The sequence below is a fragment of the Actinoplanes italicus genome (genome assembly GCF_003001815.1).
Taxonomy (GTDB): domain Bacteria; phylum Actinomycetota; class Actinomycetes; order Mycobacteriales; family Micromonosporaceae; genus Actinoplanes; species Actinoplanes italicus.
On record NZ_PVMZ01000041.1, the window covers coordinates 1 to 57,671 of the forward strand.

A 57,671-nucleotide genomic window follows, 5' to 3' on the forward strand; every position below is an offset into this window, starting at 1 on the left:
GCACCGCGCACCCCGCACCACACCCCCCGCACCGCGCACCCCGCACCGCGCACCCCGCACCGCGCACCGCGCACCGCGCACCGGGGTGACCCACGCCCACCCACCAGCCGCAGATCACCACACACCACCCCACACCCCGCACCGTGGTGACCCACGCCCACCCACCAGCCACAAATCACCACGCACAAGCTCGCGCCCGGCGGCGTGGGGTTGGCTCGGGGAGTTTGACCGGACGATGGGGCGCGGGGCGATGACCGGACGCGGGCGGTAACGGAGCGCGGGCGCTAACGGACCGCGAGCAGGTGACGGACCGCGAGCAGGTGACGGACCGCGAGCAGGTGACGAACCGCGAGGCGAGGGCTGGGGTAACGGGCGCGGGCCGGCGAACGTGGCAGGCGTGACCGCTGGTGGCGCGTGAGGGCGGTGGCTTCGCCGGCCACCCGCGTGGGTGGGTAACTTGGCGAATGTGCGATATGCCTCATCGATCGCCGTGGAAAGGTGACCTGTTCGTTGCCCTGGCCCGATAGATTCGCCCGGCTTTACCAAGTTGTTCCGGGCGGCGCGGGGGTCCACGTCGCGGTGACGAGAGAGATCTGATGAAGAAGATTGCGTTCCGGGCCGGCATCGCCGTCCTGGCCACGGCCACGATGCTGCTCACCGGTTGCAGCAGCAGCGACGGTGCCGAGCCGAAGTCCGGCGCCACGACGCAGGCCGCAGCGGACAACGGCGTCGCCGCGCTGACCGCGGACGAGATCCTGACGAAGGCCAAGGAGGCCCTCACCAAGGCCGGTTCGTTCCACTTCGCCGGCTCGGGCACCTCCGAGGGCACGGTCATGACGATGGACTTCAAGGTCTCCGGCAAGGACCTGTCCGGCAAGATGTCGATGGGCGAGGGCGCCGACGTCGAGATCCTGGCCGTCGGTGACAAGCAGTACATGAAGCCGAGCGAGGGCTTCTGGGCTCTGCTGGCCGGTCCGGAGCAGGCCAAGACGATGGCCGCGGCAACCGGCGGCAAGTGGGTCGCGGTTCCGGCCAAGGACTCGACGAGCAGTCTCTTCGCGGCCGCCGACGTCGACGAGCTGCTCAAGCCGACCGGCAAGGTGGCCAAGGGCGAGGTCGTACAGGTCGACGGCAAGCCTGCGGTCACGCTGACCGACAGCGGCGACGCCGACGCCTCGCTGTACATCGCGACGACCGGCGAGCCCTACGTGCTGAGGGTCGGCAAGTCCGCCACCGGTGACGGCATCAAGTTCACCGAGTTCGGCCAGAAGTTCGACATCGCGGCGCCCGCCGCCGACCAGGTCATCGACCAGTCGGCCCTGGGCAAGTAAAGAACGGATCGGGGGTGTGGGAACGGCCCCGCGCACAGCCGGCCCCACACCCCTGAACCGTCCTCTCCCGCTCGAGAGGGATGACCGCGGGAGAGAACGTCTCTAACGGAAGCCGGCCATTCGCCGTCTGCGGGCCGGCAGCAGAACCAGCAGGCCGACGCCGGGCAGCAGGAACGCGCTGCCGACGAGCAGCATGGTCGCCCACTCCTGGCCGGGGCCGGTCTTCGGCAGGGCGCCCGAATCCTCGTCGGTGTCGTCGGACGTAGCCGTGGCGGTGGCCGGCTTGGTGGACGTGGCCGTCTTGGTGGACGTCGCGTTGCCCGTACCGAAGGTGATCCCGACCTGGACCTTGTTGGCTTTGACCTCGTCGTCCGTGTGGCTGGACGGCAGCAGTTGTGCGGCCACCACGCAGCCGTTGTCGCAGCTCTTGCCGCTGAAGGACTTGGTGATGGTGAGGGTGAGCGTCTTCGTCTTGCCTGAGCCGTCGGTGGAGACGAACTCGGCTCCGCCCGTCAGGTTGCAGTCGGTGGCGGTGGCCGGGTTCTTGACGCACTGGCCGAGGGCCAGGTCGGTGAGCCCGGGCGTGAAACCGGTGCCGTAGACCGTGATCTTCTCGCCGTCGGCGATGCCGGTCGTCTTCGAGACGTGCAGCTTGGCCGCGGCCAGCGCGGGAGGCGGCTGCACGAACAGCACGGCGCCGGCGCAGATCAGGCCGGCGGCGGCCGCGGCGGCCGGCCGGCGGAGGGACGGGGTAAGGGCCATCGATGGAACCTCCATGATCGATCGGGGTCAGCCGGCCGGTTCGCCGGACCGGGCCACGGCAGCCTCGTCGGTGCCGAGATAGGACAGGACGACCGCCGGGTGGTTGCGGACCTCGTCGGGCGGGCCCTGGGCGATGACCGTGCCGGCGTCCATGGCGATCAGCCGGTCGGCGACGCGGGACAGCAGCGGCAGGTCGTGCTCGATGACGAGGATCGTGGTGCCGAGTTCGGCGCGGACCCGCAGAATCAGGTCACCGAGCGCCTTCCCGTCGGCCTGGGTGAGGCCGGAGGACGGCTCGTCGAGCAGCAGCAGCCGTGGCCGGAGGGTGAGCAGGCAGCAGAGTTCGACGACGCGGCGGGTGCCGGTGGACAGCTCGCCGACGGGCCGGTCGGCTAGCCAGTCGAGGCCCATGGCGCGCAGGGCGGCGTTGGCGTGTTCCGCCTTGACCGTTTCGGATCGCTCGTCGCCGATGACGTCGAGGGCGAGACGCACGGGGGCGATGTTCTCGGCGGCGACCATCACGTTCTCGCGGACGGTCATCGCGGGAAAGAGGCGGGCGTCCTGGAAGGAGCGCACCAGCCCGGATCGGGCCCGGGCCTCCGGCGTCCAGGAGGTCACGTTCCGGCCCCGGTAGTGGACCACGCCGCCGTCGGAACCGGTGAAACCGGCGAGGATCTCGAACAGCGTGGTCTTGCCGGCGCCGTTGGGGCCGATGATCCCGACGATCTCACCCTCGGTGACGGTGAAGGTGGCGTCCTGCACGGCCCGGACCCCGCCGAACGACCTGCGGATCCCGGTGACCTCCAGCAGCGGCCCGAAGGTCTCGCCGGGTGGCAATGGCTCGGCGGGCAGATGCGCGATGTTCCACAGGCGCGGCGCACTCACCGGGTCGACGGCCGCCGGGCTCGCGGGCTGAGAGCCAGCGGTCTGAGGGGCTCGCAGCCGGCCGGTGAGTCGGCGCCACAGGCGCGGGACGGCGCCCGCAACGAAGCCGCCCAGGCCGTCGGGCAGCAGGACGACCACCAGGAGCCACCCGAAGGTCAGCACCGCCTGTCCGGGAATGCCCAGCGGATAGAGCAGCGGCACCCCGACGATGAGCACCGATCCGAGCAGCGCTCCGCCGGTGCGGGCGAGGCCGCCGACGACCGCGATGGCGACCACGTCGATGCTGGCCGCGGCCGGGAAGTTGTTGATGCTGAGCTGGGACTGCCCGAAGCCGATGACGACACCGCCGAGGCCGGCCAGGGCGCCGCCCACGGCGTACGCCTGGAGTTTGCGCAGTGGCGCCTTGACCGTGAGGGCCCGCCCGGCCTCCTCGTTGTCGCGCAGGGCGAGGAGAAGCCTGCCGAAGCCCCCGCCGCCGAGGCGTGCCGTGACCCACCAGCCGAGGCCGAGCAGGAGCAGCGCGAACAGGTAGTAGTCGGTGGCGACGCTGACCGTGTAGTCGTGCCACACCGGGTAGGCTACGTCCAGGCCGTCGCCGAGCAGCCATGGCCGGCGCAGCAGCCAGCCGCTGGTGGCGAGCGCGAACGCGAGCGTGGTCACGCCGAGCGCGACCCCGCGCAACCGGAGCGCCGGGATGCCGACGAGCACGGCCGACAGCGCTCCCGCGGCACATCCGGCGACCGTGCCGAGGAACATGTTGCCGGTCAGCACCGCGACCTGGACGGCGACGGCCGCCCCGATGCCGGCGAAGCCGAACTGGCCGAGGGAGAGTTCGCCGGCGATGCCAGTCACCAGGATCACCGAGAGCGCGACGAGCGTGAACCCGCAGATCGTGGTGAGGATCGAGGCGGTCGCGTTGCTGACGACGTAGGCCAGCCCGACACCGGAGGCCGCCAGCAGCGCGAGCCCGGCGCGGGCCGCGGCCGAGGGCGCCCGGCGTTCCTGCCGGGGCCAGGGCGCGGCCTGGTCGTCTCGGCGCCCGCCCTGCCTCTGGCGCAGCAGCGAGACGAGGATCGCCAGGCCGAGGACCACGTCGACGAAGCCGCTGCCCTCGCGGGACAGCAGGATCTGTTCGAGGACGCCGACGCCGATGGAGGCTCCGAACGCGATCGGCAGTGACGTCATCCGGGCGATGACCGCGCCGGCCAGGCCGCGCAACAGCAGCTGCGGGCCGAGCGACTCGATGGACTGCACGCCCTGGGTGGGGGTGAGCAGGATGGCCGAGAACGCGGCGATGCCTCCGGCGACGGCCCAGGCGAGGGTGGCCATGCGGGGCGCCGGTACGCCGTTGACGGTGGCCGCGTCCGGATGGTCGGCGGCAGCACGGATGCCGATGCCGTACCTGGTGCGTCGCAGGAAGAATGCGAGCGCGGCCAGCAGCACGGGGGTGAGCAGCAGCATGGCGGTGAGCGAGGAGCCGACCGCGGTGGTGCCGATGCTGAAGGCGGGCAGGCCCGGCGGTTTCGGGTAGGTGGTACCGGAGAAGCTGTCGCGGGACACGAGCAGGGCGAGGACCAGGATGAACTGGGACAGGCCCAGGGTGGCGATCATGCCGATCACGCGGGGGCGCCGGTAGAGGCGGCGGACCACGACGATCTCGATCAGCGCGGCGAGACCGCCGGCGACGACGATGGCGATCGGGAAGGCGAGCCAGTACGGCATGCCGGTGGCGAATCGGGCGAGGACGGCCGCGCCGAAGACGCCGACGGCGCCGTGCGCGAAGTTGACGAACCGGCTGGACCGGAAGACCAGCACGAGACCGATCGCGAGCAGGCCGTAGGTGAGCCCGGTGAACAGTCCGACGGTGAGCCGGTCGAACCCGAGGTCGAACCCCGCGACACTCATTGCGCGTGACCTCCGAGCACCAGCCGACGGGCCAGGTCGGGTGATTCACGCAGCTCAGCGGGCGTGTGCTCGGCGATGATCGTGCCGTGTTCCATGAAGAGCATCCGGTCGGCGACCGACATGGCCACGTTCACCGACTGCTCGATGAGCAGGGTCGCGACCCCGGCCGCGGCCAGCCGCCGGATCAGTTCGAGCAGGCCGCCGACCACGACGGGGGCCAGGCCCAGCGAGAACTCGTCGATCAGCAGGACGTCCGGCCGCTGGATCAGCGTCTTGGCGAGCACGAGCATCTGCCGTTCGCCCCCGGACAGTGTGGACGCGGGCTGGTCGGCGCGGGCCCTCAGCCGGGGGAAGACGGCGAGCGCCCCGTCGACGGCGGTGTCCGGCCTCTCGTGATGCCGGGGCACCGGGTAGGTGTGCATGCGCAGGTTGTCGCGCACCGACAGCGAGCCGAACGCCTGCTGCCCGATGACCGTGGTCAGGCCCATCCGTACCCGCTTGGCGCCGGGCACGGACGTGACGTCCCGGCCGCCCAGCAGCACCGTGCCGGACGACGGGCGGCTGAGGCCGGAGATCATCCGGACCAGGGTGGACTTGCCGACCCCGTTGGGGCCGCAGAGCGCGACCGTCTCGCCTCTGCGCACGGTCAGGTCGATGCCGAAGATCACCTGGACGGCGCCGTATCCACCGGACAGGCCGGTCACCCGGAGGGCCTCACTGTCCAAGGGGAGTCACCTCCCCCTGGTACGTGAAGCAGGAGCACCCGGTGTCGTACTTGAGCACCCGGTATCCGGTGCCGGCCGCGTATCCGCCGGGGCCGATCTTCCCGCCGAACCCGCCTGCCGTCGCGAAGTCGAGTTTCTGGGCCGCGGCGCCCCAGGCCGCGGCGTTCAGGTCGGAGCCGAGCTCGGCGGCGGCACCCTGGAGCAGCAGCGCGGCGTCGCAGTAGGTGAAGGCGACCCGGGCGTTCTCCCTCTTCGGGAAGGTGATCCCGGCTTGCTCGTAGATGTTCAGGCACCGCTTCTCGGCGTCGGTCGCCGGGAACCCCAGCTGCGAGTCCGGTACGTCGTTGGCAGGCGCGAACCCGATGCCGATCATGCCCTCGAGCGACTCGGGCGGAACCGTCCCCGGGTTGTTGACCATGAAGATCGGGCTGTCGAAGGTGGAGATGCCGTAGGTGGCGGTGAAACTCTGTGCCTTGGCGCTGGTCATGAAGAACGGCGCGATCCGGGCCCCGCCCAGGAAGAACACCCGATCGATCTCGCGGCCGCGCAGGTTGACGGCGGCCTGGGACAGCCCGCTGTTGAGCGTGCCGAGGCTGGTCGTGTCGATCCACGAGACGTCGACCTTCACGCCGATCCCGGCGAGCGACGGCACCACGAGCCTGTCGAAGATCGACCTGTTGGCAGGGGTGTCCGCGGCCACGAGGCCCGCCTCCTTACGGCCCTCGAAGAACTTCTCCCGGATGAGTACGGCCAGGAACGACTCGGCGAACGCGTCGTACTCCGGGTAGGTGGCGGTCCACAGGTACGGATTGAGCTGGGTGAACGTGGCCCGGTCGTCGGCGATCAGGGTGGCGTCGAGCATCAGCGTGCGGCGCTGGGCGTAACAGGGCCGGGCGTTGGACTGCAGCTGGCCGGTCAGCACGACGGCGAACGCCCGGTCGTCCTGGGTGATCTGGCTGCACAGCGTGGTCTCGGCGGCCGGGGAGTCCTTGCTCGCCTCGTACTCGCGGTAGACGGCCACCAGCTTGCGCCCGGCGATGCCACCGTTCGCGTTGACGTACGACTCGAGGGCTTCGACCTGGTCCGCGGGTTTGCCGACGTCGGCGTTCTTGAAGCCGGTCATCGAGGCGGTCGCGGTCAGGTCGGTGCCGATGAAGACGACCTTGACCGAGTCGCCGGTGACGCCGGGGCCGTTGCCGGACGCACCTCCGGCGCTGTCGGCTCCCGGCATGAGCGTGCCGCAGCTGGTGTAGGCGAGTACCGCGGCCACCAGCACGGCGCCGACCCGGATCGAGGGCGACCTCATCGTTCCTCCTCCTCGAAGAGGGTGATCTCGCGGGGATAGCGGCGGGCCATCACGTGCCCGAGGGCGTCCAGGTCGAGCACCGAGTCGCCGCCACCCTGACCGCGGCCGACCATCTCGCGCAGGTGGTCGAGGCTGAGCTGGGCACCGGCCATCCGGCGCAGGCGGCGGGCGCCGGGCGCGTCGTCGAAGACGAGGAACGCGCCGAGGCTGCCGAGCCGCACCACCGACGGCAGCGTGGTGCGGGACGGATCGGCCCAGGCCAGGTCGTCCTTGCGGCGCAGCAATCGGCGCGACACGCCCCAGGCGATCAGGATCAGACCGAGAACATTGATCAAGAGCAGGCCCCATGGGTACGCGTGAAGCGTGATCCGTGCCTGCGCCAGCCCGCTCACGTCCACCTGGACCACGTACCGGCCGAACGCGGCGAGCGGGATCTCGATCGGCACCCGCAGGGTGCGGCTCTGCCCCGGGCCCAGGCCGGCGATCTGCTGCTGGTGCACGACGTTGTCGTCGCCGCCTCCGCCGAGTCGCGCCCGCGCGGTGGCGCCGGCCAGCGTCGACGTCGTCGGGTTGCGGATCGTGTAGATCAGCGTGAGTCTGTCGGGCGCGCCGAACCAGGCGGCCGCGGTGCCGCCGGTGAGCCGCGCGTCCTGCACGATCAGCTCCCGTACCGGGTCGGCGCCCTTCGGGATCTGCCCGACGGCGTGACCGGTCAGCGTGATCGGCAGGTTGACGGTGGCGTCCGTGTCGCCCTGCACGGCGGCGATGTGGACGACGCAGGGACATGCCCTCGGTGGTTCGCCGACGGTCAGGTCGACGACGAACGTGCCGTCCCCGCGGACCGGGGTGGCCAGCGCGCCGCGGGTGTCGCACGCGCCGGAGCCGGTCACGCCGCCCTCGCCGCAGGTGACGAACTGGAGCAGCTGATGCGGTTCCCAGCCCTCGCCGGTGACCCGGATCTGTTCGCCGGGCGAGGCCTCGCTCACCGACAGGCGGGCCACGAGGCCGCCGGCCCGGACGGGTGTCGCGGCGGCGAGCAGGAGGAACGTGATAGCCGCCAGGACCGTGCAACGCCTCATCCGGTGGTCACCAGCCCGCGGGGCCGGGCCTCGCGGCTGCGGATGCGGCGGTACATGCTCCACCGGACTCCTGCGGCCAGCGCGACGATCAGCACGACTCCGGTCCAGGACCAGACGAACGTACGGTCGGACCTGCGGGCGTAGACACCGCCGTCGGCCTTGACCACGACCGAGGTGGTGACGACGTCGAACGGCCAGACACCCTCGGCGCGCATGGTGAACTGCCCTTCGGCGCCGGGCACCATGTCGCTGGACGGCAGCGAGCCGGTGACTCTGATCGAGTGTCCGAAGAGGCCGGTGGCGCGGACCGTGGCGTCCGGCATGAGGTGCACGTTGCCGATGTTGGCGACGGTGTAGGTCAGGTCGCCGCGCGCCGGGACCGGCAGCAGCGGCGAGTCGATGCCGACGTCGAGCTTCGCCACCGACAGGCCGGGCACGACGGTGCCGGCGACCCGCAGGTAGACCCGGGCGCCGACGGCCCGCTGGATGCGCACGGTGGCTCCGCCGGCCTCGGCGGAGCCGCTCGGCTCGGCTTCCATGGCGACCACACCGCCGACGTGGTCGCCGGGCGTGGCCTGGGCCGGGACCGTGATGGTGAACGGCACGTCGGCGCTGGCGCCGCCGGGAACGGTGATCCTTGCGACCACCGAGCTGACCCAGGCGCCGAGGCCGACCTGAGCGCGGTCCCTGGTGCGCAGCGCGAAGCCGCCGTCCTTGAGCGTGTTGTAGGCGTCGGCCCCGTAGAGGACGAACGACTTCGGGTCCTTGCCCAGGTTGGTGACCCGGACCGACTCCTTGACGGTCTGGCCGGGGCTCGCGTCCAGGAAGAAGTAGAGGCGGGGTGTTGGCCCCGGGTTCTTCGCCGGCGTCGGTGTGACCGCCCAGTCGCCGTTTCCACCGGCCACAGCGGGGGTGGCCGGGATCAGGAGCGCCGTGGCCAGAGCCAGCACGGCCACGAGAATCCGCATGGTTGTCCCTCCATCGGCTTCGAAAGGGGAGAACGGGTGGGAGACGGTGGCGGCCGTCCCCCACCCTTCGGATCAGCTCAGCGTCAGGGTGAGCGTCGCCGTGTAGGTGCCGGCCAGCTGCAGGCCGGGCACCGTGAGAGCCAGCTCGGCGGAGGCGTCGAAGGAGCCGCCCGTACCGGCGGTGCTCTCCGGGCCCTTGCAGAGCGTTCCGGCGTTGACCTTCTCCCCGGCGGTGCCGGGTGCCGCGGTGACCAGGTTGGTGGCCCCGGCGTGCGCGGCACAGGCCGGCGTCCAGGTGAGGGCGTCGGCCGGGATCGTTCCCCCGGGCACACCGGCGAAGTCGGTGACCTCCGCGGTCAGGTCCCACCCGAAGGTGCTGCCCCGGTAGTCGGTCACGTTGATCACCGGCAGGTCGGCGGTGGCGGTCTGTGCCGCGCCGTTGATCGTCACCCCGTCGAAGGCGATGGAGCTGGAACCCGCCCCGCGGGCCATCGCCAGGGAACCACCGGTGACGGTCTGCGACAGCTCGTAGGTGAGGTCGCACTCCCCGTCGACGCTGCCCGTCGCGGCGACGCAGGAGTCCGCCGAGGCGGTCCACGCGGCGAGCGCGAAGAGCTGCCCCGACGACGCGCCGATCCAGGCGGTCGCCGGGTCGTTGACGGTGAACGAGGCGGTGATGCCGCCGGTCGCCGTCGCGGTGGCGGTGACCGCCGCGTCGGAGGTGGCCGGAGGCGGTGGCGCCCCGGTGAGCGCCTTGTAGCCGCCGACCGACACCGTGCTGCCGGGGTTGAAGCCGGTGCCCTTGACGGTGACGGCCGTACCGGCACCGCCGCCCGCGGGCGTGATGGTGATCGCCGGCGTGCCGAGGATCGTGATGGATGCGAGGACGGTGTTGGCGCCGTCGGTGACCGCCACCGAACGGTCGCCGGTGACCGCACCGGCCGGGACCGCGATCGAGCCGGTGCCGGCCCCGTTCGCCCCCGTCGTCCCGGTTCCGCTGCCGTCGCCCGTACCGCCACCGGAGGCGTCCTTGAGCGACGCGGTGAGCGACGCGTCCGGGGCGAGACCGGTGACCGAGAAGTTGATCGTGTTGCCGGCCCGGGCGGCGGTGACGCCGGTCTGACCGGTGATGCTCGTGATGGTCGCCCCGCCGTCGAAGACGCTGACGGCCTGCACGATCGTGGTGTCCGCCGGTGCCGCCTTGTGGTCCCGGTCGCCCGCTGCCGAGCAGTACGTGGACGCCGTGGTGTTGGCGAACTTGACCTGCTTGACGGTCAGGCCGACCGAGCCCGCCGCGCCCGCGACGAAGGTGCCGGTGGCGGTGAAGCCGCCGAGCTTGGCGGCCGCCGCGACGGCACCGGACGGGTAGTTGGCCTGGTTGAGCGTGACCGTGCCGGTCTGGGAGCCGGAGATCCCGACCGTGACGGCCACCGGCACGCTGCCGGCGGTGAGCGGAACCGGGCCGTTGGTGGACCCCTCCGCCGCGGTGAGCGAGACGGTCACGGTCTGTCCGGGCTTCGGCGACGCCGGAGTCTGGGTCAGGGTGAACGTGTCGGCCCATGTGCTCGGGGAGGAACCGGTGCCGGCGTCACTGAAGTAGATCCGGCACCCGAGGGAGTTGGCGGTCGGGCCGTACGCGGCGGCGGGCGCCTGGACGACGATGACGCCGGCCAGGGCGGCCGCTGCCGCGATCAGGACCTTACGAACGGTGGGTTTCATGGTTGGTGCCGCGTCCCCTTCTCTCGGATGGGTGCACCCCCGACGCCTGCGCGACGGTGGTGTTCTAGCGCGCGGTACGCATCCAGTCTCCTTGACGTTTCCCTAGAGGAAACGGTGTTTTCTTTCTGCGTGGGATCTATAAACGCAGTCCGCAACACTCATGTCAACCCACCGACCAGCCTTATCTCGCCCTGCGATACAGCGTTTCCGAAAATTGCGGACAGTCGCGTCAGTTCGGAAACACCGCGGAAACCGGTCCGCCCGAGCCCAGCCGCCACACCGCCGCCGACAGGGCACCGACCGCATCGACCGATATCGCACGACTGGCGTTGCCGGTGAATTTCCGGTTCACCTCGCCGGCGCTCAGCGGATGGCCGGGACCGCCGCGCGAGGAGGCCACCCGGTGCTCCAGGACCGTCCCGGACCTGGTCCGTACGCGCAGCACCCCGGCGAACGCGCGCGGGAACGCCGCGGTGGCGCCCGGGTCGGCGTACATCCGCACCCGCGCGGCCAGCGCCAGCCGCCGCGGGTCCAGCCGGGCGAAGTCGTCCAGCCCCACCCCCAGGCCGCCACCGCCGGTCAGGGCGACGGCCAGCGTGTACGGGCCGGAGAACTTCGCGTGATAGCCGGTGCGCGGTGCCGCCTTCTCGGCGGCCGGCTCGGCGATCGTGCGCAGCACCGGCTCGGCCACACCCAGCTCGGCGCTCTCCACGTCGTCCGGATCCAGGCCGGCCGCGCGCAGGGCGAGGGCACAGTCGATGCCGGCATGGGTGAAATGATTCGAGGGGTACGGCTTGAACACCGTCCGCAGCAGCTCCCAGCGCTCCCCCAGACCGTCGGTCACGGCGTCCGGGATGAACCGGCCGGTGTGCGCGGTGAAGAACCCGAACCGGCCCTCGAGCACGGTCGGCGGCCCGGTCAGCCCCGCCTCGGCCAGGGTCGCGGCCACCACGCCGCCGTGCGCCGCCCAGCCGCAGTGCGCCCGCTTCACCGAGCCGCCGGTGCGGTTCGCCTCCAGCACGCCGGCGCCCATCGACGCGGCGATCCCGATCGCGTCCGCGATCCCCCGCGCGTCCAGTTCGTAGAGGCGGGCCACCGCCACCGCGGCGCCGATCGTGCCGCAGATCGAGGTGGCGTGCTGACCACGTTCGAAGTACAGGTTCGCGCCAGTCTCCGGGTCGCAGCCGGCCATGCCGAGCCGGTTGGTCACCTCGATGCCGGCCGCGATCGCCGCGATCAGGTCACCGGGCGCACCGGCCTCGGCCGCGGCCAGCGCCGCGGGCACCACCGAAGCGCTCGGGTGCAGCACCGACGGCAGGTGCGTGTCGTCGAAGTCCAGCGAGTGCGCCAGCACCCCGTTGACGAACGCGGCCGACGGCGCCGGCAGCCGGTCGCCGTAGCCGAGCACGGTGGACTCCGGCACGCCCGCCCAGCGGCGCATCACGGCCAGTGCCGCGGGCGCCGCGTCGGCGTCGGACTCCGCGTACGCGGCCAGACTGTTCCCGAGCACGTCGAGGATCCGGGTCGGCACGTCGGCGCGCACCTTCTCCGGTGGATCGACCTTGGCCGCGAACTCCCCCAGGGCCCGCGCGAGGGTCATGTGACTACCGCCAGCGGCCGCACCGGGGAACCGGTCGCGCCGACGAGTCTCAGCGGCGCGAGGATGAATTGGAACTCGGTCACCCCGGCGTCGGCCAGCCCGGACAGCAGCATCGTCTCGACGATGTTGATACCGGCCTCGACCAGCAGGATCCGGTGCACCGGCAGGCTCGCGTGACCGGCTCCGGGCGCGATCCGCTCGTACGCGATCGTCTCCGCCCCGGTCACCGCGACCCTCCGCTCGGCCAGCCAGCGCGCTGCCTCCTCGCCCGGGCCGGGCACGCCTTCGGACGTACCCAGGAAGGCTTGTCCGTCGCCGAACCGCCGTGACCAGCCGGTCCCGATGAGAACCGCATCGCGCGCGTTGATCTCGAGGTCGCCGGAGGCGGCCGTCAGGTCCGCGGCCGTCACCTCGTAGCCCGGCGGCAGCACCTCCACCCCGTGCACTCTCGCGACATCGAGAAAGATCCCCCGGCCGACGTACGGGGGAAACTCGTCGATGCCGAGCCGGGCGAACCCGGTGTCGGACTGCACGTCGGCGGCGACCACCCCGCCGTGCAGAAGGCCGTCCTGCGACACGTGTGCCAGCGCGTCGACGTGCGTGCCGACGTGCGTACCCATCACCAGGATGTCGTTGGCGGCCGAGCCACCGCCGGCGCGCACCATGTCGCCGTGCCGCCGGACCAGCGCGTGTGCGTAGGCCGGATGGTTCGGCGACTGTGGCATGCCGCGGCGCATGGGCTGCGCCAGATCGAAAACCTTCACTCAGATAACCCCTTCGGCCCGGAGCCTCGCCCGTTCTTCCTCGTCGTAGCCGAGGTCCGCGAGCACATCGTCGGTGTCCGCACCGTGCGGCCGGCCGGTCCAGCGGATCGATCCGGGCGTCTGCGACAGGCGGTACAGCGGGCCGGGCATGCGCACCGGCCCGAGCGTCGGATCGTGCGCGGTCGTGATCGAGTCACGCGCGATGAACTGCGGGTCGGCGAAGACGTCCGCGATGTCGTAGACCGGGCCGATCGCCGCCTGCGCCTTCTCGAACTCGTCGGTGACCGTCTTCGCGTCCCGCGCGGCGATCCAGCCGCCGACCGCCTCGTCCAGGACGTCGGCGTGCGCGGCCCGGCCCACCCCCGTCGCGAACCACGGTTCGTCGATCAGCTCCGGGCGTCCGACCAGTCGCATCACCCTCTCGGCGATGGCCTGGGCGCTCGTGGAGATCGCCAGCCAGCGGCCGTCGGCGGTGCGGTAGGTGTTGCGCGGCGCGTTGTTGACGGAACGGTTACCGGTCCGGCGTTGCACCTGGCCCAGCTGGTCGTAGACCATCGCCTGCATGCCGAGGACGGTGAGCATCGGCTCGACGATGGCCAGGTCGACGACCTGCCCCGGCCCGTCGTGCACGTCCCGGTGGTACAGAGCGGTCATGATCGCCTGGGCCGTGGTCAGCGCTGCGATGCCGTCAGCCAGCCCGAACGGCGGCAGGGTCGGCGGTCTGTCCGGGTCGCCCGTGATGGCCGCGAAACCGCTCATCGCCTCAGCGAGGGTCCCGAATCCGGGGCGGTGCGAGTACGGCCCGAACTGCCCGTATGTAGTGACTCTTGCGATGATCAACTTCGGGTTGATCTCAAGCAATTCCGCCGGCGCCAATCCCCAGCGCTCCAGGGTTCCCGGCCTGAAGTTCTCGATGAGCACGTCAGTCCGTTTCAGTGCCCTTCTCAGGACCTCTGCGCCTTTTTCAGTGCTCAGGCCGAGTGTGATGGTGCGCTTGTTGCGGGCCAGCATGGTCCACCAGAGCGGAACACCGTCCTTCGACGGGCCGTGGCCGCGAGCCGGATCCCCCTTGACCGGGTGCTCGATCTTGGTCACGTCGGCGCCGTAGTCACCGAGGATCGTCGCGGCCAGGGGTCCGGCGAACAGGGTCGACGCGTCGATGACGCGGACTCCCTCGAGAGGGCTGTGCATGACACACCCTAACCGCTCTGTTCCGTTAAGGGAAACCTCGTTACTGTGTGCGAAACAGTTCTGCGCACGGAGGTCGCCTGATGAGCCGTTACGATCTGCTGGTCCGCGGAGGCACCCTGGTCGTGCCCTACCTGGGAACGATCCGGGCCGATCTGGCCACCAAGGACGGCAAGGTCGCCGCGATCGCTGTTTCCCTCCCCCCTGACGAGGCGGACACCGTCCTCGACGCCACCGGCAAACTCGTCTTCCCGGGCGCCGTCGACGCACACTTCCACCTGGGCATCTATCGCCCACTCCCGGTCGACGCGGCGGAGGAGACCCGATCGTCACTGGTCGGCGGGGCGACCACGGTGCTGTCCTACTTCCGCACCGGCCAGCACTACCTCAACAAGACCGGGCCGTACGCCGGCATCTTCCCGGAGGTGCTGTCCTCCGTCGCCGGCCACGCGTGGACCGACTACGGCTTCCACCTCGCGCCGATGGACACGGCCCAGGTCGGCGAGGTCTCGTCGCTGGTCGAGGAGAGCGGCGTCAGCTCGTTCAAGTACTACATGTTCTACAAGGGCTTCAACCTCTCGGCGGACTCCCGGGACGCGAAGGCCTTCACCATGAGCGACGAGTACGACCTGGGCCACCTCTACCAGCTCATGGAGGCCGTCGCCGCCGCCAACGGCGCCTCGGACCGTCGCGTCTCCCTGTCGCTGCACTGCGAGCAGGCCGAGCTGATGCGCCTGTTCATCGACCGCGTACGCAACAGCGGCGACCCGCAGACCCTGAAGGCGTACTCCGACGCCCGCCCGCCACTGACCGAACGCGTCGCCATCGGCGAGGCCACCACCCTGGCCCGCGCCACCGACTGCGCCATCAACCTGCTGCACCTGTCATCGGGCGAGGCGCTGGCCGCCGCCCGCGAGGCCCGGATCGCCATGCCCGAGGTCGACATGCGATTCGAGGTGACCCTGCACCACCTGTGCCTCACCCACTCCGAACTCGACGCCCGGGGCGGACTCGGCGGCAAGGTGAACCCGCCCATCCGTACCGCCGCCGACACCGAGGCCCTGTGGGCCGGCGTCGTCGACGGCACCGTCGGCTGGGTGGCGTCCGACCACGCCTGCTGCCTGGAGCAGGAGAAGGGCGACCAACTGTGGCCGGCCCTGCCCGGTTTCGGCGGGACGGCGCTGCTCTATCCGATCCTGATCAGCGAGGGCATGCACAGGCGGGGCCTCTCCCCCGCCCGCGTGGCCGAGCTGGTGTCGGCCAACCCGGCCCGCGCCTACGGCCTGGACGGCCGCAAGGGCAACCTGCTGATCGGATACGACGCCGACCTGGCGATCATCGACCCCGACCTGGAACAGGAGGTCACCACCGACCTCCTGCTGTCCGGCCAGGACCACTGCCCCTTCGAGGGCCGCAAGGTCCGGGGCTGGCCGGTCGCCACCGTACTCCGGGGTGAGATCGCCTACCTGAACGGCGAGGTGCTCGGCTCACCGCGAGGCGCCTTCGTGGCCCGCTGAGCGGGTCGGGCCGGCCACTCGCGTGGCCGGCCCGAAAACGTCAGACGTCGGGCTTCAGTCCCACCGAGATCTGGGCGGGTGTGGCGTAGGCCAGTTCCGGCACCGCCACCGAGAAAGGCCCCGAGGCGTTCTCGCCGACCGCCTTCATCCGATGCTTCTCAGCCACTCGCGAAAGCTCCCGCAACGCGTCGGAGGCTTTCTCCTCCATGAGGCTGATGTCGGTGCTGAGCCGGCTCATCGCGTTGGCGATGTTCGAGGCGACCTCGGTCGCAGTCGGTGCCGCGAGCGGTACCGTCTGCTCCTCCTTGGCCTGAGGGACCAGTCCGCCACTCACCGTTCCCGAGACCTCCATGAACAGCGCCGCCCCCAGTACCCCCCAGCCCGGCGCGAGAGCTCCCGCAACAGTGCCGACGACGACGAGCGCGATGGAGGCCCACTTGCAGGCGTCCTCGGCCGAACAGGCTCCGTTGCTCAGCGCCTGTGTCGCCTTGATCCCGTTCGCCAGGAGGTCGAGCACCGACTGCCGCTGCCGGATGTAGATGACTTTCGTCAGTTTCATCTGTTCACCGGTGATGCGGGCCAGCTCCCCGTGATTCGGGATGGTGCCCTGCAACGGGGTCACGAAGCTGTCGACGAAGCTGTCCTTGAACTTACCGGCCCATTCATCCAGGTCGGTACGGACATCGTTGATCCGGCCGAGTTGATCACCCGCTCCGATCCAGGCACCGTTCGCGTCCGTTCGGCCTGTGAACAGCGCCTCGACGTACCTCAGGGAGTCGATGAGGGGATTGAATTGATCCGGATCGGGAACGAGGTATCGCTCGAAGGAGGGAATGATCCATTCGAAGTCCTCGGTTCGCACACGTTCCCGATACTGCTCGACCTCCTCGTGCGGAATGGCGTAGATCGGTGCCTCACCGGGATGCGCGTTCGCCCACTTGTCCTCCACCGACCTGCTCCACGATGACGCGTCCTGGAGTGTCTGCCGGATCAGCTCCTCCTTGAGCTTTCGGGCGTCACGCCGGACAGCGTCCTCGAAGGCGGCGCCCGCCAAGTGCGGCGGCGTGGTCACGTCGAACTGCCGCACGGTCCCCACATCAGCCATCACACTCTCCTCCCGGCCAGGTCACGGCGTCGGCCGTGAAGGCGGCGGGTACGACTCCCGGGCAGGCGGCAGGGAGTTCGGGTCCGTGCCCAGGTTCTCCCGGTGATAGGCCTCCAGGATGCTCTCGGCGTTCTCGCCGTCGGTACGGTCGAACACCTCGGTGGCCACCCGGACTCCACCGGCCGCCTCATTGACGACGTCGCCCATGTGGGTCAGGAGGGCCTGCATCGTCGAACGGAGGTCCTCCCACGCCCCGCCGACCGAGCTCACCAGGAAGCCGGTTCCGGGGCCGATGTCGTCGACGGGAAACGCGGATCGGTTCCCCGTCGCACCACCCAGCACCCGACCGGCGTCGTAGAAGACGTCGGCGATACGCGGAAGGTGAACCTCCGAGACCCGCCACAGCCGATGCAGGTCTCCACCGGTGACATCCGCCATCTCTTCCTCCCCGTTGAACGCGTTCAGATTTCGCGCGGCCGGCGGCGCCGCAACACCACGAACACCACACCGGCGATCACGACCACACCCGCGGCGGCCAGCAGCCAGATCCAGACGGGCGCGCCTCCGTCGTCCACGGACGGTGCGTCCCGGGGCACCTCCGCGGCGAAGATCCGGCTCCCGGTCACGTCGATCAGATAGATCGCCCCGTTGGCGCCCGGACCGGCGACGACATCCACCGGATCCAGCAATCCGAACGGATCAACGGGAAGGCCCATCACGGTGGAGATCGCGCCGTTGGCACTCAGCCAGCGCACTTCCCTCCGTGCGTTGTCCACGACGTAGACACCTGATCCGCTGACGCCGACCGAATACACGTCGTCCAACGCCCGGTCAGCAGGCGGCCACGCCTTGCCCTCACCCACCGTCCACCGGTCCTCCTCCGGCAAGGTGACGGGCGCGACTGCGTCGTCGCGCACCCGGAACAGGTAGTGGCCGGCGATCCAGAGATCTCCGTGCGAATCGACCGCCAGGCTGTTCGGCGACGGAACAGGTGTGTACGACTGCGGAGCGGCCCCGTCACCCGCGACGACACTCTCCGCTCCGCCAGAGGCGTAGGCCAGTACACGGCCGTTGTCACGGTCGGACACGAATACCGTGCCGTCCGCCGACACCGCCAGTCCGCGCAGTTCCCGTGGGTCGCGGCTGTCAGTGACCTCCGCGCGGACGGTGATCGTGCCGTCAGGCGCGAGAGCATAGATCCGGCTGACGCCCGCGTCGGCGATGTAGACGGCCCCGTCGGTACCGATCGCGACCTCCGTCGGCGCGCGCAAGGAAACGGTCGTTCCCTTCGCCCCTCCCGGCAGCCCACCGGTCTCGCCGTCGTCACTGCCGTCACCGGCGATCGTGCTGATGGTGCCGTTCACCGCGACGGCCCGGATCCGGTGATTGCCGGTGTCCGCGATGTACATCACGCCGTCCGGTGCCACCGCGGCACCGTGCGGCGCCGATAACTTGGCCGACGAGGCGGGACCGCCGTCCCCGCCGAACCCCAGGCCGTTTCCACCGGCGATCAGGGTCAGCGAGCCGGCACCGTCGTCGGCCGCTGCCGGGCCCGGTGCCGAGAAGACATACAGCATCGCCATCACAGCCGCGAGAATCCGGCGCCCCGTCACGAATTTTGTGTACCACACACCAGCGCATACGTTGGTTGTCGTCGATCGGTTCGGGGGGCGGCCTCGAAAGCGGGAGGGTGACATGAATGCCGATGGCGCGGACTTCGGTGAGCAGCTTCGTGCGATGTCGGCCAGGGGAACATCGCCCGATGGTCAAATTCGGGCATTGATCTCCGGTGACCTCAGTCTGCGGATCACCTTTTCCCGCGGCACCTTCGAGTGGTACGACGAACGGGGCTTGAGCAGGCAACTCGCCGGTCTCGGGACCAACACCTGGGTGGCCTGGGAACGGGAGCGCAGGGACATCTACCGCCGATCACAATCGCTCACGACTGAGGAGGCCGCGCAGGAGCGCCGCACCGCCGGTGATTCCCGGCAGGAGAGATTTGCGAGCGGTCTGCGGGAATTGGAGTGCGAAGCCGGTTCACCATCTGCAGTTCTACACATTCGGACGACCGGCATGATCAATTGGCAGGTGGAGATCGAACCCGGTGCTCTGCGGCAATTTCGTGAACAGGATTTCATCGGCGAGATGACCGGTGCGTTCGCGAACCTGATGCGGGACCGGGAGCGCAAGCTCATCCTCCTCAAGGCCGAACACTTCGACCTCGGCATCCCCCGCTCGTGGCGCGACCGCGTCCGATGATCGGGAGCCACTCGTTGTCCCTGCGGCGCATGTCGGGAAGCCGATGTCAGTCGATCGAGCGCTACGGATCGCCGGCGCCAGACGTCACGCTAGTCCGGTGGCAACGCGTCAGGGCATCGACACGCTCTGCACCGAGGCTCAGGCCAGGATCGCCCAGCTGCGTCTGGACGAGATCTTCGGCGATGAGATCTCCGGTTCCGGGTCGGTAACCGGAAACGCTTGTGGGGCTTCATCGCCGCCGGAGTCTTCTACCTCCTGTGGTGGGATGCCTCACACCTCGTCTGCCCGGTGGAGCACGAATTTCGCTCAGGTGAGCTGGGCGGCTCGGAGTGCGTCGTCCTGTTTGGCCATCGCCTCCTGGCGGGCCGGTTCCTCGCGGAGGATCGCGGCGTTCAGCCACTCGTCGGGTACGGCGAAGGCGTCGACCAGGGCGCGCATGTGCGGGCGCAGCTCGCGGAGCAGGTCGTTGATGACCGCGGTGATCGTCTTCGACCGGGCGGGCGTGAGGCGGCCGTGTTCCAGGAACCAGGCCTTGTCCGCCTCGATGGTCGTCAGGGCGTACAAATCGCAGACCTTCGACAGCAGCTCACGGGCCGCGGGGTCGTCGGCGCGTTCGATGCCGGCCACGAACGCCTCGAGGGTGATCCGCTCGATGTGGGCGGTGGCGGCCGCCAGCACGTGGTCCTGGACGTCGTTGAAGATCTCGAACGGACGATCCTTCTTGGTCTCGGCGCCGTTGCGCAGGCGGCGGATCGCGCCTTCGAGGATGTGCTTCTCGCGGTCCTCGAAGGCGGCCAGGTGCCAGCCGCGGTCGGTCACCGCCACCTCCTCGTCGCGGCCGGACACGGCGTCGACGAGTCGGTGGATCAGCGAGCGCGCAGCCGTACGCTCGAGGACCATCTCTCTGACCTGTTCGGCGACGAACGTCGCCCGGCCCCACCCGTCCAGCGAGCCGAAAGCGTCGCGGTATCCGGTGAGCAGGCCCTTCGCGACCAGCTGGAGCAGCACCGTGTTGTCGCCCTCGAAGGTCGTGAACACGTCGGTGTCGGCCTTGAGGCCGGCGATCCGGTTCTCGGCGAGGTACCCGGCGCCGCCGCACGCCTCCCGGCACATCTGGATCGTGCGGGTGGCGTGCCAGGTCTGCATCGCCTTGAGGCCCGCGGCCCGGGACTCGAGCTCACGCTGCCGGTGCTCGTCGGGCTCGTCCAGCGCGAAGATCTCGGCCATGGTCACCGCGAGTTCCTCCTGGGCGAAGGCGTACGCGTACGACCGGGCCAGGGCGGGCAGGAGTTTGCGCTGGTGGGCGAGGTAGTCATTGAGGACGATCTCACGGTCGGCGCCGGGTGACGTGAACTGGCGGCGGGTCTCGCCGTAGCGGACGGCGATGGTGAGGGCGCTGCGGGTGGCCGCGGACGCGGCGGCGCCGACGGTGACCCGGCCGCGGACGAGGGTGCCGAGCATGGTGAAGAAGCGCCGGGTGTCGTTCTCGATCGAGCTGGTGTAGGTGCCGTCGGCGGCGACCTGGCCGTACCGGTCGAGGAGCATGTCACGCGGGACGACCACGTGGTCGAAGCTGATCCGCCCGTTGTCGACGCCGAGCAGGCCGGCCTTGGCACCGGCGTCGCCGAGGGTGACGCCGGGCATCGGGTTGCCGTGCTCGTCGCGGATCGGGACCAGCCAGGCGTGCACGCCGTACGACTTGCCACCGGTGACGAGCTGGGCGAAGACGACCGCCATCCGGCCGTCGCGGGCGGCGTTGCCGATGTAGTCCTTGCGGGCGGCCTCGTGCGGGGTGTGGAGGTCGAACGACTGCGAGGCGGGATCATAGGTGCACGTCGTCCGGAGCTGCTGGACGTCGGAGCCGTGTCCGGTCTCGGTCATCGCGAAGCAGCCCATGAGGTCCGCCGTGAGGATGTCGCGCAGGTACGCCTCGTGGTGCCGCTCGGTGCCGAGCGCGACGACGGCCCCGCCGAACAGGCCCCACTGCACGCCGGCCTTGACCATGAGTGACAGGTCGACCTGGCCGAGCATCTCGGCGGCGACCGTGGAGCCGCCCGGGTCGTCGGAGCCGCCGTAGCGGGACGGGAACGCGGCCGCCACGCCGACGTCGGCGGGCAGTTCGCGGATCAGCCGGCTGATCCGCTCGCGCGCCTGGTCGCCGGTCTCACCGGGAACGGTGACGAACTCGGCGCCCAGGCGCTCGCGTACGGCCTGCCGGATGTGCGCCCACCGGCCGTCGAGCACGTCGGTGAGTACAGCGGTGACACGATCGCTCATGGGCCGATATTACCCGCGAGTAACCTGGTCGAACCCTCCAACGGAGAACGTCACATCCCGTCGCCGGACCACTCGCCGCGGGAGCGCGACCGGACCGGCAGCGACGACAGGATCGGGTGGACGTGGTCGTCGTGCTCGTCGTAGTTCTCGGCGTGGCCGCCGAACTTGACCCACTCCTCGGTCGTGTACCAGTTGGTCAGCTCGCCGTCGGAGCGCAGGATCCAGTCGATCTCGGTCTCGGCGACGAAGTGACCGTGCTTCACCCGGGCAGGGCGGAAGCAGTACGTGCCCTCGTCGATGTCGCCGAAGTTGTACGCCATCCTCCCGGCGAGGGTGTAGAACTCCTCGTAGCACGGGTGGTGGGCGAGCCGGTGGTCGGTCCAGCCCTTGGGCGCGCGGATGAGCCGGGTGTAGAAGCCGGTCTTCGGGTCCCGGTGCAGCAACTTGATGTAGAGCGGGGTGAGCGGGCCGACCGACTGGGCCTCGGTCCACTCCATCGCGTTCGCGTCGACGACGGTCACGCCCTCGGCCGACTCCGGAGCGGCCTTCGCCGACGCCTCGCCCAGGTTCACGAACGGGTCGAAGCCCGCGTCGCCGTACTCACGCCAGTGCAGGATCCGGGAGCCCTCACGGACCTTGAGCCAGTCCATGGCCGTGCCCTTGGGCACCTGGATGTAGCCGCCCGAACCCAGCTCCTGACCGCCGTAGATCAGCGAGCCCTCGAGCACGTAGAACTCGGTGTCGGCATGCACGATGCCGGCGCTGCGGCCCCAGTCGGACCGCGCGTGCAGCGACAGCGACGACGAGCCGTCCTCCTCGTCGGTCGAGAGGCGACGTTCGAAGATCTTCCCTTCGCCGTACGGGAGCTCGCCCGCATGGAAGATGTAGTCGTCCTCATGGATCAACTCGACGTGGGCCCTCACGGCGTACTCCTCAGCTCGCGTTTCAGGATCTTTCCGGCGGCGTTGCGGGGCAGCGCCGCGACGGTCCGGTAGTGCTTGGGGACTTTGAATCCGGCCAGCCGTTCCCGGAGGTAGGACTCGAGGACCTCGGCCGGGACCGGGTGCCGGCCGACGTAGTAGGCGACGACCCGCTCGCCCCACCGCTCGTCGGGTTCGCCGACCACCGCGCACTCGGCGACCGCGGGGTGGGCGAGCAGGATCTCCTCGACGTCGCGCGGGTAGACGTTCACGCCGCCCGTGATGATCACGTCCTTGACCCGGTCGACGATGGAGATGAAGCCCTCGTCGTCCTGGATCACGATGTCGCCGGAGGTGAGGAACCCGTCCGCGGTGGTGCAGGCGGCGGTCGCGGCCGGGTTCTCGTGATAGCCGTTCATCAGGTACGGCGAGCGGCTGTACAACTCGCCGGGCTCACCGGGCCGCACCGGCGAGCCGTCCGGCCCGACGATCCGCACCCGGGTGCCGAACCACGGGTGGCCGACCGTCCCGGCCTTGCGCCGCGCGTCCGGCGGCCGCAGGTTGGTGACCACGCCGGCCTCGGTGGAACCGTACAGCTCGTGCACGCCGGCACCCGGGAACGCCTCGAAAACCCACTCCTTGAGCACCCGGGGCAGGGCCGCCGCGTTGAAGTAGAGGGTGTCGAGGGTGGGCAGCTCCGGCACCTTCTCCAGGGCGTGCCGGATCAGCTGCGCGTGCGTCGGCACCAGGAACACCGACTGGGCGCCGTCGCGCCGGATCATGTCGATCAGCGCGTCCGGCTGGAACGAGCGCAGCATGCTGACCGTCGCGCCGCAGTACACGGCCGCGTAGGCGAAGGCGAACCCGGCACCGTGGTACATCGGGGCGACCGCGACGGTCCGCCGGCCGGGACCGATGCCCCACTCCAGCGCGGTGGCGTAGAAGGTCAGCGAGCGGGACCGGTGTGAGATCAGCACGCCCTTCGGGTCGCCGGTGGTGCCGGCCGTGTAGGCGATGCAGAACGGGTCCCGCTCGTGGACGGCGATCTCGGGGTCGGCGGCACGCGAGTCGTCGAGCCACGTCTCGTACTCAGGTCCGATCCGGATCACCCGGCCGGGGAACGATTCGGGCACGGCACCGGTCAGTGCCGGGTCGACGATCAGCACGCCGGCGCCGGAGTGCCGGAGGATGAAGCCGACCTCGGCGGCGGTGAGCCGTGGGTTGACCGGCACGAGCACCAGGCCGGCCTTGGCGATGCCGGCCGCGATCTCCGGGTACTCGAGGCGGTTGCCGCTGAGCAGGGCGACGCGGTCGCCGTACCCGAGTCCGAGGGTCAGCAGCCCGCAGGCCAGCCGCGAGGAACGCTCGTCGAGAGCGCCGTACTTGAGTTCCCGATCGCCGTCACGCACCGCGATCGCGTCCGGGGTGGCCCGGCCGAACTCGCGTACGCCACCGGCGATCGTCAGATCAGCTCCACCGGGCCTCAGCATGCCCAGAATGGAAACACCGTTTCCATTCTGAATCAAGAGGCCGTCCCAGAAGCGGCGAGGAAGTCACCGGCCCGGCCCAGCTGGGCGGGAACCGCGGCCAGCCCGAGCCGCTCGCCGATCCAGGTGCCGGTGGCGGCGGCCACGGTCACGTCGACACCGGTCTCGAGCGCCGAGCGGTTCAGCAGGTAGGCGAGGTCCTCGGTGGCGATGTTCCCGGTGGCCGCCGGAGCGAAGGGGCAGCCGCCGATACCGCCGAGACTGGCGTCGAGCGCCACGAAACCGGCGCCGACCGCCGCGACCGCGTTCGCGTACCCGGTATTGCGGGTGTTGTGGAAGTGCGCCCGCAGGGGCGCCGCCGGCTCCACCGAGCGCACCGCCGCGGCCAGTTCGGTCACCTGCACCGGAACCCCCACGCCGATCGTGTCGGCCAGGCAGATCTCATCCAGCGGACCGGCCTCGGCCACGATGTCACGCACCCGGGAAGCGGATACCACGCCGGTAAAGGGACACCCGAACGCGGCAGCGACCGTCAAAGTCACGAAAAATCCGGCGTCGCGCGCGCGGCAGGCCACCGAGCGGAACGCCGCGAGCGAGCCGGCCGTAGACATCCCCTGGTTGCGCCGGGAAAACTCGTCAGTGGCCACAACTACATAGTTGATCTCGTCGGGCCGCGACTCCCCCAGCGCGAGCGCGCGGTCCAGCCCGCGCCCGTTGAGCACCAGCGCGGCATACCGGACGCCCGTGTCGCGCGGCACGCCCCGCAGCACCTCCTCGGCATCGGCCATCTGCGGCACGCGATCGGGACGGGCGAACGCCGCCACCTCGATCCGCCGCAGCCCGGCCGCGACGGCCCGCTCGACATAGGCGATCTTCACGGACGCCGGCAGCACGTTCTTCTCGTTCTGCAGCCCGTCGCGCGGCCCGACCTCGACGATCTCCACAGCGACTCCCCCTGTTTCATCTAGCGAAACGCCGTTTCCCGAGTATAGGGTGGCGGCGTGACCGCGCCACTGTCTGACATTCGCGTACTGGAAGCCGGAACCCTGCTCGCCGGCCCGTTCTGCGGGCAGCTCCTCGGCGACTTCGGGGCCGAGGTGATCAAGCTGGAGGACCCGGGCAAGGGCGATCCGATGCGCCAGTGGGGCCGCGAGAAGCCGCACGGCCAGTCCCTGTGGTGGCCGGTGGTGGCCCGCAACAAGAAGTCGGTCACCTGCAATCTGCGCACCGGCGAGGGCCAGGCGCTGGTCCGGCGCCTGGTCGAGCGGTCCGACGTGCTCCTGGAGAACTTCCGGCCCGGCACCCTGGAACGGTGGGGGCTCTCCTACGACGAGCTTTCCAAGATCAATCCCAAACTCATTCTGGTACGGGTGACCGGTTACGGTCAGTCCGGGCCCTATTCACCCCGTGCCGGCTTCGGGTCGATCGGTGAGGCCATGGGCGGGCTGCGGTACGTGACCGGCGAGGCCGACCGCGCCCCGTCGCGCTCCGGCATCTCGATCGGCGACTCGCTGGCCGCGACCTACGCCGCTTTCGGCACGCTCGCCGCGCTGCACGCCCGCGAGCGCACCGGCCGCGGCCAGGTCGTCGACTCGGCGATCTACGAGGCGGTGCTCGCCATGATGGAGTCGCTGATCCCCGAGTGGAGCGTGGCCGGCTACCGCCGCGAGCGCACCGGTCCGATCCTGCCGAACGTCGCGCCCAGCAACGTCTACCCCACCGCCGACGGCTCGGACGTGCTGATCGCCGCCAACCAGGACACCGTGTTCCGCCGCCTGTCCGACGTGATGGAGCGCCCCGACCTGCCGGCCGACCCTCGGTACGCCACCCACGGCGCGCGCGGCGAGAACCAGGCCGAACTCGACGACGTCATCTCCGCCTGGACCCGGACGGTGCCGTCGGCGAAACTGCTGTCACTGCTGCACGAGGCGGGCGTACCGGCCGGCGGCATCTACACGGCCGCCGACATCATCGCCGACCCGCACGTGCGGGCCCGGCAGGCGGTCATCGAGGTCGACCATCCCGACTTCGGGCGCATCCCGATGCAGAACGTGGCGCCGCGGCTGTCCGGCACACCCGGCGAGGTGAAGTGGGCCGGTCCGGCGCTCGGCGCCAGCAACGAGGAGATCTACCAGGGCCTGCTCGGCCTCTCCGGCGACGAGCTGGCCGGTCTCCGGGCACGCGGGATCGTCTGATGGAGCTGGAGGCGGACTACGCGAAGGCCGGTTTCGCCCGGCGGCTCGGCTGGGGCCTGCGGCCGGCGGTGCTTCTGGTCGACCCGGCCCTCGCGTACACCGACCCCGCCTCGCCGCTGTTCCTCACGACCGGCCGGAAAGCCGCCGAGGCGATGGCCCGGCTCGCCGGCGCCGCCCGCTCCGCCGGTGTCCCGGTCCTGTGGACCGCCGTCCGTTTCGCCGACGAGTCCTGCTCGGAGGCACCCCTGTTCGCGGCGAAGGTACCCGCCCTGAAGGTCTTCGCGGCCGGCAACCCGCTCGGCGGTTTCGCGCCGCCGCTGACACCCGCGCCCGGGGAGCAGGTGGTGGTGAAGCACTACGCCAGCGCCTTCGCCGGGACCGCGCTGGCCGCGTGGCTGGCCTCCCACTCGATCGACACGCTGGTCGTCGGCGGGTTCTCGACATCCGGCTGCGTGCGGGCGTCGGCCCTGGACGCGCTCCAGCACGGCTTCCGCCCGATCGTGGTCCGCGACGCGTGCGCCGACCGCGACGGCGGCCCGCACGAGAACAACCTCTTCGACCTCGACGCCAAGTACGCCGACGTCATCGGCCTGACGGAAGCCGAAGACGCCCTCAGCCGTACGAACCAGAGCGCCCCCAACCGCACCACCCCGGCCCCGTAGCCGTCCTCCCCTGCCCGCCGCCGGGTCGGCTTCCTCACGCCGGTCGCTCCAGCCCGGCGGTGGACGCTCACCGCTCCCCCGCCGTCCGTCACGGCCCGCCCGAGACAAACGTCAGGGGCGGGCCGGGAGCCGGGTCAGCTGAGCGTCTGGATCACATTGCCGGTGAGCAGTCCCTGGTAGTAGGTGCCGCCCGGGTAGTAGGTCGCCGTGGTGGTCCCGGCCACCGCGTCCGACGCCCAGTTGATCGCGAAGGTCTGCAGGGCCGTCACGTTCGCCGCCTTCGAGGTGCCGCCGAGCAGGGTGCAGAGCCAGTTGGTGGTGGCGCCCTCGGCGTCACAGTGCGAGCCGGTCACCAGCCGAACCCCGAGGAAGGGGCGGTCGAGGCGGTTGACCAGCTCCACGGTGCCGCTGGCGTTGGCGTTCGACGAGTACGGCGGCGACGAGATCGCGGTGATCGGCAGCGAGGTGCCGGCCAGGCCGGTCAGGGCGTCGGCCATGTTGGTGCCCTGCGGCGACTTCACGGGGTCGAGCAGCTGCAGGTACTCGAGGTTGGCGAAGGCGGCCGGGAACGTGGTGCGCAGCCGGTTGGCGATGTAGGTGACGGCGTCACCGCCGGCCGAGTGCCCGGCCAGGACGTACCTGGCCGGCAGGGTGGTGCCGGACCGTCCGGCCGTGGTCGCCGCCTTGGCGTAGCTGGTGGCCAGCTGCCGGGTCGAGTTGCCGGCCTCACCGATCCAGGCGGCGACGTTGTCGAGGAACGCGGTGTTGTCGCCCTGGTTGCTGACGGTGCAGCCGCTGGAGTTGGTCGACGGCAGGGTCGGTGCGAACACGAGGAAGCCGGCCGCCTGGTATCTCCGGGCCAGCGCGAACATGTTGCTGTTCGAGCGGGAGAACCCGTGCTGCAGGAAGACGAGGGCTTTCGGGCTGGTGGTGTCAGGGAAGAACCAGTCGGCGTCCTGGGTGTACGTGGAGCTGCCGCACAGGACGGTGATGTCGCCGTCGACCTCGGCGGTGGCGGCCTGAGCGGCCGACGGGGCGGCGGCGAGGACGCCGGCGGACAACACGAGCGCCGCGACGACGCGGCGCAGGGACAGGGACACGGGACCTCCATTGGTCTGCCGTAACACTCTCCGAAACAGTGTTTCCATTAGCGTCCATCGATGACTGCCTGTCAAGGCGCAGTCACGAGAAAGCCCGGCCCCACGCCGTTGCGCGGGGCCGGGCTCAGGTCCGGCCGGGTTGACTCTCAGTCGTCGTAGCCGGGCACCGTGAGAGGGTGCCGCTCCTCGTCGCGGGCCGCGATGCCGGCCATCGAGCGCAGGTACTGACGCCGGGTGATCTCACCGTCCATGAGCTGGGCACAGAGGACACCTTCGAGGCTCTCCGGAGCGAACAGGGCCTCCGGGACGATCAGCGGCTCTTCAGCTGCCACGTCCGCCCGCACCCCGCGCACCGCGAGCACGCAGGCGGCAGCCAGGACCAGGATGAGCAGGGACAGGATCAGCATTGCCACCGCCTTGTCGGTCACCGCGGGGCGCTCATGCCCCGCCTGACAGAGAGAACGGATCACAGGGCGGGTCGGTTCGACGTTTTCGGCTACCGACTGCGACGGAATTTCGAGGGGCACATCCGGACCGATTACGGGACACGACACGATCGAGGTACGAGATATGCCCGGATTTTACTAATCCTCGCTATCTTGCCTTGGTGCCCGGAAAGAGTGTTATATCCCCCGTGCCGGATTATCACGGCTTCAGTCACCTTGCCGGTGATGCCGAAGGAGTTCCCGAGGGCGACTACCGGGTCCGGTTGCGACCGCTGTCACGGCGCCGCCCGGTCCGTACCGCCCTGATCGCGGTCTTCGCCTTCGCCTTCGAGAGCACCTTCTTCGGATGGCTGCTCGCGTCGGTGGAACTGCCGGACCGCCGGATGCAGACCGTGCTCTTCGCCGCCACCGTGTTCATGATCGCCGCGACCGCGCTGATCGAACTGTTCCGCCTGGTCAACGTGGTGACCCTGTGCCTGGCCACGTTGCGGGCGCTGGACCCGGTGCCGGTGGAGCCGGACGAGCTGCTGCGGGTCGCGTTCCTCACCACCATCGTGCCCGGCAAGGAGCCGATCGAGATGGTGGAGAAGACGCTGCGCGCCGCCATGCGGATCCGCCATCCCGGCCGCTACCACGTGTGGCTGCTCGACGAGGGCGACGATCCCGAGGTCAAGGCCATGTGCCGCCGCGTCGGCGCGTACCACTTCAGTCGCAAGGGCGTACCCGAGTGGAACACCGCGGCCGGTGGCTTCAAGGCGAAGACCAAGCACGGCAACTACAACTCGTGGATCGACAAGCACGGCGCCCGGTACGACGTGTTCGTCTCCGTCGACCCGGATCACGTGCCGCTCGAGAACTTCTGCGAACGGCTGCTCGGCTACTTCCGCGACCCCGACGTGGCGTTCGTGATCGGACCGCAGATCTACGGCAACTACGACAACGTGATCACCCGCTGGGCCGAGTCCCAGCAGTACCTGTTCCACTCGTTGCTGCAGCGGGCCGGCAACAAGCTCGGCATCCCGATGCTGGTCGGCACCAACAACGCGGTACGCATCAGTGCGCTCAAGTCGATCGGCGGCCTGCAGGACTCGATCACCGAGGACATGGCCACCAGCCTGGCCCAGCACGCCGCCCGCAACCCGGCCACCGGCCGGCACTGGCGCTCGGTCTACACGCCCGACGTGCTGGCCGTCGGGGAGGGCCCGTCCTCGTGGACTGACTACTTCAGCCAGCAGCACCGCTGGTCACGCGGCACCGACGAGGTGGTCGTGGCCGGCTTCGCGAAGATGGCCCACCGGCTCGGCGTACGCCGGGCGCTGCACTACGCGCTGCTGATGGCCTACTACCCGCTGACCGCCCTCGCCTGGCTGCTCGGCGCCGCCACCGCGGTCTGCCACGTGGTCCTCGGCGTCAAGGGCGTGCAGGTGCCACAGCAGGTGTGGCTGATGCTCTATGTGGACGCCGCCCTCTTCCAGGTCGGCCTCTACCTGTGGAACCGGCGCCACAACGTGAGCCCGCACGAGGACGCCGGATCGTCCGGGCTCAGCGGAATGCTGCTGTCCACGCTGTGCGCGCCGATCTACGTCACCTCGTTCCTGCAGGCCGTGCTGCGAAGGCGGGCCGGGTTCGTGGTGACCCCCAAGGGTGACTCGGCCAGCCCTGATCGGCTGCTCACCTTCCGTACCCATCTGCGGTGGGCGGCGTTCTTCGCCGTCCTGCTGGTCGTGGCCGCGGTGACAGGCCACGCGCACGGGTTCATGTGGCTGTGGCCGGCCCTCAACCTGGCCCTCTGCCTGACCCCGCCGGCGATCTGGGCGTTGCAGACGCTCGGCCGCACACCTGAGAACCAGGTCATCGAGGAGAAGGAACCCCACATGATCGAGATCTCCGTATGAACCAGCGACGTCCCACCATGGCGCGCCGGCTGCTCACGCTGGCGGTGATGATGCCCGTGATGGCGGCCGTGGCGATCGTGAACCGGCCCATCGTCAGTTTCGCGGCCGACCGCTACCACGAGTTCAACATCAACCGGCTGTCCTACAAGCAGCAGTTCGGCCACTGGTCACTGCTCAAGGTGCCGGCCCGGTTCCGCATCAACGCCATTCACGCCGCGATGCTGCGTACCGGAAAAGTATTGATCATCGCCGGGTCCGGGAACGACCGCGAGAAGTTCGAGGCCGGCACGTTCCGCACCATCCTGTGGGATCCGCGCACCGACAAGTTCAAGGACGTGCCCACACCGACCGACCTGTTCTGCGCCGGGCACACGTTCCTGCCCAACGGCAACCTGCTGGTGGCCGGCGGCACCAAGTCGTACGAGGTGCTGGAGGGCGACATCACCCACGCCGCGGGCGTGATGAAGGTGAAGAACGAGTCACCGGATCACGGCGCGCGCACGTTCGCGAAGGGCACCCGATTCCTCGGCGCGAACGGCCACGCCTACCTGACCCGGGCCGAGGTGACCGTGCCGGCCGCGTCCAAGATGTGGCACGGCAACCACATGATGGTCCACGCCGGTGAGGCCGAGGTGTGGGTCGACGCCGTCGAGGAGGGTGACGCCGGAAACGTCACGGCCCCGGCCCAGTACTCGATCGAGGGCCTGACCGGCGACGACACCCGCAACCTCTACGGCATCGCCGAGAAGATCACCCGGGAGAAGCAGGAGTACGGCGGCGACAAGACGTCGTACGAGTTCGACCCGATCGCCGAGCGCTACGTCCGCACCGGCGACCTGGTGGAGCACCGCTGGTATCCGACCCTGGCCCCGATGCCCAACGGCGACATCCTGGCGGTGTCCGGACTGGACGAGTTCGGGCGGATGCTGCCCGGTGACAACGAGCGTTACCTGGTCAGCAAGCGCAAGTGGGTGCCCGCGCCCGAGGTCAAGCGGGTCTTCCCGACCTATCCCGCGCTGTTCCAGACCAAGGACGACCGGCTGTTCTTCTCCGGCTCCAACGCGGGCTACGGCTCGGACACCGAGGGCCGTACGCCGGGGCTGTGGGACGTGACCAAGAACAAGTTCCAGGTGGTGCCGGGGCTCGAGGACCCGGGGATGACCGAGACCAGCGCGTCGGTGATGCTGCCACCGGCCCAGGATCAGAAAGTGATGATCATGGGCGGCGGGGAGGTCGGCGACTCACCGGTCTCGACGGCACGCACCGCGATCGCCGACCTGGACGAGAAGAGCCCCCGCTACCGTCCGGGACCCGACCTGCCGGCGCCGGCCCGCTACCTGAGCACCGTGGTGCTGCCCGACGACACGGTGTTCACCAGCGGCGGCTCCTCCGGCTACCGGGGTGGGCCGTACCAGGGGAGGAACCGCAGCGACCTGCTCACCGCGCAGATCTACGATCCGGACCGCGAGGTCTTCCAGGAGGCGGCGGCACCGACCGTGGGCCGCAACTACCACTCCGAGGCGTTGCTTCTGCCGGACGGCCGCGTGGTGACCATGGGCAGCGACCCGATCTACGACGAGACCGGGAAGAACCCCGGGAAGTTCGAGCAGCGGATCGAGATCTACAGCCCGCCCTATCTCTTCCAGGGCGCGCCGCCGCAACTCGGCGGCGGGCCGCGCACGATCAAGTACGGACGCGGCGCGGCCTACGCGACTGCCGACGCGGACCGGATCACCGGCGCCCGGCTGGTCCGGCCCAGCGCGGTCACCCACGGCACCGATGTGGACCAGCGATCGGTGGAGCTGGGCGTCGGCCGTACCCCCGGCGGGGTGACCGTCACCGTCCCGGACGATCCCGGCCTCGCTCCGTCCGGGTGGTACATGCTCTTCCTGATCGACGACAAGGGCGTGCCTTCGAAGGGCCGCTGGGTCCGGGTGGCGTGAACGTCAGTTGGTGGCCAGCCCGAGGGCGTACTCGGGCCACCACTGACCGGCCGGCGGGGCGTCCGGAAGGCACGCCCCGTCGGACTCCCCCGGCCGCTTGACCCACAGGTAGGCGTCGACCCGCGGGGTGCCGGTCTCCGCGGTCGGCGCCGGCCCGAGCGCCCGGCCCGGCGGATTGCACCAGTGCCCCTCGGCGTCACGGGCGTCGACCGGAGCCGGCCCGTTGCCGTTGCGGCTGGTGTCGATCACGAACGGCATGCCACCGAGCCGGTCCGAGACGGCCGTGCCGTAGGCGACGTTCGCCTCGGTGGTCTCGAAGTTCGCCACGTTCAGACTGAATCCGTCGGCCCGGCGCACCCCGGCGTCATCGAGCGCCCCGGCGACCCGGTCCACGTCCTTGATCCAGCCCGGATTCCCGGCGTCCAGGTAGACGCGGACCCCCGGCCCCTGCTTGAACGTCCCGATCGCCTCGCCGAGCAGCGTCATCCGCTCCCGCGCGGTCTCGCCGGTGACGCAGCCGTCCAGCACGTGCGGCACCGCGTCCGGTTCCAGGACCACGATCGCCTCGTGCCCGCGAACCACCCCGGCCAGGTCGGCGATCCACGCCCGGTACGCCGCACCGTCCGGGGCGCCACCACCGGAGTGGCCGCCGCAGTCGCGCTGCGGCACCCAGTAGGGCACCAGCACCGCCGTCCGCCCGGCCGCCGCGGCCGAAGCGACCAGCCGCTGAGCCCGCTCCCGGTAGCCCGGATTCGCGTCGGCGAACCACACGGCGGCCGGTGACTCGGCGATCCGCCGGAGCGCCTCCGCGTCCGCGTTCCGTCCGGCGGCCTCCCACGCCGCCGCCTGCTGGGCCGCGGGCGCGTCCGGCTCGACGAAGAACCCGGCCGACTCGGTCACCGTGGGTCTGGCCTGCGGCGTCTCGGTGCGGGCGGGCGGGGTCGGTTCGGAGGTGCAGCCGGCGAGGACCATCGTCGCCAGGCAGAGCGCAGGAAGACTTCTCATCCGGACGAACGGTACCGACCGCACATACCCGATCGTGGCTCAGCGCACCGAGCGTGCCACCGCAATCGCCTCTTCGAGTGTCCCGATTCCCTCCAACCGGTAGGTGACGGTCGCCGTCGCCCAGACGAGTGCCGGACCCGCGAGCCGGGCGGTCTCGGTCCGCTCCCGGCCGTCGCGGCCCACATAGGTCACCGGGTGCGGGCCCGGCACCCACGCGGCAGCGGTCACACCGGCCCACGGCTCCACCCATCGCGCGTCCGGCGAGGTCTTGAAGAACGTGGTGTCGAGCCGGCCGTCGAACTCGTCGAGCCGTACCGCACCACCCCGGTAGACGAGCGTGACCACCCGCGGGCGCCCCTTCTCGTCCGGGTCGGAGCCGATCACCTCCTCCGGGTCGCCCAGCTCGGCGGGAACGCCGATCAGGAACGCGGCGGACGCGGCGGCCGACGGCAGCGCGCTCGGCGTGACGGGCAGGGCTTGGCGGGGCTGCTCCCGGCGTACCTCCACACCGGCGATCCGCAGCAGATCACCGATCACCTCGACCACCGCGGCACGGGCCGGCGCGACCGATGCGATCGACACCACGAGGGCGGCCGCCAGGGCCGCGACGAGCGGACGGACGCGACGCGGGCGCGGCGCGGGGCGGGCGAGGCGGGCACGCACCGCTTCTTTCTGATCAACAGCCGCGGGTACGGTCAAACGAGCGCCCAATTCACGCAACTCGCCGATCAGGTTCTCGGTTCCAGGCAGGTCGCGGGCCTCAGGGCGCCCTCCAGGCTCAGGTCGCTTTCCGGGCTCACGCCGGCCTCCGAGGTCAGGCTGACTTCCGGGCTCACGCCGCTTTTCGGGTTCAGGCACCGCGTACCCCCTCCGGCATCCGGTCGCGGAGCCTCGCCAGCGCCCGTGCGGTTCGTGACTTGACCGTCCCCTTCGGCAGGTCCAGAGTGACCGCGGTCTCCGCCTCGGACAGGTCGAGCAGGTACCGGCAAAGCAGAATCTCCCGGTCCCGATGATCCAGAGCGCGCAGCTGCTCGACGAGGAGCCGCCGCCGTTCCCGGGCCATCGCCGACTCGGCCGGATCGGGTTCCCACTGCAGCGGGTCCTCCCGGACGGCCGCCCGCAGCCACAGCCCCTCCCGGCGCCGCCGCGACCGCACCAGATTGCGCGTCTCGTTCGCCACGATGGCCAGCAGCCAGGCCTTGAACCCGGCGTCGCCGCGATACCGGCCCAGCTGCCGGTACGCCTTCACGAACGCCTCCTGCACCACATCATCCGCGTCCGCCCCGGCGCCGAGCAGCAGAGCGGCCCGGTGAGCAGGCGCGGTGAACCGCGTGACCAGCACCTCATAGGCATCCAGGTCACCGGCCCGGGCCCGGGCCACAGCGGTCGCCTCGTCAATATCGATGGCCGCCCCTTCCGACAACACACCCTAGAGACACCACCCACCGCACTCAGGTTCCCGCCCGCCCACCGCCCCGCCTTCCCCACCCCCATCCCGCCTCGCCATCCCCACCCACCTAGGCCCCGCGTTCCCCACCCACCCCGGCCTCACGCTCCCCACCCACCCCGGCCCCGCGCTCCCCACCCACCCCGGCCCCGCGCTCCCCACCCACCCCGCAACGCCCGCCCCCGCCGATCCCGCACCCCTGCCGATCTTGTGAGGTTCGGGCTGCTCCAACGGCACAACCACACAAGATCGACTACGCGCCCCCGGTCGCACGCCTCTCGCATCCCACCTCCCGCCACCCACCTCCTACCTCCCACCTCCCGCCTCCCGCCTCCCGCCTCCCGCCTCCCGCCTCCCGCCTCCCGCCTCCCGCGCGATCTTGTGAAGTTCGGGCTGCGATGGCGGCGCGAACTCACAAGATTGCGGGCGGAGGGGGTTGGCAACTCACGAAGTCGCGGGCGGACGAGACTCGGCAACTTACGAAGTCGCGGGCGGAAGGGACTCGGCGATGCGCTTGATGCGCTGCAGCCGGGCATCCCAGGCCGCGCCGACCGACGACAGCTGGGCCACCGCACGGGCCAGCTGGGCGTCATCCACCCGATACCGCCGCTCCCGGCCGGATGTGGCACCACGCACGAGGCCGGCCCGCTCCAGGACGACCAGGTGCTTGGCCACACCCTGCCGGGTTACCGAGAGCCGGTGACCGAGGGTCGTGGCGGTGCCGTCACCGTCGGCCAGCAGCAGGTCGAGCATCCGGCGCCGGGTCGGATCGCCGATCGCCTGCCAGAGGTCGTCGTCGACGGTCACGACCCGACTTTCAGGGTGTCGGCGTACGGCGCCAGGCGCGGCAGGAAGAAGTCCCAGCCACTGATGTGGTCGCGGTGGTGCTCCTCGGCGACCGCCTCGGTCCAGCCGCGCTCCCGGAATCCGGTCTCGCTCATCCGCAGCAGCGTCCCGTCGCCCTTCGGCGTCAGGTCGAACGTGACCAGGAACGAGTTGCCCTGCTCGGCGGCCTCGCCCTCGGGATGGGTCCACCGGAACGCGAACGACCGGGGGCGCCGCACGTCGACGACGGTGAAGGTCTCGGACTTCTCCCCGAACGAGATCCGCCCCGCCTCGCCGGGCACGAGCGAGTAGTCGGCGTCGTCGGGCCACCACTGCTTGACGTGCTCGGGGCGGCTCACCACGTCGAAGACGATCTCCGGTGAGGCGTCGACGTAGATCTCGCGCTCGATGCTTGCGTACTCCATGACATCCTCCTGCAACCTTTGGTTGCGCATGACTCTAGGCCGCCCATCCGCAACACGCAACCATCAGTTGCGCATGGTGGGGATGACGGCCGGCCGTACCGTCCCGCGACGGCACGGCCGCGCCTCCTCAGCCAGTCAGCTCCACGTCCTCCTTCCCGGGCAGCGACAACACCCCGGTCACCCCCGCGGGCAGGGTGACATCGACGACCGGTTCGCCGTCGACGAGGCGCCAGGAAACTTCGATACGGCCGTGCCGCGTGTCCAGGCCAGCACGAGCCCAGGTCAGCCCGCCGCCGGGGCGGGGTGCGATCAGCACCCGTGAGTAGCCGGGCTCCAGCGGCGCGATGCCGCCGATCACCCGGTGCATCCAGTCGGCGACCGCGCCCAGGGCGTAGTGGTTGAAGCTGGTCATCTCCCCCGGGTTGACCGAGCCGTCCGGCAGCATGCTGTCCCAGCGCTCCCAGATGGTGGTGGCGCCCATGGTCACCGGATAGAGCCAGGACGGGCATCCCCGCTCGAGCAGCAGGCGGTAGGCGACATCCAGGTGCCCGGTCCGGGTCAGGGCATCGAGGATGTACGGGGTGCCGGCGAACCCGGTCGAGATCCGGTACCCGCTGTCGGCCACCAGCTCCGCCAGCCGCCGCCCGGCCGCGGCCTCGTCGTCGATCAGCCCGAACGCCAGCGCCAGCGTGTAGACCGTGGTGCAGTCCGACACGATCGTGCCGTCGGCAGACACGTACTGCTCGTTGAACGCCGCCCGGACACGCGCGGCCAGGTCACGGAACTCCGCCGCGTCGGAGTCGCGGCCGAGCAGCGCGGCGGTCTCGGCCGTGACGGTCGCCGACCGGTAGTACGCGGCGGTCGCGACGACACCCGGGTCGGCCTTCGCCTTGGCGGGGTTGTCCGGCGGCGCGTCCGGATCGAGCCAGTCACCGAACTGGAACGAGGTGTCCCACACCCCGGCCGGTGACAGCAGCGTCTCGACCCGGCGCACGTGCGCGGTCATCGAGTCGTACTGGTCGGCCAGGATCGTGCGGTCGCCGTACGCCTGCCACAGCGTCCACGGCACCCAGACGGCGGCGTCCGACCAGAACGCGGTGCTGTCCGGCGCGGGGAACTCGGGCACCTCGGGCAGGTACTTCAGCACGTCCGGGACGACGAACGGGACGAGACCGGCGGCGGCGTGCTGTTCGGCGGCCAGGTCGGCGAGCCAGTCGGCGAGGAATCCGCGCGCGTCGAACAGGTAGGCGGCCGACGGGGCGAAGACCGCGATGTCACCGGTCCAGCCGAGCCGCTCGTTGCGCTGCGGGCAGTCGGTGGGCAGGTCCAGGAAGTTGCCCTTGGTGCTCCACACGACGTTGCTGTGCAGCTGGTTGAGCAGCTCGTCGGAGCACTCGAACGTGCCGGTCCGGCGCAGGTCCGAGTGCACCACCACGGCCTCGATCCGTTCCACCTCCTCGAGAGGCAGGCCGGTGACTTCGGCGTACCGGAATCCATGGAATGTCATCGTCGGTTCGAAGTGGTCCTCACCGCCGCTGAGGATGAACCGGTCGGTGGCCTGCGCGTCGCGCAGCGGCCGCACACCCAGCTCGCCGTGCTCGAGCACCTCGGCGTGCCGGATCCGGACCTCGGCTCCGGCCGGGCCGGTGGTGGTGAAGCGGAGCCAGCCGACCAGGTTCTGCCCGAAGTCCGCCAGCGTCCGGCCTTCGGGCGACCGCCAGACCTTCACCGGCGTGACGACGTCCTGCCTGGTCACCGGGGGTCCGATGTACGGGGTGAGCGTGCTCGCATCGAAGTCGAGCGCCCGCACCGGCAGGAACCACTCGGGCTCGCCGCCGTGCGCGTACCACTTGGCGGACCGCCGCCGCGCGTCGACGGTCTGCCCGTCGTAGAGGTCGTCGGCGATGACGTCACTGCCCCCGGCGCGCCACGACTCGTCGGTGACGGCCGTCTGCCGGTGCCCGTCCGCGAACGTGATCGTGAGGTCCGCGATGACGCCCAGCCGGTCACTGTAGAACGCCCGGCCGCCCATGAACCCGAGCTTCCCGCGGTGCCAGCCGTTGCCGACCAGCACGGTCAGCACGCTGCGCTCGGTGAGCAGCGCGGTGACGTCGTGGGTCAGGTAGCGCAGCCGGTGCTCGTAGGAGCTCCAGCCGGGGCTGAGCACGTCGTCGCCGACCGGCCGCCCGTTGATCCGGGCCTCGTGCACGCCGAGGCTGCTGATCGTCAGCGTCGCCGCGGTGACGGGTCCGTGCCCGGTGTCGAGCGTGATCTCGGTACGGAACAGCGGCGCGCTGCCCAGCTCGCTCGCGGGGGTGATCATCCGACCTTGCATGTGGCTCAACCTTTCACCGAGCCGGCAACCATGCCGGACACGATCTGGCGCTGGAAGATCATGAACATGATCAACGGAGGGACCGTGACCAGGAGGATGTCCATGAACAGGAGGTTGTAGGAGCTGGCGTACTGGCTCTGGAAGTTGAAGAGGGTCAGCTGGACGGTGGCGTTCTCGTCACCGGGCAGGAAGTAGAGCGGGCTGGTGAAGTCGTTCCAGATGAACACCGTCTGCACGACCACGACGGTCACGATGATCGGCCGCAGCAGGGGCAGGACGACGCGGAAGAACAGGCTGAGCGGCCCGGCGCCGTCGATGGTGGCGGCCTCGTCCAGTTCCTTCGGGATCCCGGCGATGAACGCCTGGAAGAGCAGGACACAGAAGGCCATGGCGTACGCGATCTCGACCAGGATCAGGCCGGGCATGGTCTTGAACAGGCCGAGCTTCTGCAGGACCCAGATGGTCGGGACCACGGCCGGCGGCAGGACCAGGCCGGACAGGATGACCAGGTTGACGGCCCGGGTGAACCGGCTCTTGCGGCGCTGCAGGACGAACCCGGCCATCGCGGCCAGGACCACGACCACCGACACGCTGACGACGGTGAGGACCGTGCTGTTGATGAACGCGATGATCAGCAGGTAGTCGCGCGCCTCCACCACGGCCTGCAGGTTCTCCACGAACGCCCACTGCGTCGGCCAGGAGAAGTCCAGCAGGGCCGACTCCTGCGCGGTCTTGCCCGCGGTGAGCACGATGAACGCGAACGGGACCAGGAAGACGACCCCGAACAGGACGACCGTCAGGGCGCTGAGCGGGACGTTGGGCTTGGTGCGGGTGCTCACGCGTCCTCCTTCCGGTTGAAGAACCAGAACAGCGGCAGCGCGATCAGGATCACGAGCAGGAACAGCACGACGTTGCCGGCCGTGGAGAGCCCGTAGAAGCCGGCCTGGTACTGCTTGTAGATGACCGACGCCATGACGTCGGAGGTGAAGCCCGGCCCGCCCTTGGTCATCGCCCAGATCAGGTCGAACTTGCGCAGCCCGCCGATCAACGACAGCAGGATCACCGACACCGTCGCCGGCCTCGCCAGCGGCAGCGTGATGTGGCGGAAGCGGTGCCAGGCACCGGCGCCGTCCATCTTCGCGGCCTCGAAGTACTCGCCGGGGATGGACAGGATGCCGGCCATGTAGATGACGAGGGCCAGGCCGACGCCCTGCCAGACGTCGACGAACGCGACCGACAGCAGCGCCCAGTCCGGATCGACGAGCCAGGCCGGGCCGGTGATGCCGATCAGGTCCAGCGCCTGGTTGATCAGGCCGCGGGTGGGGTGCATCAGGATCTGGAAGGTGAGACCGACGCCGATCGTGCTGACCAGCACCGGGAAGAACGCGACCGACCGCATGAAGCCGCGACCCAGGATCGGCCCGGTGAGCAACACGGCCAGGGCCATCCCGAGGACCACCTTCAGGCCCGAGGTCGTCACGGCGTAGACGAGCGTGTGCCAGAGCCCGGACGCCAGCGCCGGTTCCCGGAAGAACTGCACGTAGTTGTCGAGGCCGATGAACTCCTGGTCGAACAGGGTCCACCGGGTCAGGCTGAACCAGAACGCCATCACCGACGGCACCAGGAAGAAGACGGCGAAGACGACACCGCCCGGCAGGATGAACCAGTACGGGTAGGGACTCTTGCGGCGGGCAGGCTCCGGGACCGTGGTCGCCGGAGCCTCCGTCACCGCGTCGGTGACGGTCGTCATCACCAGCCCTGAAGTCCGAGCTGCTGTGCCTGCTTCTTGACGTCCTCGTCGTAGAGCTTCGCGCCGTCGGCGGCCGGCCGGATGCCCGATCCCACCTCGACGGTGATCTGCTCCAGGGCCGGGCCCTTGATCGGCGACAGGAACTCCAGCGCGGGGCTGGCGGCGCCCGCGTCCACGTACACACTCAGGTCCTTGACCGCGGTGGCGACGTCGTCCGGAAGCTTGCAGGTCTTGACCGCGAACGGGCCGCCCAGCTGGGTCGCGCTCGCCTGGGCCGCGCAGCCGTCCGGCGAGGCGAGGAACGCCTGGAACTTCTTGGCCGCCGCGAGCTTGTCGCCCTCGGTGCTCTTGGGGATGTAGATGCCGGACGGCTCCCACAGCGTGACGCCGTTCTTGCTCGCGTCGGTGCCGGGCAGCGCGAAGAAGCCGACGTCGTTGGTCTTGCCGGGGGCGGCGGTCTCGATGGCGGTGACCGCGAACGTGATCATCGGGTAGTGCGCGGACGTGCCGTTCGCGACCGCTGCCAGGCCCTCGTTGTACTTGGCCGAGGCGTAGTCGTCGTTCCAGTAGCCGGCCTTCTTGAGCTCCTCCAGGTGCTGGAACCCTGCCAGCGCGGCCGGTGTGGTGGCGTACTTGGCCTGGTTGTTCGTGTACTTCTCGGCGAATGTGGGGTCGGCCGCGGACACGTTGTGGAAGTCGGCGAGCACCAGGATCTGCGAGGTCCAGGTCTCGCTGTAGGTCTGCGCGACGGGGGCCGTACCGGCAGCCTTGATCTTGGCGTTGTTGTCCATGAATTCGGCCCAGGTCTTGGGAACCTGGAGCCCGAGCTTGGCGTAGAGCGGCTTGTTGTAGAGGATGCCGCCGCCGGAGATGCTCTGCCAGGGCGAGCCGTAGACCTCGCTGCCGCCGGAGACGACCTTCTTGAACGTCTCGTCCAGGTCGCCGACCCAGGACTCGCCGGTGACCGGCGTCAGGTTGGTCTGCGGGGCGATGGCCTGCAGCAGCGAGCCGGAGTTGTATTCGAAGACGTCGGCCATGTCCCCGGTGGAGAGCCGGGTCTTGACGAGGTTGTCGCCCTCGCCGCCCTGCGGCCGGGTGTCCAGCTTGACGTCGACGTCGCTGTTCTTCGTCTCGAAAGCCGCGATGACCGCCTCCGCGACCTTCACGTTGGCCGGATCGTTGTTGGTCAGGAAGGTGATCTGGGTCTTGCCGCCGGCGTCGTCGCTCGACCCCAGCGAACCGGCGCTACAGGCCGACAACGCGAGGGTGCTCGCCAACAGAACCGCACCGAGCCTCATATGAACCTCCGGTTTCCCGCATGTTTGTAGATCGGTCTCCGCTTGTAACAGCCGTCACAGTAGATCGGTCTACGCCGACCGGGCAAGACCTTTCTCGAAACGTTTCAAGTACCGCATGCTCCGACCCGTGGAGAACGGTCTACAGTGACGCACATGTCGATCAGGAAGGGGCGCTCGGTCACGATCAGCGATGTCGCCGAGGCCGCCGGGGTCTCCCGCGCCGCGGTGTCGAAGGTGATCCGCGACGCCTACGGGGTCAGTCCCGGCATGCGAGCCCGGGTGCAGTCCGCCATCGAACAGCTCGGTTACCGGCCCAGCGTCGCCGCACGGGCGCTGCGGGGTTCCAGCTACCGGCTCGGGCTGGAGGTTCCGCACGTCAACGCCCGGTTCATGACCCAGATCATGACAGGCGCAAAACAGGCCGTCTCCGGAACGCCGTACCAGGTCATCCTGGCTCCCGCCGACGGACCCGAGTACAGCACGCTCGAGTCGCTGGCCGACGGGCTGGTCGACGGCATCATCGCGGTTTCCCCGCTCGTCGACCCGGCCTGGCTGGAGGACCTCGCCGGGCGGATCCCGGTCGTCATGCTCGGCCGCCACGACACCCCGAGCGGGTACGACACCGTGATCGGCGACGACCGCACCGGGACCCGCGCGATCATGCGCCACCTGTTCGACCTCGGCCACCGCCGGATCGCGCACCTGACCGAGCCCGAGCCGGTCACCGCGCCCGGCACCGGCACCCCGCACGCGATCCGGCTCCAGGTGTATCGCGAGTGCATGGCCGAGGCCGGTCTCGGCGACCTCGTCCAGGTCGCCCGCCGCCACGACGACTCGGAGCCCGCCCGCCAGGCGGCGGCCGAACTCGTCGCACGGCACGACCGGCCGACCGCGATCGTCGCGGGGCACGACGACATCGCCCTCGACGCCCTGGCCGCCGTCGCCGCCGCCGGGCTGCGGGACCGGGTGGCCGTGGTCGGTTACGACAACACCGACCTGGCCGAACATCCGCTGATCGACCTGACCTCCGTCGACCAGCAGGGTGTCGAGATGGGTGCCGAAGCCGCCACCATGCTGCTGGAACGGCTCCAGGGCCGCATCGAGCCGCGACACTATGTAGCCACCACGCACCTGCACGTGCGCGGCTCGAGCGTCCGCCCCACCAGCGACAGGGCGGAGACCGGCGGACGTGATCAGCTTGAGTAGACTCCCGGGGCGCCAGCGCCCGAAGGGATGACAAACAGATGAGCTTGCCGCTGCGCCCGGGCGACCCGGCCAGAGTCGGCCCGTACGAACTGGCCGGACGGCTCGGTGAAGGCGGCATGGGCACGGTCTTCCTGGGCCGTGATCCGAACGGCCGGGCGGTCGCCATCAAGATGGTGCGGCCCGAGTTCGCCCACGAGACCGAGTTCCGCGGCCGGTTCCGCAGCGAGGTGAACCGGGCCAAGCAGGTCCCGCCGTTCTCGACGGCGGAGGTGATCGACGCCGACCCCGACCACGAGCCGCCCTACCTGGTCGTCGAGTACGTGGACGGTCCCAGCCTGGCCGCCGAGGTCAAGGCGAAGGGTCCGATGTCCGACACCGCGCTGCACGGCGTGGCCGTCGGGATCGCCACGGCGCTCACCGCGATCCACGGGGCCGGCGTCATCCACCGCGACCTCAAGCCGGGCAACGTGCTGTTCGCCCGGGGCGGCATCAAGGTCATCGACTTCGGCATCGCCCGCGCCTTCGAGGCGACCAGCCAGCACACCCGCACCGACCAGCTGGTGGGCACCGTTGCTTACATGGCGCCGGAGCGTTTCGACCCGGTCGACGGGCGGCCCGTCACCGCGGCCGCGGACATCTTCGCCTGGGGCGCCGTGGTGGCGTACGCGGCCACCGGCCGGACCCCGTTCGCGGCCGAGTCCGCCCCGGCCACCGCCATGCGCATCCTCACCCAGGACCCCGACCTGCGCGGGGTCCCGTTCGCACTGCGCGGCGCTGTCGAACGGGCGCTGGCCAAGGAGCCCGGCGACCGGCCCACCGCCCGTGAACTGCTGGATCTGCTGCTGGCGGGTGCCAAACTGCCGCTGCCGAACGCCCTGGCCGGACCTACCGTGCCCACCCCGGCCCTTGCCGATCCGGCCCGGCCCGGCTCCTCCGTGGCCACTCCCCCTCCCGTGGCTCCGCCCACCGGGGTCACTCCCGCCGCGTCGGCTCCCGCTGTGGCCGCTCCTTCCGCTTCTTCCGCCTCGGCCTTCCCCTCGCCCGGCTCCGCAGCCGGCTCCCCCGCGCATGCTCCCTCCGCGGCAGGCTTCCCCTCGCCCGGCTCCTCTGCGGCCGGCGGCGCCTTCAGGGGTGCTCCGGAGTCCGTGCCGGACGACCCGCCGCCGGCAGCGCCACGCCGCAGTCGTCGCGCGCTCGCCGTGGCCGCCACGGCCGTCGCGGTGGTCCTGGCCGCGTCGGCCGGCGTCCTGATCCGCAAAGACGTCTTCGACACCCCGGCCGCGGGGCCTCAGGCTCCGGTCGCCTCCTCGTCGGCCGCGGCCTCGCCCAGCACCACGACCGCGAGCCCGGCACGGACCCCGACGCCCGAGGAGCGCCTGAAGGCCATCCTGCTCGGCAAGAACCGGACGCTGATCCACGCCGCCGAGATCGACCGTGACCTCGCGTTCGACGACAACTCCATCGAGATCGAGGCCGGCAACGGCACCGGCGCCAGGTCGGAGTTCGCGCTGGTCCCGATGGGCGTCGACTTCCTGATCCGGGCGATGTACGACCCGAACGGCGAGGAGATCTGCCTCGGCGTGCGGATCGATCCGGAGGCGTCGGCCAACGTGGTGGGCACCGAGTGCGCGGCCACCAAGGGCACGCTCTTCGAGTTGGTACGCACGGAACTGCGCGACGACAAGAACCGGCCGCGCTACCACATCTACAACGACTCGTACGGCTTCCTGCAGTGGGACTCGAACGGGAACCCGGACGGAGGCGAGGAGGGCACCGGCGCCTTCTTCGTGGAACAGGTGGGTGACGCGCCGCCGCTGACCTCGTTCAGCTTCGTCGACCGGGGCCCGCTGCCGTCGCCCGCTCCCACCCGCTGACGAGGCCTTTCTCCTGTCCTGGCGCCCCGCAGCCCGCGGTCAGGCGCGGTGGATCGTGGTCAGCTCGGTCAGGCCGGAGATCTCCAGCAGCGGTGCGAGCAGCTGGCCCGTACGTACCTCGATGTGATCGGCCTGGGCGAAGAGCGCCGCGAGACCCGCGCTGTCCAGGTACTGGACCGCCGTCAGGTCGACGACCAGCCGCGAACCGTCGGCACCCGCGACCGCCTCGGTCAGAGCGTCGGCGAAGACACCGGCGTTGCTCATGTCGATCTCGCCGGCGACGGTGAGGACGACGGCACCGTCCGGGCCGGTGCCCGTCCTGAGGGTGAGCTCGGTGGTCATCAGGTTAGCCTCGCCTGCATGTCGACGACGGTGCCGGTCGTTCCGGAAGTGACGGTGACAGTGTGCATGAAGGCACGCATGAGCTTGATCCCCCGACCGCGGTACGGGCTTGCGTCCGGGTCGGGTGTCTTCCAGCGTCCGCTGTCGGAGATGGTCAGGCGCAGGTCGCCGGCGGTGGCCGCGGCGCGCAGCCGGATCCGGCCGCCGGGGTGCTCGCGGTGCCCGTGCTCGATCGCGTTGGCACACGCCTCACCTGCCGCCACCAGAACATTCTGGATCATGCCGGCTTCGATGCCGCACCGATCAAGCCAGCCGCGCAGCGCCGACCGGACCGGGGCCAGCCGGCTCGACTCGGCGGGGAAGTCCAGCTCCAGCGGGCCTGGGTGGCGGTAGAGCAGCAGGGCCACGTCGTCGTCGTAGCCGGTCGCCGGGGCGAGCCGGTCCATGATCTCGGTGGCGAGCTCCTCGACCGGGGTACCGAGACCGTGCCGGACCGCGGTGCTGGCCGCGCCGATACCGGCCGACAGCGGCTGCCTGCGCCGTTCCACCAGTCCGTCGGTGTAGAGCAGCAGCGTCGCCCGGGGCGGCACGGTGAAGTCGGCGTCCGGCCGGTCGGCGCCCGGCCGCACCGCGACCGGCCGGGACCGGCCCTGATCGAGCAGGTGCGTGCTGCCGTCCGGGTGACCCACGATGGCCGGTGGGTGCCCGGCGCTCGAATAGGTCAGATGCCCGGTGACCGGATCGAGGACGCCGCAGAACACCGTGGCGCAGCCGGCGCCCGGCAGCAGCGCGGCGAACCGGTCGAGGGCCATCAGCGTCCGCGACGGGCTGGAGTCCTGCAGCAGCAGCGCCCGGCAGGCACTGCGCAGCTGGCCCATCACGGTGGCCGCCTGCAGTCCGTGCCCGACGCAGTCGCCGACCACGATGCCGATCCGGCCGTCGGACAGCTCGATCGTGTCGTACCAGTCGCCGCCGACCTTCAGCGGGCGCGTCGCCGGCTCGTAGCGGACCGCGAAGCCGCTGGGCAGCAGGTCCGGGCCGAGGATGGCCCGTTGCAGGGCGAGGGCGGTCTCGCGCTGCTGGTCGATCCGGTCGATCCGGCGCAGGCCCTGGCTCAGATGGCCTGCCAGCAGGGCCAGCAGCGTCTGATCGGGTGAGGTGAACGGCCGTCGCCGGCTCGGTTCGATCCAGAGCACCATGGTGCCGTGCGGATGATCCAGGACCATGCCGGTGCCGGCGCGGGTCAGCGCCGGCCGGTCACGCAGCGCGAGGATCGCGGACCGGCGTTCCTCGGGCAGGCTGTCCCAGGTCAGGGACTGGTCAGTGGCGGTCATCGCCGGTTCGGCCCGGTCCGCGAAGACGGCCGCCAGCACGTGGGAGGCCTGCCAGATCTCGCGCAGCTCGTGCAGCACCGCATCGAGGGCGCCGCCCAGGTTCTCCGCCTCGGACAGGCGCATCCCGAGCGCGGCCAGCGCGCTGTCCCGCTGGATGGCGTAGTGCTCGGCTGTGACGTCACGGAACGTGCCGACCACCACCCGCCTGCCGGTGTCCGGGTCCCGGACCTGGTTGAACGACGCGGCGGCCCACAGCCGCCGCCCGTCGCGATGCACCACCGGGATGGTGTAGGTGCCGTGAGGCTCGTCGAGCACCATCGTGAAGGCATGCGCCACCGCCCGATGCGCGTCCGGGTCGGTCTCGGAGTCCGGCCACCACGGGTGGGTCGGAAGATACGGCAGCCCCTCCGGGCCGTACCCCAGAATGTCGGTGAAAGCGCTGTTGATCTCGATGACCGAACCGGTCTCGTCGCAGACGAAGAACGCCTCCTGCAGCGAGTCGATCAGCGCGGTCCGCCACCGTGCGTGATGGTTGCGCAGCCGGGCGAGTTCGACGTTGGCGCGGACCCGGGCCAGCAGCTCGGCCGCCGAGAACGGCTTGAACAGGTAGTCGTCGGCACCCGCTTCCAATCCCTCGATCGACGCCTCCTGCCCGGCGCGCGCCGACAGCAGCAGCACCGGCGTGCTCGCCGTCCGCGGATCGGCGCGCAACGCCGCCACCAGCTGCAACCCGTCCAGGCGCGGCATCATCACGTCACTGACGACCAGGTCCGGCACCTCGGCGCGGGCGCTGTCGAGCGCCGCCTGACCGTCGACGACGGCGGTCACCCGGTGCCCGGCGGAGCGCAACAGCCGGGTCAGGTAGTCGCGCATGTCGGCGTTGTCGTCGGCCACCAGCAGAGCCGCGCCGCCGTCGGGGTTGAGGCTCGGGTCGGCGACCGGCTCGGTCGTCAGGGCCGCCCCGCTGTCGTCGGGCAGCCAGCGCAGGGCCTCCTGCAGGAACGGGTCGGCGTTCATCGGCACGGCCCGGCTGTCGTCCGGCGACACCAGGGCGTACGCGGGAAGGTGCGCATGCCCGAACGGGAGGCGGATGGTGAAGGTGGTGCCCTTGCCGACTGTGCTCTCCGCGGCGATCGTGCCGCCGTGCAACCCGACCAGCTCCTGCACCAGGGCCAGGCCGATGCCGCTGCCCTCGTTGGACCGGGACCGGACGTTCGCGATCCGGTGGAACCGCTCGAACAGGCGCGGCATCTCGTCCTCGGCCACGCCCGCGCCGGTGTCGGCGACGGTGACCACCGCCGTCGCGCCGTCGGCGCGTGCCGTCACCCGGACGCCGCCGTCGAACGTGAACTTCAGCGCGTTGCTGAGCAGGTTGAAGACGACCTTCTCCCACATGCCGCGGTCCACATGCACCGGCTCGGGCAGCGGCGGGCAGTCCACCTCGAAGCTCAGACCGGCGCGTTCGATCGCCGACCGGAACACGCTGGCCAGCTCGGCGGTGGTGGCGGCCAGGTCGACCGGCTCGAAACGGGCCTGCATGCGGCCGGCCTCGATCCGGGAGAAGTCGAGCAACGTGTTGACGAGCTTGCCGAGCCGCAGCCCGTTGCGGTGGATGACCTCCAGCTCCTCGGTCACCCGCTTCCCCGCGCCGGCGAGCTGTTCGCGCAGGTCGTCGACCGGACCCATGATCAAGGTCAACGGCGTGCGGAATTCGTGGCTGATGTTGGAGAAGAAGGCGGTCTTGGCGCGGTCGAGCTCGGCCAGTTCCTCGGCCCGTCGCTGCTGGGCGCGGTAGCTGCGGGCGCCGGCGATGCCTGCCGCCACGTGGCCCGCGATCAGGTCGACGAACCCGCGATAGCCGTCGTCCAGCGGCCGATAGCGGTTGAGGCCGGCGACGAGGAAGCCGTACGGCGTCCCGCCCTGCCGCAGCAGCGGGACCACCAGAGCCTGCGTGGGCGGATCCGGCCAGGCCCCGCCCGGCAGCCCGCTGTCCGGTCCGAGCTCGACCAGAGCGGGCTCACCCCCGGAGACCTGCTCGGCCGGCCAGATCCCGGCAGCGGCCGCCGGATGCCCGGCGTCGATCCCGGTCGAAGCCGCGAGCCGGGCCGTGCCGTCGTCGTCGAACAGGTAGGTCAGGGTGAACGGCAGATCCTGCTGGTTGCGGCCGAGCTGCTGACTCGCGAACGTCAGCATCTCCTCCTGGGTGCGCACGACGCTCGGATCCGAGCCCAGGTCGCGCAGCGTCGCCATCCGCCGCTCGCCGATCACCCGATCGGTGTCCTCGCTGACCACGCAGAGCATGCCGACGAGGGCGCCGTCGTCGTCGCGCAGCGGGCTGTAGGAGAACGTGTGATAGGACTCCTCGGAATACCCGGCGCGCTCGAGGAACAGCAGCAGGGCCTCGTCCCACGTCGCCTCGCCGGTGCGCAGCACGGTGTCGATGCGGGGCCCGATGTCGCCCCAGATCTCCGCCCACACCTCGCTCGCCGGCCGGCCGAGCGCCCACGGATATTTGCTGCCCAGTGTGTTGCGGCGGTAGGCGTCGTTGCAGAAGAACGTGAGCTCGGGGCCCCACGCCATCCACATCGAGAACCGGGAGGAGAGCAGGATGCTCACCGCTGTCCGGAGGCTCTGAGGCCAGCCGTCCGGCACGCCGAGGGGACTCGCCTCCCAATCGACCGCGGCGAGATCGGTGCCGACCTCGGGGTCGGCGGAGAAGGAATCACCGTTCATCGCGTCCGCTTGTCCCCTTGCCACAGGCCGCCGAAACCCTCACGACGTTAGCGGCTTCGGACCTCCGAGCGTCAGCCGGGTCGTTCAGCCGGGTTTCAGTATTCCTGGGTAAGGATGGTCGCCATGCGTGTACTCGTCGTCGAGGACGAGAAACGGCTCGCCTGGTCGCTCCGGGTGGGCCTGGAGGCCGAGGGCTTCGCGGTCGACGTCGCTTCGGACGGCGTCGACGGATTGTGGCTGGCCAGGGAGAACGATTACGACGTGATCGTTCTCGACCTGATGCTGCCCAAGCTCAACGGCTATCAGGTCTGCGCCGCACTGCGCGCCGAGGAGAATTGGACTCCGATCGTGATGCTGACCGCCAAGGACGGCGAGTGGGATCAGGTCGAGGGTCTGGACACCGGCGCCGACGACTATCTGACGAAGCCGTTCTCCTATCCGGTCCTGGTGGCCCGGCTGCGTGCGGTGGCCCGGCGCGGCGCCCGTGAGCGGCCGGTCGAGCTGACCGCCGGTGATCTGCGGATCGATCCGGCCGCGCGGAGGGCCTGGCGGGGCGAGAGCGAGATCGAGCTGACGGCGCGGGAGTTCGCGTTGCTCGAGTTCCTGGCCCGCAACACCGGTGACGTCGTCTCCAAGCAGCGAATTCTGGACGCCGTGTGGGACGCGGACTTCGACGGGGATCCGAACATCGTCGAGGTCTATGTGCGGCACCTGCGCAACAAGATCGACCGCCCGTTCGGCCGGGAGGCGATCCAGACCGTCCGCGGAGCCGGTTACCGCCTGGGCGGCGACGGTGGTTGAACGCGCCTCGATCCGGCTGCGGACCACGGGTCTCGCCGTGCTGGTCATGGCGATCATGCTGGCCATCGGCGCGGGGACCCTGGTCCTGCTGACCCGGGAGTCGATGCGCGGCGGGATCGAGGACATGGCCGAGCGACGGGCGTCCGCCCTCGCCGCCCAGATCTCCGCCTCCGGCCTGCCCGCCGCCTCCCCGTCCGCCGTTTTCCCTTCCTCCTCCCCCGACACCGTCCTTCCGGGCGGCGCCCTTCACCCCTCCGGCGCCCTTCCCCCCTCCGGCGCCCCTCTCCCCTCCGGCGCCCCTCTCCCCTCCGGCGCCCCTCTCCCCTCCGGCGCCCCTCTGCCCTCCGGCGCCCCCTCCCCGTCCAGAGCCCCCTCCTCCGGCGCCGCCTCCTCCAGCGGCACCGACGAGTCGGACCTGTCAGACGAGGACGACGATGAGGACATGCGGTGGCGGGTTCTGGATGCCGCCGGCACGGTCGTCCTGGCTTCACCGGCGGACGATGACGAGGACCAGCCGTACCTTCGCGTCACCGAGGACGCCGGGCCCTACACCGTGGTGGTCGAGGCGTCCCTGGACGAGGTCGGCGATGCCACGAGGGCGCTGGTCACACCCCTCGTGATCGGGGTTCTGGGTGTGCTCGTCCTGGTCGGAGGGGTGACCTGGGTGGTGGTGACCGGCGCGCTCGCGCCGGTCGAGCGGATCCGCCGGGAGGTCGAGGAGATCACCGGCGAGCGGCTGGACCGGCGGGTGCCCACGCCGGTGGCCCGAGACGAGATCCACCGGCTGGCGGCCACGATGAACCGGATGCTGGCCCGCCTGCAGGACTCCCGCGACCGGCAGCAGCGGTTCGTCGCCGACGCCTCGCACGAGCTGCGGTCACCGCTGGCCGGCATCCGGCAGGCGGCCGAGGTGGCCCGGACCCATCCCGGCGCGCTGCCCGAGGGCGAGCTGGCCGAGGCGGTGCTGGAGGAGGCCGCGCGGATGGAACGGCTGGTGGAACAGCTGCTGCTGCTCACCAGAACCGGCGGGGCCGGTGTACGGGAGCCACAGGACGTGGACGTCGACGACCTGGTTCTGGCCGAGGCGCGGCGGATACGCCGGGCCGGGCTGACGGTCGACGCGTCCGGGGTCGGGGCGGGACGGGTGCGCGGGGACCGGACGGCGCTGGCTCAGGTGGTCCGCAACCTGGTCGACAACGCGGCCCGCCACGCACAGGGCACGGTGGCGGTCGCAGTCCGCACCGGCAGCGGCGGGCCGGGTGACGCCGGTGCCGGCGGCCGTGGTGGCGAGGGGGTGACGCTCGTCGTCGAGGACGACGGGGCCGGGATTCCCGAGAGCGAGCGCGAGCGGGTGTTCGAGCGCTTCGTGCGGCTCGACGAGGCGCGGGACCGGGACGCCGGCGGGAGCGGGCTGGGGCTGGCGATCGTCCGGGAGATCGTGTCCGCGCACGGCGGGACGGTCGGCATCGGCACGTCCGCGCTGGGTGGGGCCCGTTTCGTCGTACGGCTGCCGGGTTCCTGAAAAGGTCTTCAGCCGCGTTCAGGTGAGATTCAGGGACCGCGGCGCAAGCTGTGGCCGTAACCGATCACCACGAGAAGGGCACAGCTCATGAAGACCAGCAAGCGCACCGTCATCGCGGGTGTGGCCATCGTCGCCGCCCTGGGCACGGGTGGAGCGGTGTGGGCCACCGCGGCGAATGCGGACAGCGGGCCGGATGACGATCGTGTCCTGAGCGCCCAGGAGCGCTCGTCGGCGGAGTCCGCCGTGCTCGCCGCCGTCGCGGGCGGGACGATCCTCGAGGTCGAGGCGTCCGACGACAAGGGCGTCGCCTACGAGGCCGAGGTTCGTGACCCAGCCGGTCAGGAGTGGGACATCGACCTGGACAACACGTTCAAGGTGCTGACCAAGACCGCGGACACCGAGGACGACGCCGATGACAACGACGCGGAGGACGACGACTGATTGTCGGATCGGGGTCTTTCCTATTTGGAAGCGGGCGGGTAAAACAATCTTCACGGTTTCGGCACTTGCAGTGCTAATAGTTCCGCGCGTTCTCCTTCGCCGTGGCCGGACAGGGCGGCTCATCGCCGCGCCGCACGACGCCGGGAGATACCGATGGCCGCACATGCCCGTTCCCGTTCCCGCCATTGGCAGTGGCTGCTGCTGATACCCACGGCAGCGCCACTGCTGACCCCGTTCACCAATCGGATCGAGCCCACCCTGCTGGGCGTGCCGTTCTTCTTCTGGTACCAGTTCGCCTGCGCACTGCTCGCGACGGTCGTCATCACGGTGGTCTACCTGGCCACCCGGGGAGACCGGCCATGACCGACCGGGAGATCGAGGTCGGCGTGTTCCTGGCGCTGATGACGCTGGTCGTGCTGGTCGGGTTCGGTGCGGCCCGCTGGCGCCGGCCCGCCGACCCCTACGACATCGAGGAGTGGAGTGTCGGCGGGCGGGCGTTCGGCAACTGGACCATCTGGTTCCTGCTCGGCGGCAGCATGTACAGCGCGTACACGTTCATCGCCGTGCCGGCGCTCACCTACGGCGTCGGCGCGATCGGCTGGTTCGCCGTGCCGTTCGCGATCGTCACCACCCCGCTGACCTTCTACTTCACGACCCGGGCCTGGTCGGTGGCGCGCCGGCACGGCTTTCTGACCCACAGCGAGTTCGCCGCCGCCCGGTTCGGCTCACCGGGCCTCGGCGCGCTTGTCGCCATCACCGGCATCCTCGCCACCATTCCGTATGTCGCGGTGCAGCTCATCTCCCTGCAGGCGGTTCTGCGGACCATCGGGTTCGGCGGCGAGTGGCCGCTGCTGGCCGCGGTGACCTTGGTGTCGGTGTGCACGTTCCGCTCCGGGCTGCGCGCGCCCGCGCTGCTCTCCGTGGTCAAGGACGTGCTGCTCGGCTGGATGCTGCTGACCGCGGTGCTGATGGTGGCCATGTACGGCGGCTGGGGCAGCACATTCCGGATCGCGGCCGTCCGGTTCGCCGCCAGCCCGAACCCGGCAGACGGACTGCTGCTGCCGGAGACCGGGCACCTCGGCTTCCTCACCCTGGTCATCGGGTCGGCGCTGGCGATCTTCGCCTACCCGCACGCGCTGGTCGGGATGCTCGCGGCGAAGGACCGCGACACGGTCCGCCGCAACGCGGCCGCCCTGCCCGTCTACTGCGCGGCGCTCGCGGTGATGGCCCTGCTCGGGTTCTTCGCCCTGGCCCAAGGGGTCACCCCGGCCGACGGCGACCTCAACACCGTGGTGCCCCGGATGATCCACGAGTACTTCCCGGCATGGTCGGCAGGGATCGCGTACGCGGCCCTGAGCATCGCCGCCCTGATCCCGGCCGCGGTCATGTCGATCGCCGCGGCCAACACCTTCACCCGCAGCCTGTACCGCACCTATCTGCGGCCCGGCGCGTCGCCCGCGGCCGAGGCCTGGACGAGCCGGTGGATGTCGCTGTTCGTCAAGTTCGGCGCGGCCGGCCTGATCCTCGCCGTCGACCCGGCGTTCTCCGTCGACCTGCAGCTGATCGGCGGTGTGCTGATCCTGCAGACCATCCCGGCGGTCTTCCTCGGCCTGCTCACCGGCTGGTTCCATCGCGTCGCCCTGGCCGCCGGGCTGCTCAGCGGCCTGGCGGTCGGCCTGGTGCTGATGTGGGACATCCCGAAACTGGACGCGACCGGCCGGGTCGTCGCCGAGCACTTCGGCGGAGCCAGCTGGTCGCTCGGTGACGGCCGTACCATCTACGTCGGCATCGTCGCCCTGGCGGTCAACCTGCTGGTCACGGCGGCTCTGACGCTGTTGCTGAAGGCCGCCGGGGCGGCTGAGGGCCGCGACCTGACCCGGCCCGACGACTACCTGGCCGACGCGGGCGACCCGTACCTCAAGCGGCTCGACGAGCTGATCGACGGCCTGCCCACCGCGGCCGAGCGCCGGGAGAGCGTCGGTTGAGCACCCGCTGCCGTCCGGGCGCCCGGCGGCGTCCGCACTGACGCGCTGCCGGCCTCGGGCCTCGGCCCCGCGGCGGGCGGCTGTTACGCGGCTCGCGAAAGTGTCGGTGGGTGCTGCTAGGTTCTCGGCACTGTTCGGCGAAGGCGTCACTACGCGCGGCCAAGGGAGTCCCGTGGGCATTTACAAGAAGCTGAAGACCTTTGCGGGCCTGCCCGTCGTCGACGTCGACACGAAGAAGAAAAAGCTGCCCGACGATCCGTCCACGGTGGCCTGGCGGATCGACCTGGAGGACTTCGAGGCCGACCCCGAGGAGCTCGAGGCCGCCTTCGAGAAGGTGTTGAAACGCACCGGACCGGCCGGCCCCACCGCGCTGATCATCGGCGAGTGGGGGTCGGCCTACGACACCTCGTTCCCCTACGATCTGCTGGTCCGCAACGCCTCACGGCTGACCGCGCTCCGGTCGCTGTTCGTCGGTGAGATGACCGGTGAGCAGTGCGAGATCTCCTGGATCCATCAGGAGGACATCACGCCCGTGCTGGAGACGTTCCCGGCGCTGGAGCGCCTATGGGTGCGCGGCGGCGAAGGCCTCGAGATGAAACCGGTCGGCCACGAGAGCCTGCGCGAGCTGGTCCTGCAGTCGGGCGGCCTGCCCGCCGAGGTGATCCGGGCCGTCGGCGCAAGCGACCTCCCCCATCTGACGCACCTGGAGCTCTGGCTGGGCGTCGACGAGTACGGCGGCGATGCCCGCGCCGACGACCTGGCCCCGATTCTGGCCGGGCGATCCCTGCCGTCGCTCACCTACCTCGGTCTGCGCAACGCCGAGATCGCCGACGAGCTCGCCGCGGCCGTCGCCGCCGCGCCGATCGTCGCCCGGATCACCGATCTCGACCTGTCGATGGGCGTGCTCGGCGACACCGGCGCCGAGACCCTGCTGGCCGGGCAGCCGCTGACCCACCTGCGGTCGCTGAAACTGCGCCACCACTTCATGTCGAAGGAGATGGCCCAGCGGCTGGTCGACGAGCTTCCCGGGGTGGAGGTCGACGTCGCCAAGCGGCAGGAGGAAGAGGAGTGGGGCCGCTACACGGCGGTGTCCGAGTAGTGCGTCTCGCCGTCGTCGGAAACCCGGAGAACCGCCGGGTCGCCCTGTTCACCGAGGCCGTGCTGCGGGCCGGACTGCCCGGGCCGGAAGTGTATGCATGGCGCGATGTGCTGCTCTCCGGCCGGGTTCCGGGCCCGGGCACCCACGTGCGGATCGACTCCCCCGGGGAGAACACCGAGGTCGACCGGCTGCTGCGCGAGCTCGGCGAGCGCCGGCCCGCGAGTCCGGCCGAGCACGGTGAGATCGTCGGGACGGCGGCGGCGTTCGCGGGTCTGCGGGAGGCGCTGCGACGGGTCGAGGCCGGTGGCGGGCGGCTGCTCAACCAGCCCGACGACATCCTCGCCATGACCGACAAGCCGCGCTGCCACGCTCTGCTGGCCGCCTCGGGTGTCCCGGTGCCGCCCGCGCTCGCCCCCGTGCACGACTACGACTCGCTGCGCGCCGCCATGACGGAGGCTGGCTGGGGCCGCGTCTTCGTCAAACCCTCACACGGCTCGTCGGCGTCCGGGGTGATCGCGCTGACCGCGGCCGGGCGGCGGGTCACCGCGATCACGTCGGTGGAGCTCAACGGCGACAAGCTCTTCAACAACCTTCGGGTACGCCGGTACGACGACGAAACCCCGGTCCGTGCGATCGTCGACCGGCTGGGACCGGACGGGCTCCACGTCGAACGCTGGTTCCCGAAAGCCACCCTCGACGACCGGACGCTCGACCTGCGGGTCGTCGTGATCGCCGGGGCGCCCCGGCACGTGGTCGTCCGCACCAGCAGCTCCCCCATGACGAACCTGCACCTGGGCAACGCGCGCGGCGACGTGGAGGCGGTCCGCGCCGCGGCCGGTGAGCCGGCCTGGGCCGCGGCCATGGAGACGTGCGCGCGGGCCGCCGCGTGTTTCCCGGGGACGCTGCAGGCCGGCGTGGACCTGATGTTCCGCAGCGGCTGGCGCGACCACGCGGTGGCCGAGGTCAACGCGTTCGGCGACCTGCTGCCGCGGGTCCTGGTGGACGGCCTGGACACCTACGACACCCAGGTCTCGGCCCTGGCCGGCGGATGGGCGGGTGTGGCGTGCGCGAGTTGATCGGGAGTCATGACCTGCTGTTCGTCACGCTTGACACACTGCGGTACGACGTGGCGGCCGAGTGCCTGGCGGGCGGGCGCACGCCGTACCTGGCCAAGGTCCTGCCCGATGGTGTGTGGGAGCGGCGGCACACCCCGGCGAGTTTCACCTACGCCGCCCATCACGCCTTCTTCGCCGGGTTCCTGCCGACGCCGGTGACGCCGGGCCCGCACGAGCGGATGTTCGCGGCCCGATTCGGTGGGAGCGAGACCAGCGGCCCCGGGACGTATGTCTTCGACGCCCCGGATCTGCCCACCGCACTCGCCGCGGCCGGCTACCACACCGTCTGCCTGGGCGGCGTCGGCTTCTTCAACCCCTCCGCGCCACTGGGACGGGTGCTGCCCGGCCTGTTCACCGAGGCACATTGGGAGCGGGCGTTCGGCGTCACCACTCCCGGCTGTCTCGACGCCCAGCTCGACCGCCTGGAGACCATCGTCGACGGCCTGCCACCGGAGCGTCCATTGTTCACGTTCGTCAACGTGGCCGCGCTGCACCAGCCGAACCGCCACTACGTCCCCGGCGCCGAGTCCGACGACCTGTCGACCCACGCCGCCGCGCTGGAGTACGTGGACGGCCGCCTGGATCGCCTGTTCACCCTGGTCACCGGCCGGGGACGCCCCTGCCAGGTGATCATCTGCTCCGACCATGGCACCCTCTACGGCGAGGACGGCCACACCGGCCACCGCGTCGCTCACGAGGCCGTGTGGACGGTCCCGTACGCCGACTTCATCCTGGACGCCCGGTGAACCTCGACTCGCCCTATCAGGGTTACCTCTACGCCTACCCCCACAAGACCGCCTACCGGCGCCTCGAACCACGGCCGCTTCTGCGGGACGTCTGGGCGGCCGAGCCACAGCATTCCCTCTTCGGGTACGTGCACCTGCCGTTCTGTGAGATGCGTTGCGGCTTCTGCAACCTGTTCACCAGGGCGAACCCACCCGCCGAACAGGTGACCGCCTACCTCGCCCAGCTGCGCCGGCAGGCGGGCGCGGTCCGCGACAGCCTCGACCCGGCGGCGTCGTTCTCTCGTCTCGCGATCGGCGGTGGGACACCGACCTACCTGACCGCGCCGGAGCTCGAGTCGCTGTTCGCGATCCTCGGCGAAACCTTCGGCGCTCCGTCGGTGCCGTTGTCGGTGGAGACGTCCCCGGCCACCGCGACACCGGACCGCCTGGCCGTTCTCGCCGCGCACGGGACGACCCGGATCAGCATCGGCGTGCAGAGCTTCCTGGACACCGAGGCGCACGCGGCCGGGCGGCCACAGCGGCTCCCCGAGGTGATGGGCGCCTTGCAGGCGATCAGGGACGCGCGGATCCCGGTCCTCAACGTCGACCTCATCTACGGCATCGACGGGCAGACAGCCGAGACGTGGCAGCACTCCCTCGACGAGGCGCTGCGCTGGTCGCCCGAGGAGCTGTACCTCTATCCGCTGTACGTACGGCCGCTGACCGGGCTGGGCCGCCGCGCCCACGCCCGCGCCGACTGGGACCGGCAGCGGCTCCAGCTGTACCGGCAGGCTGTCGAGGTGCTGACCGCCGCCGGATACGTCCGCCACTCGATGCGGCAGTTCCGCCGGGCCGACGCACCGGTGCCCGACGGGCCGGACTACTGCTGCCAGGACGACGGGATGGTCGGACTGGGGTGCGGCGCGCGTTCGTACACGAGCGATCTGCACTACTCGTTCGACTACGCGGTGGCCGTTCCCGAGGTCCGCGCGGTCATCGACGACTTTCTGTCCCGGCCGGCCGGCGACTTCCGCTACGCCGAGTTCGGCTTCCGGCTCGACGCCGTCGAACAGCGCCGCCGCTGGCTGCTCAAGTCGCTGCTGCGCGCCCAAGGCGTCGACGCGACCGCGTACACGGAACGATTCGGCACGCCGCACACGGACGACTTCCCGCAGCTCACCGAGCTGATCGATCGTGGCTGGCTGAACGAGGACAGGACCGTGCTCACCGCGTCAGGACTGGACCACTCCGACGCCATCGGCCCCTGGCTGGTCTCCGGCGAGGTCCGTGAGGCGATGGGAAGCTACGTCCCGCGATGAACGATCTCTACGTGCTCTATCGCGGGCCGCTGGCCAGCTGCAACTACGACTG

The 57,671-nt window shown here is 70.5% G+C and carries 49 protein-coding genes (1 of these 49 running past the window's edge); 19 read left to right on the top strand and 30 right to left on the bottom strand.

The features are described 5' to 3' along the window. Positions 1-596 precede the first annotated feature (596 nt). Positions 597-1,331 carry a hypothetical protein gene (locus CLV67_RS48860; RefSeq protein ID WP_106330842.1) on the top strand — a complete coding sequence of 245 codons (735 nt, stop codon included), beginning with the start codon at positions 597-599 and terminating at the stop codon, positions 1,329-1,331. Between the two features lie 102 nt (positions 1,332-1,433). On the opposite strand, the gene CLV67_RS48865 is transcribed toward CLV67_RS48860, so the two are convergent. The 10 genes from CLV67_RS48865 to CLV67_RS48905 form a co-directional block, all read right to left on the bottom strand. Further along, positions 1,434-2,093 carry a neocarzinostatin apoprotein domain-containing protein gene (locus tag CLV67_RS48865; RefSeq protein WP_170154299.1) on the bottom strand — a complete coding sequence of 220 codons (660 nt, stop codon included), beginning with the start codon at positions 2,091-2,093 and terminating at the stop codon, positions 1,434-1,436. A gap of 27 nt (positions 2,094-2,120) precedes the next feature. Continuing rightward, a complete protein-coding gene (locus CLV67_RS48870; protein ID WP_106330844.1) occupies positions 2,121-4,883 on the bottom strand; it encodes an ABC transporter permease subunit in 2,763 nt (920 codons plus the stop codon). Beyond that, positions 4,880-5,608 carry an ABC transporter ATP-binding protein gene (locus CLV67_RS48875; protein ID WP_106330845.1) on the bottom strand — a complete coding sequence of 243 codons (729 nt, stop codon included), beginning with the start codon at positions 5,606-5,608 and terminating at the stop codon, positions 4,880-4,882. Before CLV67_RS48875 ends, CLV67_RS48870 begins: the two co-directional genes overlap by 4 nt. Continuing rightward, positions 5,598-6,914 (bottom strand): ABC transporter substrate-binding protein, encoded by a 1,317-nt coding sequence (locus CLV67_RS48880; protein ID WP_170154300.1) that lies wholly within the window; start codon positions 6,912-6,914, stop codon positions 5,598-5,600. The genes CLV67_RS48875 and CLV67_RS48880 overlap by 11 nt, the downstream gene beginning before the upstream one ends. Beyond that, positions 6,911-7,993: a hypothetical protein gene (locus tag CLV67_RS52520; protein ID WP_170154301.1), complete on the bottom strand. Its 1,083-nt coding sequence runs from the start codon at positions 7,991-7,993 to the stop codon at positions 6,911-6,913. Before CLV67_RS52520 ends, CLV67_RS48880 begins: the two co-directional genes overlap by 4 nt. After that, the gene (locus CLV67_RS48885) at positions 7,990-8,961 is read right to left on the bottom strand and encodes a WxL protein peptidoglycan domain-containing protein (protein WP_106330847.1); all 972 of its coding nucleotides are present in this window, start codon (positions 8,959-8,961) and stop codon (positions 7,990-7,992) included. The genes CLV67_RS52520 and CLV67_RS48885 overlap by 4 nt, the downstream gene beginning before the upstream one ends. Before the next feature lie 72 nt (positions 8,962-9,033). Next, a complete protein-coding gene (locus CLV67_RS48890) occupies positions 9,034-10,680 on the bottom strand; it encodes a neocarzinostatin apoprotein domain-containing protein (protein ID WP_106330848.1) in 1,647 nt (548 codons plus the stop codon). A gap of 229 nt (positions 10,681-10,909) precedes the next feature. Next, a complete protein-coding gene (locus tag CLV67_RS48895; protein ID WP_106330849.1) occupies positions 10,910-12,280 on the bottom strand; it encodes an MmgE/PrpD family protein in 1,371 nt (456 codons plus the stop codon). Beyond that, the gene (locus CLV67_RS48900; RefSeq protein WP_203737904.1) at positions 12,277-13,044 is read right to left on the bottom strand and encodes a cyclase family protein; all 768 of its coding nucleotides are present in this window, start codon (positions 13,042-13,044) and stop codon (positions 12,277-12,279) included. Before CLV67_RS48900 ends, CLV67_RS48895 begins: the two co-directional genes overlap by 4 nt. Next, on the bottom strand, positions 13,045-14,235 hold the full coding sequence (locus tag CLV67_RS48905; protein WP_106330850.1) for a CaiB/BaiF CoA transferase family protein: 1,191 nt from the start codon (positions 14,233-14,235) through the stop codon (positions 13,045-13,047). It lies immediately after the preceding gene. 80 nt (positions 14,236-14,315) lie between these two features. Here CLV67_RS48905 and CLV67_RS48910 point away from each other — a divergent pair, with 80 nt between their 5' ends. Then, positions 14,316-15,749: a dihydroorotase gene (locus CLV67_RS48910; RefSeq protein WP_106330851.1), complete on the top strand. Its 1,434-nt coding sequence runs from the start codon at positions 14,316-14,318 to the stop codon at positions 15,747-15,749. 40 nt (positions 15,750-15,789) lie between these two features. Here CLV67_RS48910 and CLV67_RS48915 read toward each other — a convergent pair whose 3' ends face one another. From CLV67_RS48915 to CLV67_RS48925, 3 genes are all read right to left on the bottom strand, one after another. After that, on the bottom strand, positions 15,790-16,698 hold the full coding sequence (locus tag CLV67_RS48915; protein ID WP_146169629.1) for a hypothetical protein: 909 nt from the start codon (positions 16,696-16,698) through the stop codon (positions 15,790-15,792). Between the two features lie 177 nt (positions 16,699-16,875). Then, positions 16,876-17,292 (bottom strand): hypothetical protein, encoded by a 417-nt coding sequence (locus CLV67_RS48920; protein ID WP_106330853.1) that lies wholly within the window; start codon positions 17,290-17,292, stop codon positions 16,876-16,878. 23 nt (positions 17,293-17,315) lie between these two features. Next, positions 17,316-18,467, bottom strand: a complete 1,152-nt coding sequence (locus tag CLV67_RS48925) for an NHL domain-containing protein (RefSeq protein ID WP_170154302.1) — start codon at positions 18,465-18,467, stop codon at positions 17,316-17,318. 82 nt (positions 18,468-18,549) lie between these two features. Between CLV67_RS48925 and CLV67_RS51575 the strand changes: the two genes are divergently transcribed. Next, positions 18,550-19,113: a hypothetical protein gene (locus tag CLV67_RS51575; protein WP_146169630.1), complete on the top strand. Its 564-nt coding sequence runs from the start codon at positions 18,550-18,552 to the stop codon at positions 19,111-19,113. 306 nt (positions 19,114-19,419) lie between these two features. Here CLV67_RS51575 and CLV67_RS48935 read toward each other — a convergent pair whose 3' ends face one another. From CLV67_RS48935 to CLV67_RS48950, 4 genes are read right to left on the bottom strand one after another with little or no spacing between them, the layout of a single operon-like run. Continuing rightward, positions 19,420-21,390 carry an acyl-CoA dehydrogenase family protein gene (locus tag CLV67_RS48935; RefSeq protein WP_106330856.1) on the bottom strand — a complete coding sequence of 657 codons (1,971 nt, stop codon included), beginning with the start codon at positions 21,388-21,390 and terminating at the stop codon, positions 19,420-19,422. 50 nt (positions 21,391-21,440) lie between these two features. Further along, positions 21,441-22,313, bottom strand: coding sequence for a DUF4437 domain-containing protein (locus CLV67_RS48940; protein ID WP_170154303.1), 873 nt, complete (start codon positions 22,311-22,313; stop codon positions 21,441-21,443). Further along, positions 22,310-23,800, bottom strand: a complete 1,491-nt coding sequence (locus CLV67_RS48945) for a class I adenylate-forming enzyme family protein (RefSeq protein WP_106330858.1) — start codon at positions 23,798-23,800, stop codon at positions 22,310-22,312. The genes CLV67_RS48940 and CLV67_RS48945 overlap by 4 nt, the downstream gene beginning before the upstream one ends. Before the next feature lie 32 nt (positions 23,801-23,832). After that, on the bottom strand, positions 23,833-24,741 hold the full coding sequence (locus CLV67_RS48950) for a hydroxymethylglutaryl-CoA lyase (RefSeq protein WP_106330859.1): 909 nt from the start codon (positions 24,739-24,741) through the stop codon (positions 23,833-23,835). A 57-nt stretch (positions 24,742-24,798) separates the two neighbouring features. Here CLV67_RS48950 and CLV67_RS48955 point away from each other — a divergent pair, with 57 nt between their 5' ends. Continuing rightward, a complete protein-coding gene (locus CLV67_RS48955) occupies positions 24,799-25,992 on the top strand; it encodes a CaiB/BaiF CoA transferase family protein (protein WP_106330860.1) in 1,194 nt (397 codons plus the stop codon). Next, positions 25,992-26,654, top strand: coding sequence for an isochorismatase family protein (locus tag CLV67_RS48960; protein WP_106330861.1), 663 nt, complete (start codon positions 25,992-25,994; stop codon positions 26,652-26,654). Before CLV67_RS48955 ends, CLV67_RS48960 begins: the two co-directional genes overlap by 1 nt. A 134-nt stretch (positions 26,655-26,788) precedes the next feature. Here the strand turns inward: CLV67_RS48960 and CLV67_RS48965 are convergent, their stop codons facing one another. After that, the gene (locus CLV67_RS48965; RefSeq protein WP_239166983.1) at positions 26,789-27,754 is read right to left on the bottom strand and encodes an alpha/beta fold hydrolase; all 966 of its coding nucleotides are present in this window, start codon (positions 27,752-27,754) and stop codon (positions 26,789-26,791) included. Between the two features lie 146 nt (positions 27,755-27,900). After that, entirely contained in the window at positions 27,901-28,182 is a 282-nt protein-coding gene (locus CLV67_RS48970) for a hypothetical protein (RefSeq protein WP_249037996.1), read from the bottom strand. 206 nt (positions 28,183-28,388) lie between these two features. Between CLV67_RS48970 and CLV67_RS48975 the strand changes: the two genes are divergently transcribed. Then, positions 28,389-30,095: a glycosyltransferase family 2 protein gene (locus CLV67_RS48975; protein ID WP_106330863.1), complete on the top strand. Its 1,707-nt coding sequence runs from the start codon at positions 28,389-28,391 to the stop codon at positions 30,093-30,095. Continuing rightward, complete coding sequence (glxA, locus tag CLV67_RS48980) at positions 30,092-32,038, top strand: radical copper oxidase GlxA (RefSeq protein WP_106330864.1); 1,947 nt, start codon at positions 30,092-30,094, stop codon at positions 32,036-32,038. Before CLV67_RS48975 ends, glxA begins: the two co-directional genes overlap by 4 nt. A gap of 3 nt (positions 32,039-32,041) precedes the next feature. Here the strand turns inward: glxA and CLV67_RS48985 are convergent, their stop codons facing one another. From CLV67_RS48985 to CLV67_RS49025, 9 genes are all read right to left on the bottom strand, one after another. Beyond that, a complete protein-coding gene (locus CLV67_RS48985; protein WP_106330888.1) occupies positions 32,042-33,043 on the bottom strand; it encodes a glycoside hydrolase family 6 protein in 1,002 nt (333 codons plus the stop codon). Positions 33,044-33,082: 39 nt separating this feature from the next. After that, the gene (locus CLV67_RS48990; protein ID WP_239166984.1) at positions 33,083-33,706 is read right to left on the bottom strand and encodes a hypothetical protein; all 624 of its coding nucleotides are present in this window, start codon (positions 33,704-33,706) and stop codon (positions 33,083-33,085) included. A 187-nt stretch (positions 33,707-33,893) separates the two neighbouring features. Then, a complete protein-coding gene (locus tag CLV67_RS48995; protein WP_307833912.1) occupies positions 33,894-34,469 on the bottom strand; it encodes an RNA polymerase sigma factor in 576 nt (191 codons plus the stop codon). Between the two features lie 498 nt (positions 34,470-34,967). Then, positions 34,968-35,297, bottom strand: coding sequence for an ArsR/SmtB family transcription factor (locus tag CLV67_RS49000; protein ID WP_275414922.1), 330 nt, complete (start codon positions 35,295-35,297; stop codon positions 34,968-34,970). After that, positions 35,294-35,740 carry an SRPBCC domain-containing protein gene (locus CLV67_RS49005; RefSeq protein ID WP_106330865.1) on the bottom strand — a complete coding sequence of 149 codons (447 nt, stop codon included), beginning with the start codon at positions 35,738-35,740 and terminating at the stop codon, positions 35,294-35,296. The genes CLV67_RS49000 and CLV67_RS49005 overlap by 4 nt, the downstream gene beginning before the upstream one ends. 127 nt (positions 35,741-35,867) lie before the next feature. After that, positions 35,868-38,075, bottom strand: a complete 2,208-nt coding sequence (locus CLV67_RS49010; RefSeq protein WP_106330866.1) for an alpha-L-rhamnosidase — start codon at positions 38,073-38,075, stop codon at positions 35,868-35,870. A gap of 5 nt (positions 38,076-38,080) precedes the next feature. Continuing rightward, the gene (locus tag CLV67_RS49015) at positions 38,081-38,914 is read right to left on the bottom strand and encodes a carbohydrate ABC transporter permease (RefSeq protein ID WP_106330867.1); all 834 of its coding nucleotides are present in this window, start codon (positions 38,912-38,914) and stop codon (positions 38,081-38,083) included. Continuing rightward, on the bottom strand, positions 38,911-39,825 hold the full coding sequence (locus CLV67_RS49020; protein WP_106330868.1) for a carbohydrate ABC transporter permease: 915 nt from the start codon (positions 39,823-39,825) through the stop codon (positions 38,911-38,913). The genes CLV67_RS49015 and CLV67_RS49020 overlap by 4 nt, the downstream gene beginning before the upstream one ends. Next, a complete protein-coding gene (locus tag CLV67_RS49025) occupies positions 39,825-41,123 on the bottom strand; it encodes an ABC transporter substrate-binding protein (protein WP_106330869.1) in 1,299 nt (432 codons plus the stop codon). Before CLV67_RS49025 ends, CLV67_RS49020 begins: the two co-directional genes overlap by 1 nt. Before the next feature lie 153 nt (positions 41,124-41,276). Here CLV67_RS49025 and CLV67_RS49030 point away from each other — a divergent pair, with 153 nt between their 5' ends. After that, on the top strand, positions 41,277-42,329 hold the full coding sequence (locus CLV67_RS49030; RefSeq protein ID WP_106330870.1) for a LacI family DNA-binding transcriptional regulator: 1,053 nt from the start codon (positions 41,277-41,279) through the stop codon (positions 42,327-42,329). 38 nt (positions 42,330-42,367) lie between these two features. Continuing rightward, complete coding sequence (locus CLV67_RS49035; RefSeq protein WP_106330871.1) at positions 42,368-44,203, top strand: serine/threonine protein kinase; 1,836 nt, start codon at positions 42,368-42,370, stop codon at positions 44,201-44,203. A 39-nt stretch (positions 44,204-44,242) separates the two neighbouring features. Here CLV67_RS49035 and CLV67_RS49040 read toward each other — a convergent pair whose 3' ends face one another. Both CLV67_RS49040 and CLV67_RS49045 read right to left on the bottom strand, forming a co-directional pair. Continuing rightward, a complete protein-coding gene (locus CLV67_RS49040) occupies positions 44,243-44,545 on the bottom strand; it encodes an STAS domain-containing protein (RefSeq protein ID WP_106330872.1) in 303 nt (100 codons plus the stop codon). After that, positions 44,545-48,612, bottom strand: a complete 4,068-nt coding sequence (locus CLV67_RS49045; protein ID WP_106330873.1) for a SpoIIE family protein phosphatase — start codon at positions 48,610-48,612, stop codon at positions 44,545-44,547. Before CLV67_RS49045 ends, CLV67_RS49040 begins: the two co-directional genes overlap by 1 nt. A 123-nt stretch (positions 48,613-48,735) precedes the next feature. Between CLV67_RS49045 and CLV67_RS49050 the strand changes: the two genes are divergently transcribed. From CLV67_RS49050 to CLV67_RS49095, 10 genes are all read left to right on the top strand, one after another. After that, on the top strand, positions 48,736-49,413 hold the full coding sequence (locus CLV67_RS49050) for a response regulator transcription factor (protein ID WP_106330874.1): 678 nt from the start codon (positions 48,736-48,738) through the stop codon (positions 49,411-49,413). Continuing rightward, positions 49,406-50,935, top strand: a complete 1,530-nt coding sequence (locus tag CLV67_RS49055; protein ID WP_203737317.1) for a sensor histidine kinase — start codon at positions 49,406-49,408, stop codon at positions 50,933-50,935. The genes CLV67_RS49050 and CLV67_RS49055 overlap by 8 nt, the downstream gene beginning before the upstream one ends. An 87-nt stretch (positions 50,936-51,022) precedes the next feature. Next, the gene (locus CLV67_RS49060) at positions 51,023-51,376 is read left to right on the top strand and encodes a PepSY domain-containing protein (protein WP_106330875.1); all 354 of its coding nucleotides are present in this window, start codon (positions 51,023-51,025) and stop codon (positions 51,374-51,376) included. A gap of 153 nt (positions 51,377-51,529) precedes the next feature. After that, positions 51,530-51,739 carry a DUF3311 domain-containing protein gene (locus tag CLV67_RS49065; RefSeq protein ID WP_106330876.1) on the top strand — a complete coding sequence of 70 codons (210 nt, stop codon included), beginning with the start codon at positions 51,530-51,532 and terminating at the stop codon, positions 51,737-51,739. Next, on the top strand, positions 51,736-53,361 hold the full coding sequence (locus CLV67_RS49070) for a sodium:solute symporter family protein (protein WP_106330877.1): 1,626 nt from the start codon (positions 51,736-51,738) through the stop codon (positions 53,359-53,361). Before CLV67_RS49065 ends, CLV67_RS49070 begins: the two co-directional genes overlap by 4 nt. A gap of 172 nt (positions 53,362-53,533) precedes the next feature. Then, positions 53,534-54,460, top strand: coding sequence for an STM4015 family protein (locus CLV67_RS53040; protein WP_106330878.1), 927 nt, complete (start codon positions 53,534-53,536; stop codon positions 54,458-54,460). Further along, the gene (locus tag CLV67_RS49080; protein WP_106330879.1) at positions 54,460-55,536 is read left to right on the top strand and encodes an STM4014 family protein; all 1,077 of its coding nucleotides are present in this window, start codon (positions 54,460-54,462) and stop codon (positions 55,534-55,536) included. Before CLV67_RS53040 ends, CLV67_RS49080 begins: the two co-directional genes overlap by 1 nt. Next, entirely contained in the window at positions 55,524-56,321 is a 798-nt protein-coding gene (locus CLV67_RS49085) for an STM4013/SEN3800 family hydrolase (protein ID WP_170154306.1), read from the top strand. Before CLV67_RS49080 ends, CLV67_RS49085 begins: the two co-directional genes overlap by 13 nt. Further along, on the top strand, positions 56,318-57,619 hold the full coding sequence (locus CLV67_RS49090; RefSeq protein WP_203737316.1) for an STM4012 family radical SAM protein: 1,302 nt from the start codon (positions 56,318-56,320) through the stop codon (positions 57,617-57,619). Before CLV67_RS49085 ends, CLV67_RS49090 begins: the two co-directional genes overlap by 4 nt. Continuing rightward, positions 57,616-57,671 carry the beginning of an STM4011 family radical SAM protein gene (locus CLV67_RS49095; RefSeq protein WP_106330882.1) on the top strand. It continues 802 nt past the right edge of the window, so only the first 56 of its 858 coding nucleotides appear in the window; the start codon lies at positions 57,616-57,618; its stop codon lies off the right edge, out of view. Before CLV67_RS49090 ends, CLV67_RS49095 begins: the two co-directional genes overlap by 4 nt.

What these genes read in the sequence shown, in the direction of transcription:
- glxA (WP_106330864.1), top strand. Translation starts at nt 30,092, where the DNA reads ATGAACCAGCGACGTCCCACCATGGCGCGCCGGCTGCTCACGCTGGCG.
- CLV67_RS48935 (WP_106330856.1), bottom strand. Translation starts at nt 21,390, where the DNA reads ATGAGCGATCGTGTCACCGCTGTACTCACCGACGTGCTCGACGGCCGG.
- CLV67_RS48920 (WP_106330853.1), bottom strand. Translation starts at nt 17,292, where the DNA reads ATGGCGGATGTCACCGGTGGAGACCTGCATCGGCTGTGGCGGGTCTCG.
- CLV67_RS48880 (WP_170154300.1), bottom strand. Translation starts at nt 6,914, where the DNA reads ATGAGGTCGCCCTCGATCCGGGTCGGCGCCGTGCTGGTGGCCGCGGTA.
- CLV67_RS48905 (WP_106330850.1), bottom strand. Translation starts at nt 14,235, where the DNA reads ATGCACAGCCCTCTCGAGGGAGTCCGCGTCATCGACGCGTCGACCCTG.
- CLV67_RS48870 (WP_106330844.1), bottom strand. Translation starts at nt 4,883, where the DNA reads ATGAGTGTCGCGGGGTTCGACCTCGGGTTCGACCGGCTCACCGTCGGA.
- CLV67_RS49065 (WP_106330876.1), top strand. Translation starts at nt 51,530, where the DNA reads ATGGCCGCACATGCCCGTTCCCGTTCCCGCCATTGGCAGTGGCTGCTG.
- CLV67_RS49045 (WP_106330873.1), bottom strand. Translation starts at nt 48,612, where the DNA reads ATGAACGGTGATTCCTTCTCCGCCGACCCCGAGGTCGGCACCGATCTC.
- CLV67_RS49010 (WP_106330866.1), bottom strand. Translation starts at nt 38,075, where the DNA reads ATGCAAGGTCGGATGATCACCCCCGCGAGCGAGCTGGGCAGCGCGCCG.
- CLV67_RS48895 (WP_106330849.1), bottom strand. Translation starts at nt 12,280, where the DNA reads ATGACCCTCGCGCGGGCCCTGGGGGAGTTCGCGGCCAAGGTCGATCCA.
- CLV67_RS48945 (WP_106330858.1), bottom strand. Translation starts at nt 23,800, where the DNA reads ATGCTGAGGCCCGGTGGAGCTGATCTGACGATCGCCGGTGGCGTACGC.
- CLV67_RS48865 (WP_170154299.1), bottom strand. Translation starts at nt 2,093, where the DNA reads ATGGCCCTTACCCCGTCCCTCCGCCGGCCGGCCGCCGCGGCCGCCGCC.
- CLV67_RS48910 (WP_106330851.1), top strand. Translation starts at nt 14,316, where the DNA reads ATGAGCCGTTACGATCTGCTGGTCCGCGGAGGCACCCTGGTCGTGCCC.
- CLV67_RS49040 (WP_106330872.1), bottom strand. Translation starts at nt 44,545, where the DNA reads ATGACCACCGAGCTCACCCTCAGGACGGGCACCGGCCCGGACGGTGCC.
- CLV67_RS51575 (WP_146169630.1), top strand. Translation starts at nt 18,550, where the DNA reads ATGAATGCCGATGGCGCGGACTTCGGTGAGCAGCTTCGTGCGATGTCG.
- CLV67_RS49035 (WP_106330871.1), top strand. Translation starts at nt 42,368, where the DNA reads ATGAGCTTGCCGCTGCGCCCGGGCGACCCGGCCAGAGTCGGCCCGTAC.
- CLV67_RS49025 (WP_106330869.1), bottom strand. Translation starts at nt 41,123, where the DNA reads ATGAGGCTCGGTGCGGTTCTGTTGGCGAGCACCCTCGCGTTGTCGGCC.
- CLV67_RS48960 (WP_106330861.1), top strand. Translation starts at nt 25,992, where the DNA reads ATGGAGCTGGAGGCGGACTACGCGAAGGCCGGTTTCGCCCGGCGGCTC.
- CLV67_RS49005 (WP_106330865.1), bottom strand. Translation starts at nt 35,740, where the DNA reads ATGGAGTACGCAAGCATCGAGCGCGAGATCTACGTCGACGCCTCACCG.
- CLV67_RS48860 (WP_106330842.1), top strand. Translation starts at nt 597, where the DNA reads ATGAAGAAGATTGCGTTCCGGGCCGGCATCGCCGTCCTGGCCACGGCC.
- CLV67_RS48890 (WP_106330848.1), bottom strand. Translation starts at nt 10,680, where the DNA reads ATGAAACCCACCGTTCGTAAGGTCCTGATCGCGGCAGCGGCCGCCCTG.
- CLV67_RS48885 (WP_106330847.1), bottom strand. Translation starts at nt 8,961, where the DNA reads ATGCGGATTCTCGTGGCCGTGCTGGCTCTGGCCACGGCGCTCCTGATC.
- CLV67_RS49050 (WP_106330874.1), top strand. Translation starts at nt 48,736, where the DNA reads ATGCGTGTACTCGTCGTCGAGGACGAGAAACGGCTCGCCTGGTCGCTC.
- CLV67_RS49060 (WP_106330875.1), top strand. Translation starts at nt 51,023, where the DNA reads ATGAAGACCAGCAAGCGCACCGTCATCGCGGGTGTGGCCATCGTCGCC.
- CLV67_RS48985 (WP_106330888.1), bottom strand. Translation starts at nt 33,043, where the DNA reads ATGAGAAGTCTTCCTGCGCTCTGCCTGGCGACGATGGTCCTCGCCGGC.
- CLV67_RS49020 (WP_106330868.1), bottom strand. Translation starts at nt 39,825, where the DNA reads ATGACGACCGTCACCGACGCGGTGACGGAGGCTCCGGCGACCACGGTC.
- CLV67_RS49030 (WP_106330870.1), top strand. Translation starts at nt 41,277, where the DNA reads ATGTCGATCAGGAAGGGGCGCTCGGTCACGATCAGCGATGTCGCCGAG.
- CLV67_RS49070 (WP_106330877.1), top strand. Translation starts at nt 51,736, where the DNA reads ATGACCGACCGGGAGATCGAGGTCGGCGTGTTCCTGGCGCTGATGACG.
- CLV67_RS52520 (WP_170154301.1), bottom strand. Translation starts at nt 7,993, where the DNA reads ATGAGGCGTTGCACGGTCCTGGCGGCTATCACGTTCCTCCTGCTCGCC.